The 57,336-nt window shown below is 69.0% G+C and carries 52 protein-coding genes, 1 other RNA gene and 1 pseudogene (1 of these 54 only partly in view); 30 read left to right on the top strand and 24 right to left on the bottom strand.

Translation table 11 applies throughout. The features are described from left to right. The 3 genes from J3476_RS12160 to J3476_RS12150 form a co-directional block, all read right to left on the bottom strand. A protein-coding gene (locus tag J3476_RS12160) for a primary-amine oxidase (protein WP_207066726.1) crosses the window boundary here: on the bottom strand, positions 1–1,286 show its 5' portion. 670 nt of this gene lie to the left of the window's left edge; only the first 1,286 of its 1,956 coding nucleotides appear in the window; it begins with the start codon at positions 1,284–1,286; the stop codon falls past the left edge of the window. Between the two features lie 137 nt (positions 1,287–1,423). Next, on the bottom strand, positions 1,424–3,133 hold the full coding sequence (locus tag J3476_RS12155) for an amidohydrolase (RefSeq protein ID WP_207066725.1): 1,710 nt from the start codon (positions 3,131–3,133) through the stop codon (positions 1,424–1,426). A gap of 12 nt (positions 3,134–3,145) precedes the next feature. Continuing rightward, entirely contained in the window at positions 3,146–3,541 is a 396-nt protein-coding gene (locus tag J3476_RS12150; protein ID WP_207066724.1) for a VOC family protein, read from the bottom strand. 115 nt (positions 3,542–3,656) lie between these two features. Between J3476_RS12150 and J3476_RS12145 the strand changes: the two genes are divergently transcribed. Beyond that, the gene (locus J3476_RS12145; RefSeq protein WP_207066723.1) at positions 3,657–4,625 is read left to right on the top strand and encodes a cobalamin biosynthesis protein; all 969 of its coding nucleotides are present in this window, start codon (positions 3,657–3,659) and stop codon (positions 4,623–4,625) included. On the opposite strand, the gene J3476_RS12140 is transcribed toward J3476_RS12145, so the two are convergent. From J3476_RS12140 to J3476_RS12130, 3 genes are read right to left on the bottom strand one after another with little or no spacing between them, the layout of a single operon-like run. Further along, positions 4,579–5,430, bottom strand: coding sequence for an SURF1 family protein (locus J3476_RS12140; RefSeq protein WP_207066722.1), 852 nt, complete (start codon positions 5,428–5,430; stop codon positions 4,579–4,581). The two genes, J3476_RS12145 and J3476_RS12140, sit on opposite strands and share 47 nt — an antisense overlap. Next, entirely contained in the window at positions 5,430–5,924 is a 495-nt protein-coding gene (locus J3476_RS12135) for a low molecular weight protein-tyrosine-phosphatase (RefSeq protein WP_207066721.1), read from the bottom strand. The genes J3476_RS12140 and J3476_RS12135 overlap by 1 nt, the downstream gene beginning before the upstream one ends. Next, entirely contained in the window at positions 5,917–6,603 is a 687-nt protein-coding gene (locus J3476_RS12130) for an HAD-IA family hydrolase (protein WP_286182938.1), read from the bottom strand. The genes J3476_RS12135 and J3476_RS12130 overlap by 8 nt, the downstream gene beginning before the upstream one ends. Before the next feature lie 90 nt (positions 6,604–6,693). Between J3476_RS12130 and J3476_RS12125 the strand changes: the two genes are divergently transcribed. The 3 genes from J3476_RS12125 to J3476_RS12115 are packed head-to-tail and all read left to right on the top strand — an operon-like array spanning position 6,694 to position 9,697. Beyond that, positions 6,694–7,821: a Nif3-like dinuclear metal center hexameric protein gene (locus tag J3476_RS12125; protein WP_207066719.1), complete on the top strand. Its 1,128-nt coding sequence runs from the start codon at positions 6,694–6,696 to the stop codon at positions 7,819–7,821. Then, a complete protein-coding gene (locus J3476_RS12120; protein ID WP_207066718.1) occupies positions 7,818–8,555 on the top strand; it encodes a zinc ribbon domain-containing protein in 738 nt (245 codons plus the stop codon). Before J3476_RS12125 ends, J3476_RS12120 begins: the two co-directional genes overlap by 4 nt. Further along, positions 8,552–9,697, top strand: a complete 1,146-nt coding sequence (locus tag J3476_RS12115) for a bifunctional RNase H/acid phosphatase (protein WP_207066717.1) — start codon at positions 8,552–8,554, stop codon at positions 9,695–9,697. Before J3476_RS12120 ends, J3476_RS12115 begins: the two co-directional genes overlap by 4 nt. Here the strand turns inward: J3476_RS12115 and J3476_RS12110 are convergent. Further along, on the bottom strand, positions 9,688–10,269 hold the full coding sequence (locus J3476_RS12110) for a helix-turn-helix domain-containing protein (RefSeq protein ID WP_207066716.1): 582 nt from the start codon (positions 10,267–10,269) through the stop codon (positions 9,688–9,690). The two genes, J3476_RS12115 and J3476_RS12110, sit on opposite strands and share 10 nt — an antisense overlap. A 46-nt stretch (positions 10,270–10,315) precedes the next feature. On the opposite strand from J3476_RS12110, the gene J3476_RS12105 reads away from it, so the two are divergent. From J3476_RS12105 to J3476_RS12090, 4 genes are all read left to right on the top strand, one after another. Continuing rightward, positions 10,316–11,230, top strand: a complete 915-nt coding sequence (locus J3476_RS12105; protein WP_207066775.1) for an NAD(P)/FAD-dependent oxidoreductase — start codon at positions 10,316–10,318, stop codon at positions 11,228–11,230. After that, positions 11,227–11,952 carry a bifunctional 2-polyprenyl-6-hydroxyphenol methylase/3-demethylubiquinol 3-O-methyltransferase UbiG gene (locus J3476_RS12100; RefSeq protein ID WP_207066715.1) on the top strand — a complete coding sequence of 242 codons (726 nt, stop codon included), beginning with the start codon at positions 11,227–11,229 and terminating at the stop codon, positions 11,950–11,952. Before J3476_RS12105 ends, J3476_RS12100 begins: the two co-directional genes overlap by 4 nt. Positions 11,953–12,128: 176 nt before the next feature. Beyond that, positions 12,129–12,538: RNase P RNA component class A (rnpB, locus tag J3476_RS12095), an RNA gene on the top strand. A gap of 215 nt (positions 12,539–12,753) precedes the next feature. Further along, positions 12,754–13,929, top strand: coding sequence for a Fic family protein (locus J3476_RS12090; protein WP_286182937.1), 1,176 nt, complete (start codon positions 12,754–12,756; stop codon positions 13,927–13,929). A 24-nt stretch (positions 13,930–13,953) separates the two neighbouring features. On the opposite strand, the gene J3476_RS12085 is transcribed toward J3476_RS12090, so the two are convergent. Continuing rightward, entirely contained in the window at positions 13,954–15,453 is a 1,500-nt protein-coding gene (locus J3476_RS12085; RefSeq protein WP_207066714.1) for a CYTH and CHAD domain-containing protein, read from the bottom strand. 142 nt (positions 15,454–15,595) lie between these two features. Between J3476_RS12085 and J3476_RS12080 the strand changes: the two genes are divergently transcribed. From J3476_RS12080 to J3476_RS12070, 3 genes are read left to right on the top strand one after another with little or no spacing between them, the layout of a single operon-like run. Beyond that, positions 15,596–17,380: a fatty acyl-AMP ligase gene (locus J3476_RS12080; RefSeq protein WP_207066713.1), complete on the top strand. Its 1,785-nt coding sequence runs from the start codon at positions 15,596–15,598 to the stop codon at positions 17,378–17,380. A 58-nt stretch (positions 17,381–17,438) separates the two neighbouring features. Beyond that, entirely contained in the window at positions 17,439–18,221 is a 783-nt protein-coding gene (locus J3476_RS12075) for an enoyl-CoA hydratase/isomerase family protein (protein WP_207066712.1), read from the top strand. 5 nt (positions 18,222–18,226) lie between these two features. Next, entirely contained in the window at positions 18,227–18,856 is a 630-nt protein-coding gene (locus J3476_RS12070; protein ID WP_286182936.1) for a hypothetical protein, read from the top strand. Positions 18,857–18,862: 6 nt separating this feature from the next. Here the strand turns inward: J3476_RS12070 and panB are convergent, their stop codons facing one another. Further along, positions 18,863–19,705: a 3-methyl-2-oxobutanoate hydroxymethyltransferase gene (gene panB / locus J3476_RS12065; protein ID WP_163676605.1), complete on the bottom strand. Its 843-nt coding sequence runs from the start codon at positions 19,703–19,705 to the stop codon at positions 18,863–18,865. 163 nt (positions 19,706–19,868) lie between these two features. On the opposite strand from panB, the gene J3476_RS12060 reads away from it, so the two are divergent. Genes J3476_RS12060 through J3476_RS12045 form a run of 4 tightly spaced genes read left to right on the top strand, consistent with a single transcriptional unit; the run spans position 19,869 to position 24,838 of the window. Next, on the top strand, positions 19,869–21,269 hold the full coding sequence (locus tag J3476_RS12060; protein ID WP_207066711.1) for a wax ester/triacylglycerol synthase family O-acyltransferase: 1,401 nt from the start codon (positions 19,869–19,871) through the stop codon (positions 21,267–21,269). 46 nt (positions 21,270–21,315) lie between these two features. After that, positions 21,316–22,848 (top strand): alpha/beta hydrolase, encoded by a 1,533-nt coding sequence (locus tag J3476_RS12055; RefSeq protein WP_207066710.1) that lies wholly within the window; start codon positions 21,316–21,318, stop codon positions 22,846–22,848. Then, complete coding sequence (locus J3476_RS12050) at positions 22,842–23,291, top strand: GNAT family N-acetyltransferase (RefSeq protein ID WP_207066709.1); 450 nt, start codon at positions 22,842–22,844, stop codon at positions 23,289–23,291. Before J3476_RS12055 ends, J3476_RS12050 begins: the two co-directional genes overlap by 7 nt. Before the next feature lie 56 nt (positions 23,292–23,347). Continuing rightward, complete coding sequence (locus J3476_RS12045) at positions 23,348–24,838, top strand: alpha/beta hydrolase (protein ID WP_207066708.1); 1,491 nt, start codon at positions 23,348–23,350, stop codon at positions 24,836–24,838. Between the two features lies 1 nt (position 24,839). Here J3476_RS12045 and J3476_RS12040 read toward each other — a convergent pair whose 3' ends face one another. Continuing rightward, positions 24,840–25,319, bottom strand: coding sequence for an NUDIX hydrolase (locus J3476_RS12040; protein WP_207066707.1), 480 nt, complete (start codon positions 25,317–25,319; stop codon positions 24,840–24,842). A gap of 121 nt (positions 25,320–25,440) precedes the next feature. On the opposite strand from J3476_RS12040, the gene glnA (J3476_RS12035) reads away from it, so the two are divergent. The 4 genes from glnA (J3476_RS12035) to J3476_RS12020 all read left to right on the top strand — a co-directional run bounded on the left by glnA (J3476_RS12035) (position 25,441) and on the right by J3476_RS12020 (position 31,400). Continuing rightward, on the top strand, positions 25,441–26,781 hold the full coding sequence (glnA, locus tag J3476_RS12035) for a type I glutamate--ammonia ligase (protein ID WP_152517671.1): 1,341 nt from the start codon (positions 25,441–25,443) through the stop codon (positions 26,779–26,781). A gap of 29 nt (positions 26,782–26,810) precedes the next feature. Further along, complete coding sequence (locus J3476_RS12030; protein WP_207066706.1) at positions 26,811–29,786, top strand: bifunctional [glutamine synthetase] adenylyltransferase/[glutamine synthetase]-adenylyl-L-tyrosine phosphorylase; 2,976 nt, start codon at positions 26,811–26,813, stop codon at positions 29,784–29,786. A gap of 112 nt (positions 29,787–29,898) precedes the next feature. Then, positions 29,899–30,543: a PaaI family thioesterase gene (locus J3476_RS12025; protein WP_373889051.1), complete on the top strand. Its 645-nt coding sequence runs from the start codon at positions 29,899–29,901 to the stop codon at positions 30,541–30,543. Then, a complete protein-coding gene (locus tag J3476_RS12020; RefSeq protein WP_207066772.1) occupies positions 30,540–31,400 on the top strand; it encodes a TIGR03619 family F420-dependent LLM class oxidoreductase in 861 nt (286 codons plus the stop codon). The genes J3476_RS12025 and J3476_RS12020 overlap by 4 nt, the downstream gene beginning before the upstream one ends. Before the next feature lie 7 nt (positions 31,401–31,407). On the opposite strand, the gene J3476_RS12015 is transcribed toward J3476_RS12020, so the two are convergent. Both J3476_RS12015 and glnA (J3476_RS12010) read right to left on the bottom strand, forming a co-directional pair. Beyond that, positions 31,408–31,842: a DoxX family protein gene (locus tag J3476_RS12015; protein WP_207066704.1), complete on the bottom strand. Its 435-nt coding sequence runs from the start codon at positions 31,840–31,842 to the stop codon at positions 31,408–31,410. A 199-nt stretch (positions 31,843–32,041) separates the two neighbouring features. Continuing rightward, positions 32,042–33,478: a type I glutamate--ammonia ligase gene (gene glnA / locus J3476_RS12010; protein WP_152517667.1), complete on the bottom strand. Its 1,437-nt coding sequence runs from the start codon at positions 33,476–33,478 to the stop codon at positions 32,042–32,044. Between the two features lie 148 nt (positions 33,479–33,626). Here glnA (J3476_RS12010) and J3476_RS12005 point away from each other — a divergent pair, with 148 nt between their 5' ends. Then, positions 33,627–34,091, top strand: a complete 465-nt coding sequence (locus J3476_RS12005) for an RDD family protein (protein ID WP_207066703.1) — start codon at positions 33,627–33,629, stop codon at positions 34,089–34,091. A gap of 6 nt (positions 34,092–34,097) precedes the next feature. Here the strand turns inward: J3476_RS12005 and J3476_RS12000 are convergent, their stop codons facing one another. From J3476_RS12000 to sucB, 6 genes are read right to left on the bottom strand one after another with little or no spacing between them, the layout of a single operon-like run. Beyond that, positions 34,098–35,915 (bottom strand): amidohydrolase, encoded by a 1,818-nt coding sequence (locus J3476_RS12000; RefSeq protein WP_207066702.1) that lies wholly within the window; start codon positions 35,913–35,915, stop codon positions 34,098–34,100. 15 nt (positions 35,916–35,930) lie between these two features. Further along, positions 35,931–36,683 (bottom strand): DUF4191 domain-containing protein, encoded by a 753-nt coding sequence (locus tag J3476_RS11995; protein ID WP_207066701.1) that lies wholly within the window; start codon positions 36,681–36,683, stop codon positions 35,931–35,933. A 60-nt stretch (positions 36,684–36,743) separates the two neighbouring features. Continuing rightward, positions 36,744–37,673: a lipoyl synthase gene (gene lipA / locus J3476_RS11990; protein WP_207066700.1), complete on the bottom strand. Its 930-nt coding sequence runs from the start codon at positions 37,671–37,673 to the stop codon at positions 36,744–36,746. Beyond that, positions 37,670–38,371 carry a lipoyl(octanoyl) transferase LipB gene (gene lipB / locus J3476_RS11985; protein ID WP_207066699.1) on the bottom strand — a complete coding sequence of 234 codons (702 nt, stop codon included), beginning with the start codon at positions 38,369–38,371 and terminating at the stop codon, positions 37,670–37,672. The genes lipA and lipB overlap by 4 nt, the downstream gene beginning before the upstream one ends. Positions 38,372–38,391: 20 nt before the next feature. Next, positions 38,392–39,303, bottom strand: coding sequence for a TIGR01777 family oxidoreductase (locus J3476_RS11980; protein WP_207066698.1), 912 nt, complete (start codon positions 39,301–39,303; stop codon positions 38,392–38,394). A 12-nt stretch (positions 39,304–39,315) separates the two neighbouring features. Then, positions 39,316–41,130 carry a 2-oxoglutarate dehydrogenase, E2 component, dihydrolipoamide succinyltransferase gene (sucB, locus tag J3476_RS11975; RefSeq protein ID WP_207066697.1) on the bottom strand — a complete coding sequence of 605 codons (1,815 nt, stop codon included), beginning with the start codon at positions 41,128–41,130 and terminating at the stop codon, positions 39,316–39,318. Between the two features lie 161 nt (positions 41,131–41,291). Between sucB and J3476_RS11970 the strand changes: the two genes are divergently transcribed. Together J3476_RS11970 and J3476_RS11965 are read left to right on the top strand one after the other, a co-directional pair. Continuing rightward, complete coding sequence (locus J3476_RS11970; RefSeq protein WP_207066696.1) at positions 41,292–41,645, top strand: oxidoreductase; 354 nt, start codon at positions 41,292–41,294, stop codon at positions 41,643–41,645. Positions 41,646–41,654: 9 nt separating this feature from the next. Beyond that, positions 41,655–43,268 (top strand): SDR family oxidoreductase, encoded by a 1,614-nt coding sequence (locus J3476_RS11965; protein ID WP_207066695.1) that lies wholly within the window; start codon positions 41,655–41,657, stop codon positions 43,266–43,268. Here the strand turns inward: J3476_RS11965 and J3476_RS11960 are convergent, their stop codons facing one another. Next, the gene (locus J3476_RS11960) at positions 43,269–44,798 is read right to left on the bottom strand and encodes a leucyl aminopeptidase (RefSeq protein ID WP_207066694.1); all 1,530 of its coding nucleotides are present in this window, start codon (positions 44,796–44,798) and stop codon (positions 43,269–43,271) included. A 40-nt stretch (positions 44,799–44,838) separates the two neighbouring features. Between J3476_RS11960 and gcvT the strand changes: the two genes are divergently transcribed. After that, positions 44,839–45,948 carry a glycine cleavage system aminomethyltransferase GcvT gene (gene gcvT, locus J3476_RS11955; RefSeq protein ID WP_207066693.1) on the top strand — a complete coding sequence of 370 codons (1,110 nt, stop codon included), beginning with the start codon at positions 44,839–44,841 and terminating at the stop codon, positions 45,946–45,948. A gap of 58 nt (positions 45,949–46,006) precedes the next feature. Continuing rightward, a complete protein-coding gene (locus tag J3476_RS11950; protein WP_152517656.1) occupies positions 46,007–47,110 on the top strand; it encodes a branched-chain amino acid aminotransferase in 1,104 nt (367 codons plus the stop codon). Positions 47,111–47,119: 9 nt separating this feature from the next. Here J3476_RS11950 and J3476_RS11945 read toward each other — a convergent pair whose 3' ends face one another. Genes J3476_RS11945 through J3476_RS11935 form a run of 3 tightly spaced genes read right to left on the bottom strand, consistent with a single transcriptional unit; the run spans position 47,120 to position 49,622 of the window. Beyond that, on the bottom strand, positions 47,120–47,857 hold the full coding sequence (locus J3476_RS11945; protein ID WP_207066692.1) for an adenosylcobinamide-GDP ribazoletransferase: 738 nt from the start codon (positions 47,855–47,857) through the stop codon (positions 47,120–47,122). 3 nt (positions 47,858–47,860) lie between these two features. Continuing rightward, a complete protein-coding gene (cobT, locus tag J3476_RS11940; protein WP_207066691.1) occupies positions 47,861–48,916 on the bottom strand; it encodes a nicotinate-nucleotide--dimethylbenzimidazole phosphoribosyltransferase in 1,056 nt (351 codons plus the stop codon). Between the two features lie 7 nt (positions 48,917–48,923). Beyond that, complete coding sequence (locus tag J3476_RS11935) at positions 48,924–49,622, bottom strand: DUF3043 domain-containing protein (protein WP_207066690.1); 699 nt, start codon at positions 49,620–49,622, stop codon at positions 48,924–48,926. 86 nt (positions 49,623–49,708) lie between these two features. Here J3476_RS11935 and J3476_RS11930 point away from each other — a divergent pair, with 86 nt between their 5' ends. Together J3476_RS11930 and J3476_RS11925 are read left to right on the top strand one after the other, a co-directional pair. Next, positions 49,709–50,794, top strand: a complete 1,086-nt coding sequence (locus J3476_RS11930; protein WP_286182933.1) for a glycerate kinase — start codon at positions 49,709–49,711, stop codon at positions 50,792–50,794. Between the two features lie 111 nt (positions 50,795–50,905). After that, positions 50,906–51,295, top strand: a complete 390-nt coding sequence (locus J3476_RS11925; protein WP_152517652.1) for an iron-sulfur cluster assembly accessory protein — start codon at positions 50,906–50,908, stop codon at positions 51,293–51,295. A gap of 19 nt (positions 51,296–51,314) precedes the next feature. On the opposite strand, the gene J3476_RS11920 is transcribed toward J3476_RS11925, so the two are convergent. After that, positions 51,315–51,989, bottom strand: coding sequence for a hypothetical protein (locus tag J3476_RS11920; RefSeq protein WP_207066689.1), 675 nt, complete (start codon positions 51,987–51,989; stop codon positions 51,315–51,317). A 155-nt stretch (positions 51,990–52,144) separates the two neighbouring features. On the opposite strand from J3476_RS11920, the gene J3476_RS11915 reads away from it, so the two are divergent. After that, complete coding sequence (locus J3476_RS11915; RefSeq protein WP_207066688.1) at positions 52,145–53,116, top strand: carbohydrate kinase family protein; 972 nt, start codon at positions 52,145–52,147, stop codon at positions 53,114–53,116. Here the strand turns inward: J3476_RS11915 and asnB are convergent. Continuing rightward, the gene (asnB, locus tag J3476_RS11910) at positions 53,113–55,071 is read right to left on the bottom strand and encodes an asparagine synthase (glutamine-hydrolyzing) (RefSeq protein ID WP_207066687.1); all 1,959 of its coding nucleotides are present in this window, start codon (positions 55,069–55,071) and stop codon (positions 53,113–53,115) included. The two genes, J3476_RS11915 and asnB, sit on opposite strands and share 4 nt — an antisense overlap. Positions 55,072–55,190: 119 nt before the next feature. On the opposite strand from asnB, the gene J3476_RS11905 reads away from it, so the two are divergent. The 3 genes and pseudogenes from J3476_RS11905 to J3476_RS11895 form a co-directional block, all read left to right on the top strand. Next, positions 55,191–56,312 carry a cytochrome c oxidase subunit II gene (locus tag J3476_RS11905; protein WP_373889054.1) on the top strand — a complete coding sequence of 374 codons (1,122 nt, stop codon included), beginning with the start codon at positions 55,191–55,193 and terminating at the stop codon, positions 56,310–56,312. Between the two features lie 9 nt (positions 56,313–56,321). Next, positions 56,322–56,741, top strand: coding sequence for a cytochrome c oxidase subunit 4 (locus tag J3476_RS11900; RefSeq protein WP_207066686.1), 420 nt, complete (start codon positions 56,322–56,324; stop codon positions 56,739–56,741). A 178-nt stretch (positions 56,742–56,919) separates the two neighbouring features. Further along, positions 56,920–57,336: pseudogene (locus J3476_RS11895) on the top strand (hypothetical protein); the annotation flags it as partial.

The raw sequence follows: 57,336 nt of genomic DNA, 5'->3' as shown, positions 1-57,336 counted from the left end.
TGGAACGGCGCGTAGGTGCGGTTGTCGACGACGGTGCCATACGGTGGCGCCGGCTCGCCCTCCGCGTACGGGGTCGTGACCATGATCCCGGTCGCACGCACCTCGCACTCGATGTTGCCGTCCTGGTAGAACCGCCAGTAGACGAGGTACTCGTAGTTCGCCACGGTCACGTGGCAGGAGACCACCATCCGTCGCTGACGGCGCACCTCGGCACCGGTCACCAGATCGACATGCTTCCAGAGCACCGCGTTGTCTTCTTCGTGCAGACAGATGGCGTTCTTGATCTCGTACGGTGCACCGGCGGTGTCGTGCAGCACCGCGTCGACGTAGCGGATTTCACCGAGGCAGTCGCAGCCCAGTTCCAGCGAGGTGGTCATGAAACCGAGCCCCCACTCGCCGATGTCGAAAGCGGTTCGGCGGTAATGATCGAACGTGGGGTCGCGGTAGGGGACCACCATCTCGGCCAGCGACATCCGGTAGGCGATGTCACGCCGCACCCCGTGATCGTCATAGGCGACCTGATAGATCACCGGACCCTCGCGATAGTTGAAACCCAGACGCATAGACCAGTTCTGCCAACGCAATTCGGTGCCGTCGACGGTGAACGACGTGCCTTCGGGCTGGGTGATGTGCAGCGGCTTGAGATCGGTGCGTTGTTGACCCGTCCACGGTCCCGGCACGTATTCGCCGTTCACCGCCGGCATTCCGACGTCGAACTCATCCTCGATCTCGAGGAGTTCGAGGGTGTTCATGTCGACGACGAGCTTCAAGCCGGAAACAGGGTGGGCGTAGGGGTTCCCGTCGGGCGACTCACGGACCCAGAGGTCGCACCAGCCCAGTCGGCGGTCGCGGTACCTCTCGGGCATCAGCGCTCTGCCGTAGGTCCAGACGTCGACGACGACCCGGCTCATGTCGGTGATACCGCGTTCACCCAGCTTCGCCACCACGTCCGGGTGAGCGCGCATGGCTTCGTCGACCTCGTGGAACTCGTCGACGGTGAAGTTCGGCGTGACGTCGGGAATGTGCTGGACCGATAGGACGGTGCCGCCGGTGAGATCGACGGTGGCTTCGTAGGTCTTGTTGTCTGAGCGGTTCCACACCACTGCCAGCGCATGCCGTGGAACCGGGTCTCCGGTTCGCCACGCCAGCACGTCGTTCTTCGGTGGTTCCACCAGCTCGATCGACGCGAACCGGAAGGTGTCGCTGACATGCCCGTCCCGGCGGAGTATCTCGGCGGTGCGGCTGAACTCGTCCGCACTCAGAGGTTCCAAAGGGTGAGACGCCATGGGCCGACCGTCCTCTCAGAGGTGCCAACTCCACTCCGGCCGATGAGGGCACGACCAGCTGGTGGCTACGCGACGATACCTCCACGGGGCGGTCGCGGTGGCCGAAAAGAGTCCGGTGCCGGCGGGAGGGGACCCGGCTAGCAGCAGCCGGTGGCCTTGCGCTCAGCCAGATGCGCGTGGGCCGAGTTGTCGCCCGCCGCCACGGCGCCGAGGAACTCGTCGAGGTCGATTCGCCGCCCACCGACCCACGTGCCCGACACCTGCACGGAGTCGATGAGTTCGTCGGGCTGCACCGCCCACGGATCGGCGCTGAGCTCCACGAAGTCGGCGAGCTTGCCCGGCGCGATCGACCCGACCAGATGATCCCGGCGCAGTGTGCGCGCGGCGTCGATGGTCTGGGCCCGCCAGGCCGCCTCCAATGAGATCGCCTGCTCTGCACAGTGCATCCCACCGTTGCGGGTCCGCCGCGTCACGGTGGTGGCGATGTTGGTCACCGGGGTGGGCGGGGACACCGACCCGTCGTTGTGCAGCGACACGCAGGCCCCTGAGTCGACCGCGTCGGCGAACGCCTGCCAGCGGGCGCCGTGCGACGGGTCGAACATGGCGCCGTCGAGCAGATCACCCCAGTAGTAGTACTGGAACGGCGCCAGCGAGACGTGCACGCCGAGCCGGGCGGCCCGGTCGAAATGCGCCCGGGTACCCGCCCCGCAGTGCTCGAGGCGCCAGCGGTGATCGCTGCCGAGTAGGCCGTGGCGGTTCAGGGCGTCCTCGTAGGCGTCCAGCGCGAGATCCAGCGCCAGGTCACCGTTGGCGTGGAACGCCATCTGCCAGCCTTTCGGGGCGGCGTGGTCGAGGATCTCGTCGAGTTGGGCGCGGGAGTAGTTCATCGAGTGCGCTCCGCCCGCGGTGGCGGGATCGATGCCGGCGGTGCGGGTCGTCTCGGTGTCCAGGTAGGGAAACGAGATCGCGATGTTGCCCACCCACGGTGAGCCGTCGGTCCACAGCTTCACCCCGGCCTTGGTGAGCCACGGTTCGCCGGCGGTGAATGTGGCGGGCTCGGTGTAGGTGTCGGTGATCGACATCTCCCACATGCTGACCCGCAGCGGGCAGGACGGCGCCGCGGCCAGCGCCTCGTAACCGGCGGCGAACTTGGGGTCGTAGGTCATGTCCGAGGCGGAGGTGTAGCCACCGCGAGACATCAGCGCGTAGTAATGCGCCGCCGACGCCAACGGGTCACCGAGCTGCGCCATCAGCGGCCCCACCACCGCGGTGACGACCGGAAGTTCGAAACCCTGGCCGTTGAGCGAGCCGTCGGCGTTGCGTCCGTAGTGCGCAGCGACCGGGTCGGCAGGCGGGTCGGTGTCCCAGCCGTGCAGCCTGATCATCGCCGAGTTGAAGTACACCCCGTGCCCGGAGTTGTCGGTCACCACCGTGACCCGGTCTCCGAAGATCGCGTCCAGCTCGTCGGCCTTCGGCGACGGGTGGCCGTGCAATAGCGCGTCGTAACCCGTGAACCACAACGGGGTGTCGGGGTCGGTGTCGGCCAGCGCCTCGCTGAACACCTTCTGCACATCCGCCCACCTGGGCGCATCCCACGGTGCGATCGACCGGGCGGGAGCCTGGGTGGCGACGCCGCTGATCAGCGGATGGCCGTGCGGCTCCACGAATCCCGGGGCCAGTGCCGCAGCGCCGGTGTCGACGACGTCGGCCTCGGGCAGTGCGGCGCGGCAGTGGTCGAGGCTGCCGACGGCGACGATGCGGTCACCGGAGACGGCGACGGCCTGGGCCCGCGGCGCGTCCTCCTCCATCGTGATGACGGTGCCGGCGAGCAGGACAAGATCAGCCATGTGGTCAGTCTGTCACCCGGGGGGCGCGAAGAACTCCAAAGCGATGCCATCGGGGTCACGAAAACTGACCCCGGAGCCATAGTGCGCGTCGACGATCCCGCCGTGGGATACCCCGAGCGCATCGAGTCGTCCGGCCCAGGTCTGCAGTTCCGCGCGTGAGGCGCAGCCGAAGGCGACATGGTCGAGCCCGGCCCGGAATTCAGAGAACGTTTCATCCGGGGCGGCCGTGGTGTGTTGGTGGATGCCGAACAGGGTGCCGTCGCCGAGCTGCCACACCACGTGGTGGAAGCCGGCGTCGGTGTCCTCGTCGAGCACCGGGTCGCTGTCGAACAGCGCCCGGTACCAGGGGGTGCTGACGGTCAGGTCGCGCACGGTGACCGCGACGTGTGCCAGTGCGGGGAAGCTCATCGCACCACTCTGCCCGATCAGGAGCCGACGCAAGGTTCGTTCAGGCGGAAACTGCCGCACCGGCCGGCGCCGGCTACCCAGATGGACGGGTCCGGGCTTGTGAGACGCTGCCGGGGTGCGTGCAGCAGGCGGGCGGACCCGCGCGGCGGGGATCGCCGCCGGTGTCCTGGCGGACGTGGTGTTCGGCGATCCGCGGCGAGGGCATCCGGTGGCGCTGTTCGGATCGGTGGCGGCGGCCCTGGAGCGGGACAGCTACCGTGACGCACGCGGAGCCGGGGTGGTGCACACGGCCGGGCTGCTCGCCGCGACGGGCGCGATCGGGTTCGTTGCGCAGGGCTCGCGACACGGGCTTCGTGAGACGGCAGCGGTCGCCGCGGCGACGTACGTCGCCGCGGGGGGAACGTCGTTGTGCCGCACCGGAGAACAAATGGTGGGTCTGCTGTCCGCCGGTGACGTCGACGGCGCCCGGGCGCTGCTGCCGTCGCTGTGCGGGCGCGACCCCGCGGTGCTCGACGCCGCCGGGTTGACCCGGGCGGCACTGGAGTCGATTGCCGAGAACACCTCCGATGCTCAGGTCGGACCCCTGGTGTGGGCCGCGCTGGGTGGTGCGCCGGCGGTGCTGATGTACCGGGCGGTCAACACGCTCGATGCGATGATCGGCAACCGTTCGCCGCGCTACGCCCGATTCGGCTGGGCGGCGGCTCGGGCCGACGACCTGGCCAATCTGCTCGCGGCGCGGTTCACCGGGTTGTGCGTGGTGGCCTGCGCACCGGTGGTCGGCGGGTCGCCCGCGGCGGCGCTGCGGGCGTGGCGCCGGGACGCGCGCCGACATCCCAGCCCCAATGCCGGCGTCGCCGAGGCCTCGTTCGCGGGTGCACTCGGGGTGCGCCTCGGTGGGCCCACCCAGTACGCCCACGAGCTGGAGATCCGCCCCACCCTGGGCGACGGCCGCGTCCCCGAGGTGGCCGACCTGGACCGTGCGGTGCGGCTGTCGCGGGCGGTGCAGCTGCTGGCGGCGGCCGTGGCCGTCCTGTCGGTCAGCGTCGCCGGCCGTAGCGGTCGGCGAGTTTCTGCTCGGCGGTGAGTGGGGCAGCGTTCTGCACCGCTGAGGCGTCCTGCGCGCGAGCCTGGGCTGCGGTCGCGGCTTCTCGTTCGGCGCGGCGCGCCTTCATCTCCGAATACACGAAGTAGCCGACACCGATCGGGGCGATGATGCCGAACGCGATCCACTGGATGCCGTAGGACAGGAACGGGCCCGCATCGAGGTGCGGCAGCGGGATGACGCCCAGCCCGCCCGGCTGATCGGCCACCAGCTGCAGGTAGGAGCCGGCCAGCGGCACGCCGGTCAGCGTCGAGATCTGCTCGGTGTTGATCGAATACACCTGCTGGATGCCGTCGGAGGTGAACGGGTCCTTGCCCGGCGCGACCCCCTCCGGGTCGCGCAGCCGGGCGGTGATCGTCACGGTCCCGGTGGGCGGCGCCTCGATGGTGGGCACCTGATTCCCGTTGACCGGTTCGACGTAGCCGCGGTCGACCAGCACCGTGGGGCCGCCGTCGACCGCGAACGGAACCAGCACCTCGAACGCCGGATCCCCTTCGACCTGCCGCAGCCGGGCCAGGACCTGGCTCTCCGGCAGATAGCGGCCGGTGGCGGTGACCTGCTGCCACTGCTCGTCGGGGGCGGCGGAATCCTGATCGGGGAGGACCGAGGTCAGCGACACCGGCTCGGCGTCCAGGGACCGCGAGATCTGAGCGTTCTCGCGCGAGGTCTGGGTGTTCTTGCCCAGCTGCCATGGCGCCAGCACGGTGAAACACAGATAGGCGAAGGCCAGCACCACGACGTAGAGCGCCAGCCACTGTGGCCGCAGCAAGAAGGCCCACCGGCGCATCAGCCCACCTGCTCGGCTTCGGCCAGCTGCTCGTCGACCCAGCTGTGCAACCCCGGCAACGCCGCCTCGATGACCGCGAAGACCTCCTCGAAGTCGTCCTGGGTGCCGTAATAGGGGTCCTCGACGTCGGGGACGTGCGCACCCGAGCGGGGATCGAACGAGCGCAACATGCGCAGCCGCTCGGCGGGCACCCCCATCTGCTGCAACATCCGGAAGTGGTTGCGGCCCAGCGCCACGATCAGATCGGCGGCCAGGTGTCCGTCGTCGATCTGCGCGGCGCGGTGCGCGCTCGGATAGCCGTGCTCGCGCAGCACGTGCCCCGCCCGGCGGTCGGCCGGTTCACCCTCGTGCCAGTGCCCGGTGCCCGCGCTGCTGACCCGCACGGTCCCGTCCAGGCCGCGTTCGGAGAGCTGGTGGGCGAACATCTTCTCGGCCATCGGGCTGCGGCAGATGTTGCCCGAACAGATGAACGTGACGTGCAGCACCTCAGACACCGAGTACCCCACGCAGTTCGTCGACCGTGGCGACGTGGGCGACCGCGCCGCTGTCGGCGCCCCGGAAGTCCTCGGCGCCGTACCCCCACTCGACGACGATGGCGCTGATGCCGTGCGCGGCCGCCCCCTCGACGTCGTGGCTGCGGTCGCCGATCATCAGAACCTGCTGCGGCAGCGGCGCCAACTGGGCCAGCGCGTGGGCGAGCACGTCCGCCTTGGCCGAGCGCACACCGTCGGTGCTGGCCCCGGCGATCACCTCGAACCAGCCGTCCAGGTCGAAATGCGCCAGGATGCGCTGCGCAGTCGGCTCGGCCTTCGACGTCGCGACCGCCAACCGCGCGCCGGCGGCCCGCAGATCGGCGAGCAGGTCGGCGATCCCGGGAAACGGCTTGTTCATCGCCCAGCCGCGGGCAGTGTAGTCCGCGCGATAGGCCGTGATCGCGGCGTCGACGTGCTCGCCGAGCCCCATCTCGCCCAGCGTGACGTGCATCGGGGGCCCGACGATCCGCGCGGCGAGGTCACCGTCGGGAACGGCCGCGCCGACGGTGTGCAGCGCGTGCCGGAAGCTGGCGACGATACCGTCGGCCGAATCGGTCAGTGTCCCGTCGAGGTCGAAGATCACCAGGTCGCCCGGTCCGACCCGGGTTCCTGTGCCAATGCTGCCCAGCGTGTCCGTCACGGCTCCATTGTCCCTGAACCGGCGGTCTGGTCCCCAATCGGTCAGCGGTGGGTGCCCGGAGCGGCTGGACCCGCACATTAGTGTCGTGATGTGGCAACTCGACTCGGCGACATCATCGACGTGCTCGACGCGGCCTATCCACCGCAGCTGGCCCAGAGCTGGGATTCGGTCGGCCTGGTGTGCGGGGATCCGGCGGAGAGCGTCACATCGGTGACGGTCGCCGTCGACGCGACCGCCGAGACGGTGGCCCGGGTGCCCGACGGCGGGCTGCTGCTCGCGCACCACCCGCTGCTGCTCCGCGGTGTGGACTCCGTGTCGGCCGACTCGGCCAAGGGTGCGCTGATCCACTCGATGATCCGCACCGGCCGGGCGTTGTTCACCGCCCACACCAACGCCGACAGCGCCGCGCCGGGGGTGTCGGACGCGCTGGCGTCGGCGCTCGGGCTGCGGGTGTGCGACGTGCTGGACCCGGCGCCGTCGGGCCCGGTGCTGGACAAGTGGGTGGTGTTCGTGCCCGCCGCCGACGCCGAGGCGGTGCGCTCGGCGATGTTCGCCGCCGGAGCCGGACACCTCGGTGACTATTCGCACTGCAGCTGGAGTGCGGTGGGCACCGGACAGTTCCTGCCGCACGACGGCGCCTCCCCGGCCATCGGGACGGTGGGCACCGTCGAGTACGTCGAGGAGCAGCGGGTCGAGATGGTGGCCCCGGCGTCGCGACGATCGGCGGTGCTGGCCGGGCTGCGCGCCGGTCACCCGTACGAGGAACCGGCGTTCGACATCCTGGCGCTGCAGAACCCGTCGGGCGAGGTCGGTCTGGGGCGCATCGCCGAACTTGCTGAGCCGGAACCGTTGTCGGCGTTCGTCGCTCGGGTGCGCGATGCCCTGCCGCCGACCTCGTGGGGGGTGCGGGCCAGCGGAGACCCGGCGGCGGAGGTGTCGCGGGTGGCGGTGTGCGGCGGAGCCGGAGACTCGCTGCTGTCGGCCGTCGCCTCCGCGGGGGTGCAGGCCTACGTCACCGCCGACCTGCGCCACCATCCGGCCGACGAGCACCGGCGGGTGTCCGATGTCGCCCTGGTCGACGTCGCGCACTGGGCCAGCGAGTTCCCCTGGTGCGCGCAGGCGGCCGACCTGCTGCGCAGCCACTTCGGCGCGTCGCTACCGGTGACGGTGTGCGACGTGCGCACCGACCCATGGAATGTCGAGGAAAGCGGTACATGAAAGCGGAAGTGTCACAACAGCGGTCGCTGTTGGAGTTGGCCGAGTGCGACGCGGAGATCAGCCGGGTCGAGCACCGCGCCAAGAATCTGCCCGAGCAGACGGCCCTGGACAACGCGCAGGCTGTCCTGCGTGAGGCCACCGATCGGCTGGGCGCGGTGCAACTCGCCCTGGCCGACATCGACGCCCAGGTGGGAAAGTCCGAGACCGAGATCGACGGTGTGCGCCAACGTGAGGACCGCGACCGGGCACTGCTCAGCGGCGGCACGTTGGATGCCAAGCAGTTGACCGACCTGCAGCACGAGCTCGACACGTTGCAACGCCGACAGTCCAGCCTGGAGGACACGCTGCTGGAGGTGATGGAACGGCGCGAGGAGCTCGCCGCCGACCAGGAGCGTGAGCTGGCCGCCATCGATGACCTGCAGACGTCGCTGACCGACGCGCAACGTGCCTGCGACACCGCGCGCGCCGAGGTGGACCAGCGTCGGCATCAGCTGGTGTCCCGGCGCGACGAGCTCAGCGCCGGGATCGACGAGGCGCTGCTGTCGCTCTACGAACGCCAGCGGGCCCGCACCGGAGTCGGTGCCGGGGCCCTGCAAGGCCGCCGGTGCGGGGCGTGTCGCCTGGAGATCGACAAGGGTGAACTGGCGCGTATCGCGGCCGCCGCCGACGACGAGGTGCTGCGCTGCCCGGAGTGCTCGGCGATTCTGTTGCGGGTCAAGGGGTCCGGCTCGTGAGGGTCCGTGTGGAGGCCGACGGCGGCTCGCGGGGCAACCCGGGTCCGGCCGGTTACGGCGCGGTCGTGTGGGACGCCGACCGATCCGCGGTGCTGGCCGAGGCGAAATCAGCGATCGGGACGGCCACCAACAACGTTGCCGAATACCGGGGACTGATCGCCGGGCTGGAGGCAGCGGCGGGGCTGGGAGCCGACGAGGTCGACGTGTTCATGGACTCCAAGTTGATCGTCGAGCAGATGGCCGGCCGGTGGCGCGTCAAGCATCCCGACCTGGCCCCGCTGCACCGGCAAGCCGCACAGCTCGCGCGCGGTTTCGCCCGCGTCGGGTACTCCTGGATCCCGCGTGAGCGCAACAGCGACGCCGACCGCCTGGCCAACCAGGCGATGGACGCCGCGGCCGGCACCGAGGCCGACGACGATCCGCCCGCCGACACCGTGGCCGGCGATCCACCCGCCAACGCCGACGCCGAGGATGGTCCACCCGCCACCACCGAGGTGGTCACCAACCCGGCCGGATGGACCGGCGCCCAGGGCGCCCCGACTCGGTTGCTGCTGCTGCGTCACGGGCAGACCGACCTGTCGGTGCAGCGCCGCTACTCCGGGCGGGGCAACCCGGCCCTGACCGAACTGGGCAACCGCCAGGCCGATGCGGCGGCGCGCTACCTCGGCCAGCAGGGTGGGATCGACGCAGTGGTGTCCTCCCCGTTGCAGCGCGCCTACGACACAGCTGAGGCGTCGGCCAAGGCGCTCGGGCTCGACGTCACCGTCGACGACGACCTGATCGAGACCGACTTCGGAGACTGGGAAGGTCTGACCTTCCGGGAGGCCTCCGAGCGGGATCCGCAACTGCACGGGAAATGGCTGCGCGACACCGCGGTGCCGCCCCCGCAGGGGGAGAGCTTCGATGCCGTCGCCACTCGGGTGCGCGCCGCCCAGCGGCGCCTCGTCGAGCAGTACGCGGGCCGGACGGTGCTGGTGGTTTCGCATGTCACGCCGATCAAGACGCTGCTGCGCCTGGCCCTCGATGCCGGACCGGCGATGCTGTACCGGCTGCATCTGGATCTGGCGAGCCTGTCGATCGCGGAGTTCTACCCCGACGGCGCGGCGTCGGTGCGGCTGGTGAACCAGACCTCCTACTTGTGATCGGTGTGCAGATGCACGCGTTCGCCGTGCAGGCCGAACAGGGCGATCGCCTCCACCGCACCGTCGACAGCGCCGAACCAGTGCGGGGTCCACGTCGAGAACTCCACCGCCTCACCGGGTTCGATGGTGAAGTCGCGCTCGCCCAGCAGAAGTCTCAGCCGACCGGACAACACGTACATCCAGTCGTGACCTTCGTGCACCGGTAGTTCCGCCGGAGGCGTGCGCCGGCGCGCACTGATGCGAATCTTGTAGGCGTGCAGACCGCCGGCCGGACCGTCGCCGGTCAACGGCCAGAACGTGATCTGGTTTCGAGTGTGCGCACCGCCGCGCACGCGGGGATCGTCGACCTCGGGTGCCCGCAGCAGTTCGTCGGCGCTGACCGACAGCGCGGATGCCAGGCGTGGCAGGTGATCCAGCGCCAGCCTGCGCTTCCCGGACTCCAGCCGGCTCAACGTGGAGACGTCGATCGCCGACCGGGTCGCGACGTCGTCCAGCGTCATCCCCCGCTGCAACCGCAACTGCCGCAGCCGCTGCCGGACCCGGGCGTCGACATCGTCATCGTTTGCCTGCATGGCAAAAGATGTTGGCAGGATGTTCCGTGCCGGGCAAGCTCGGGGCATGGACAACGAATGGGAGTGTGTGATCGTCGGCGGCGGTGCCGCCGGGTTGAGCGCCGCCCTGGTGCTCGGGCGTGCCCGGCGACGCACCTTGCTGATCGACGCCGGCGGGCAGAGTAACCGTGCGGCGCACGGTATCGGCGGGCTGCTGGGTTTCGACGGGGTGCCACCGGCAGACCTGTACGCGCACGGGCGTCGCGAGCTCGAGCGATATCCGTCGGTCGAGGTGCGCGACGGCGAGGTCGTCGCCGGCGTGGCCGGCGGCGACGGCATCACCCTCGACCTTGCCGATGGAGCCGGTGAGCACACCCGCCGTCTGCTGCTGGCCACCGGAATGCGCTACGACTATCCCGACATACCCGGGCTGGCGCCACTGTGGGGCCGTTCGGTGTTCCACTGCCCGTTCTGTCACGGCTGGGAGGTTCGCGACCGGCCGCTGGCCGTACTCGCGCCGGGGGAGCGCGGAGTGCACATGGCGACCCTGCTGCGCGGATGGAGCGACGACGTGGTGTTGCTGACCGGCGGCCCGGCCGACCTGAGCGACGACGACCATGCTCGACTCGACGTTGCGGGAATACCCGTCGACGAGCGCACGGTTCGAGAACTCGACTCTGCGGCAGGGGAGTTGCACGCGGTGGTCTTCGACGACGGAGCGCGCTTGCCCCGCGGCGCCCTGCTGGTCGCCGCCGAGCTGCGCCAGCGCAGCGGCCTCGCCGCGCAACTCGGGGTGAAACTCGGTGCGACGGGACCGGTATCGCCGGAAGCGGTCGATGTCGACTCGCTGTACCGCACCTCGGTGCCGGGGGTGTTCGCCGCCGGGGACCTGTGTGCGCAGATGCCGCAGATCGCGGCTGCCGTCGCGGCCGGTTCGGCAGCGGCGGTGTCGGTCATGGCAAGTATCACGGAGGAACGATGACAACAGCGGACCAAGGCACGGAGCCGAAGGGCAATTCGGGCACCGAGCCGAAGGGTAATGCGGGCACCGGGTCGGCAGGCACGTCAGGCGCCGAGTCGTCGGGCAAGTCCGACAAAGATCACTGGGAGCAGCGATACGCTCAGCGCGAGCGGATCTGGAGCGGGCGGGTCAATGCCCGCCTTGCCGAGGTCGTCGCCGATACGTCGCCGGGGCGTGCCCTCGATCTTGGTTGCGGGGAGGGCGCCGACACGATGTGGCTGGCCGAACGCGGCTGGCACGTCGTCGGGGTGGACATCTCGGAGACTGCGCTGAGCCGTGCCGCCGCCGACGCGGATGCGCGGGGGTTGTCCGATCGGGTGGACTTCGTGCAGGCGAATCTGTCGGAGACCTTCCCGCAGGGTCGGTTCGATCTGGTGTCGGCGCAATTCCTGCACTCGATGGTGCACCTGGACCGCGACCCGATCTTCGCCGCGGCCGCGCGAGCCGTGGTGCCCGGCGGAACACTGCTCATCGTCGATCACGGCGCTCCGCCGCCGTGGGCGGACCCCGCCGCACACGACCACGTTTTCCCCGGCGTCGAGGAGGTCCTGGACGCGATCGACCTCGCTGACGGCCCGTGGGAGCGGGTTCGCGTCGAAGCGGTGGACCGCGACGCGGTCGGCCCGGATGGGCAGCCGGCGGTGCTCACCGACAACGTGATCGTGCTGCGGCGCGTGCGGTAGGAGCTCCCGGCGGGAGATTCCACCTGCGAGGGTCTCGGTAGGCGCCGCGGTCGGGAGCTCCGCGCCCAGATTGCGTCCCGGGCTGTGGACAGCGGCCGTGCGCGACCCTGACAGCAACATCGAGATCGAGAGCATTACCGGAATCGGGCCCGGAACCAGTACGTTGATCAGGCGGATGAGCTGGCTGGGCGGCCGCGGCACCTCGGTGTCGAGGAAAGTCCGGACTTCACAGAGCAGGGTGATTGCTAACGGCAATCCGAGGCGACTCGCGGGAAAGTGCCACAGAGAACAGACCGCCACCACGGAGCCTTCGGGCAACGCGGTGGTAAGGGTGAAACGGTGCGGTAAGAGCGCACCAGCACCCCGGGTGACCGGGGTGGCTAGGCAAACCCCACCCGAAGCAAGGCCAAGAAGGCCGCAACCTGGTTGCGGTCGCGCAGGTGTTCGAGGGTTGCTCGCCCGAGCCTGCGGGTAGGCCGCTCGAGGCACCCGGTGACGGTGTGTCCAGATGGATGGTCGCCGCCTCGCCGCCGTGGTTCTCCGCGGCGGTGCGGAACAGAATCCGGCTTACAGGCCAGCTCATCCGCCCTGCGTTCCTGAGCGGGCAGTCGTCATGGTTGCGGATGGCCCCCACGCACCCGGCTGTGTTCGTGCGCTCGGACGGCGCCGGCAGTGTTGCCGCGTCGGTTGGTTGCAAGTGAGTCATTGCAACGCTGCGTCATGCCCTGACTTATGCGATAAGTGAAGTCTGTATACAGTTTTGACTTCACTTAGCAGCATAAGTGAAGTTAATCTGAACCTGTGACCTCACTTGGCGCCATCACCTACGACTCGGTTCCGTGGGAACCGCAGGGGATGCGGCACGCGAGTGCAAGGCTGCCTAGATTCGGCACATACCACCCGGCTGTGCCGGCCGATATCGCAGATCTCGTCTTGGACCTGTCACCGTCTGTCATCGCGGATGCCGAGCACGCCACCAACGAGATTGCACGTTTTGACGCCGAACTCGGAGGCGAAATCGCGCCGTTTGCCGCCGTCTTGCTCCGGTCGGAGTCGGCGGCAAGCTCGCAGATCGAGAACGTGACGGCCTCAGCACGCGCGATCGCTGAGGCTGAGCTGCTGCCTGGTGGCGGGGGCACACGCAACGCCGAGATGGTCGTCGCAAACACCGCTGCGATGCAGGCAGCGGTCGCCCTCTCCGACAAGGTTGACGCCAACGCCATCCTGACGATGCACCGGACCTTGATGGTCAACGAGCCCCGCCACACGCCGGGTGCATTCCGCACCGAGCCAGTGTGGATCGGAGGCGGCTCGACCCCGGTCGGCGCAACATTTGTCGGTCCGCGTCACGCGTTGATTCCCAGAGCAATCGATGACCTGATCGCATTCGCGCAGCGCAATGACTTGCCCGCACTGCCGCAGATCGCGGTGGCACATGCCCAGTTCGAAACCATTCACCCCTTCACAGACGGGAACGGGCGCACTGGCCGCGCACTGGTACAAGCCATGCTGCGCAACAAGGGCCTGACGCGAAAGGTGACGGTCCCGGTCTCCGCTGGGCTGCTGGCCGACACGGATGCATACTTCGCAGCATTGACGAGCTATCGCGCCGGGGCCGCCGCCCCGATTGTCGACCGCTTCTCGCAAGCGACCGTCCTGGCCATCGCAAATGGGCGTCAACTGGTCGCTGATATTCGTGACATCCGCGAAAACTGGAACGCCGTGATCAGAGCGCGTTCCGACTCCGCGGTGTGGAAAGTCGCCGATTTACTGACCCGCCGTCCGGTCGTGAACGCCGCGCTGCTGGCGCAGGAACTGGGTATCGAGTCCACCAACGCTCATCGCTACCTCAACCCTCTAGCCGAGGCAGGAATCCTCGTCGAGACGAGCAGTGGACCTCGCAATCGAGTGTGGTGTTCGGCTGAGGTACTCGCCGCGCTCGATGCATTCGCCGAGCGCGCTGGACGACGCGGCTGATCCCGGTTCGATCGAGCCGGCGGCTCATCCGCCCTTCGCGGCGCTCCGCATCGACTTGTCCAGCTGCCGCAGCGCATCCTCGATTTGGGCCTCACAGCGCCGGGCCAGGTCGTCCTCCTGCTGGTAGAGCAGCCCATAGGTGAAGGTGTCCTCGCCGGCGGCATGGGCCACCGCGGCCTGGCGGCTCAGATGGGATCGGCTCACCACGCTGTCCTGATGATCGCCCAGCAGCGTCTGAATGACCTTGGCCCGGTCGGCGACCCGGCTCGCGCCGGTCGCGGCGGCCGTGTAGCGAAGCTGCTTGGCTCGCTTGCGGATCCGGTGCAGGGCCTCGTCACTGTTGACGCCGGGGTCCTGCGCGGCCGCGCGGGCGGTCTTGGCCGCCTTGCGGACCCGGCGGTACGCCGAATCGATCGTCGCGTCGGCCGGTTGCTCACCGGGCGCCGCCGGGGCAGGAGGCTCGGCGGCGGTGAGGGCCTCCAGCGCGTCCAGCAGCCGGAAGTACCGCGGCGAGCGCATCGCGGTCAGCGACCGCCGCCACCCCGTCTGGTAGCGCTTCTTGGCGCCCTCCACCAGGCGTTCCCGCACCGGGCCACGCACGTTCGCCTCCGGCAGCGCGTCCAGGGCGCGTTCATAGCGTTCGGCGAGGACTTCGGCGTCGCGGGCCACGCCCAGCACGGCGGCGAGTTCGCGGAGTTCGCCGAGGATCCAGTCGTCGTCGGAGATGCCGAATGACCCCTCCGAGGACTGCAGCAAGCTACGGATCTTGCGGGTGGTCACCCGCATCTGATGCACCGAGTCGAAGACATCGGAGCGCACAGCCCGGTCCCACTCCAGCAGCTCCTCGACATGACCGGCCACCGCGCGGTGCAGAGGATCCGAGGACACCGGCCGCTGCTGCTCGTCGGCGGAGCCGCTCGAGGCCAACACCCGGGCCAGCTTGGAACCGTGCCCGGCCGGCAGCGCACCGGCATCGAACAGCCGGTTGGCCAGCCGGTCGAGCAGTGCGGGATCCGCGCCGTCGGCCAGCTCGAGCTCCCACTCGCGCCACTGCACCTCGTCACCGCCTTCGGCGCTGGCCGTGACGCGGTCGTCGCAGAACTCGGCGACCACCGAACCGTCGTGGCCGTAGAGCAACTCGATGGTCCTGGCTGTGCTGATGCGAGCCACCGGGGCCAGCGGACGGTCGCGCACGACAGCGAGCACCACGTCGCGCAACGCGTCCGGAACCGCCTCGCCCTCCAAGGGCATCCGGACTTCGGTGCGGGTGTCGGCGCCCGCCGGCAGTTTGAGGTGCCACCCGGCGTCCGATCCGCCGGTCCGCCGGCGCAATGTGATCTTGTGTCGGGCCAGGTCACGGCCCGGTGTGTCGAAGTAGACAGCATCGAGCGACTGTGACGGCGACCGCTCGACGCGCGATACCAGCGACAGCCCGTCGAACGAGGGGGACACGGTGGTCTCGACCACCTCGAATTTGCGCTCCGTCTCCGTGTACCTGGAGGTTTCGGGCGATGTGGCGGCCATGGTCACCTTTGTCCGGGGGCGTGTCGGGGACCAACAGCGTGCCATATCCGGGTGAACCGGCGGCATGAGCGTGATGTGATCTTGTCCGCCACACCGGGCGTTCTTGCCACAAGATCAATTGGATGTCTCTTAATATTGTCTTATGAACCGGGAGATGAGACTCGAGGATTACCTGGACCCCGAGGGCAACATCGCGATCCCCGCGGGAGTGACGCTGACGTCGTTCCTGGAACGCAATGTCGCCAACTTCGGTGACACCCCTGCCTACCGCTACCTCGACTTCGACCACGACCGCACCGTCGAGCTGACCTGGTCGCAGATGGGCCCCCGACTGCGCGCGGTCGGCGCACGTCTGCAACAGATCACCCGGCCCGGCGACCGCGTCGCGATCCTCGCCCCGCAGGGCGTCGACTACGTCATCGGATTCTTCGCCGCCATCCAGGCCGGTGCCATCGCCGTCCCGCTGTTCGCTCCCGAACTACCCGGCCACACCGAGCGTCTCGACGCGGTGCTGGGTGATGCGGAACCGACCGTCGTGCTCACCACCACCTCGGCCGCCGGGTCAGTCGGGGATTTCCTGCGCACGCTGCCCCGACACCGCCGGCCCCGGATGATCGCGATCGACGCCCTGCCGGACTCCGTCGGCGCCGCGTTCACTCCCACGCCGCTGGACACCGATGCGATCGCGTACCTGCAGTACACCTCGGGGTCCACCCGCACCCCTGCCGGTGTGGAGATCACCCATCGCGCGGCGTGCACCAACGTCGTGCAGATGATTCTGTCGGTCGGCCTGGACTGGAACATCCGCAGCGTGAGCTGGCTGCCGCTGTTCCACGACATGGGGCTGCTGATGATCATGTTCCCCGCCCTGTGCGGCGGTCACATCACGTTGATGTCGCCGGTGGCGTTCGTGCGGCGGCCATATCGCTGGATCCGAGAGCTGGGCGCCTCCGACGCCCCGACCTTCGCAGCCGCGCCGAACTTCGCCTTCCAGCTCGCCGCCCAGCGGGGTCTACCGCCGGCTGGGGAGACCCTGGACCTCAGCAACGTCGCCGGGCTGATCAACGGTTCCGAGCCGGTGAGCATCGCCGCCGTCGACCAGTTCACCGCGGCGTTCGCGCCCTACGGGCTGAAGGCGACCGCCATCAAGCCGTCCTACGGCATGGCCGAGGCCACCCTGTTCGTGTCGACCACCGATGCCGACGCCCAGCCGACGGCGGTGTACCTCGATCGCGCCGAACTCGGCGCCGGCCGCGCCGTCGAGGTCCCCGCAGACCAACCGGGCGCAGTCGCGCAGGTGTCCTGCGGCACCGTCGCCCGCAGCCAGTGGGCCGTCATCGTCGACGCCCAGACCGACAGCGAGTTGCCCGACGGCCATGTCGGCGAGATCTGGTTGCACGGCGACAACATCGGCCACGGATACTGGCGCCGGACCGAGGAAACCGAGCTGACATTCCAGAACAAGCTGCAGTCGCGCCTGCAGTACCACAGTCACGCCGAGGGCAGCGCCGAGAGCGGGTTGTGGTTGCGCACCGGAGATCTCGGCGTCTATCACGACGGTCAGCTCTACATCACCGGGCGGGTCAAGGACCTGATCATCGTCGACGGTCGTAACCACTACCCGCAGGACATCGAGGCCACCGTGGCCGCAGCCGCCACGGCGGTGCGTGCGGGATACGTGGCGGCGTTCCCGGTGCCGGCGGAAGACGGCCGCGAAGAGGTGGTCATCGTCGCCGAGCGCGCCGCCGGAGCGGGACGTGCCGAGGCCGCGCCGATCGTCGAGGCGATCCGTGCCGCGGTGTCGCGACGCCACGCGGTGCCCATCGCCGACGTGAAACTTGTTGCCGCGGGGGCGATCCCGCGAACCACCAGTGGGAAGCTGGCGCGCCGCGCATGCCGGGCGCGCTACCTGGAGGGCGCGCTGTAAACCGCTCTGCGCCATGGCGGCCGCCACCATCCGGCGGCGCGCCGTTACAGTTCTGGCCGTGAGTGCATACCAGACCATCGCCGTCGAGCAGTCCGGTCCCGTCGCCCGGATCACGCTGAACCGCCCGGACGCGGCCAACGGCATGAACGCTGCGCTGACCGCTGAGCTCGCCGACGCCGCAGCGGCCCTGGACCGGCCGGACGTCAAGGTCGTCGTCGTCACCGGGGCGGGCCGCTTCTTCTGCGCCGGCGGTGATCTCAAGGAGTTCGCGTCGGCGGAACACCGCGGGCGCCACCTCAAAGGCGTCGCCGACAACCTGCACCGGGCCATCTCGACGTTCGCCCGAATGGACGCCGTGGTCATCACCGCGGTCAACGGGACGGCGGCGGGGGCGGGCTTCTCGCTGGCGGTCACCGGCGACCTGGTCCTCGCCGCCGAATCGGCGTCGTTCACGATGGCCTACACCCGCGTCGGGCTCAGCCCCGACGGCAGCTCGTCGTACTACCTGCCCCGGCTCATCGGCATCGCCCGGACCAAACAGCTGATGTTGACCAACCGCACGCTCTCGGCGCAGGAGGCGCTGTCCTGGGGGCTGCTCACCGAGGTCGTGGCTGACGACGGTCTGGCCGCACGCGCCGACGACCTGGCCGATCAGATGGCCGCCACCGCTGCCGGCTCCAACGGTGGAGTGAAGGCGCTGTTGCTGGGCAGCTTCGCCAACGGCCTCGAAGAGCAGATGGAACTCGAGGGCCGGCTGATCGCGGCACGCGCCGAAACCACCGAGGGCCGCGAGGGCGTCGACGCGTTCCTGGCCAAGCGCAAGCCCGACTTCACGCGCTGACCGCCTTGCCTGGCCAACGCCCGCCCGTCGGACCCACCTGGCAGACCTACCAGGAATCCATCGGAGACAGATCCGGGTTGTTCGAAACCGTGACGGCAACCTGGGCCGTCGAACGAGCCCTCTACCTCGGCTGCTACCTCGATCTGTCGCCGTCCGTCGCTATCCCGTCGGTCACCTACGTCGACGTCGATCGACGGGCTGCCCGCTACTTCGCCGACAACACCACCGCGGCCGCCGAATTGCGCAGCCGCGGCGTGGGCGAGCGCACGATCGAGTTCCTGCACGCGGACTACGACGGTGACCTCGGGCTGGCCGACGGCGAGTTCGACCTGCTCATCTCCCTCTACGCCGGTCCGGTGTGGAACCACAGCCGCCGATACCTCAGATCACGGGGCCTGTTCCTGGCCAACACCAGTCACGGCGACGCCAGCCTGGCGGCGCTGGACCCGGCGCTCGAGTTGGTAGCTGCGGTGCACCACCGCAACGACACCTACCGCCTCGACAGCGACGATCTCGACAGTTACCTGCAACCGAAGAAGCCCGAAACCGCCGATCCGGACCTCATTCGCAACAGTGGACGCGGCATCGCCTACACGCGGTCGGCGTTCACCTATCTGTTCAGGCTGCGCGAGTGAGCATTCTCAGAAGGAGTGCTCTTCGGCGGGAAAGGCCCCGCTGGCGACCTCGTCGGCGTACTGGGTGGCCGCGCGGCGCAGCTCCTCGCCGACGGCGCCGAAACGCTTGACGAACTTGGCGGTCCGACCGGTGGTCAGGCCGGCCATGTCCTGCCACACCAGCACCTGGGCGTCACAGTTGGGGCCTGCGCCGATGCCGACGGTCGGGATCGTCAACTTGCCGGTGATCTGCGTGGCCAACTCGGCGGGAACCATCTCCATCACCACGGCGAAGGCGCCGGCCTCCTGAACCGCGATCGCGTCGTGGATGGTCTGCTCGGCGGCGTCGCCGCGTCCCTGGACCCGGAACCCGCCCAGGCCGTTGACGCTCTGCGGGGTGAATCCGATGTGGGCCATGACCGGGATGCCGGCGGCGGTGAGCGCAGCGATCTGGTCGGCCACCCGCTCGCCGCCTTCGAGCTTCACGGCGTGGGCACCGGTCTCCTTGAGGAACCGGGTCGCCGTCGCGAGCGCCTGCGCGGCGCCGGCTTCGTAGCTGCCGAAGGGCAGGTCGGCGATCACCAGCGCGTGCGGCGCACCCCGCACGACGCCGCGAACCAGCGGGATCAACTCATCGATGGAGATCGGAACCGTGGTGTCGTAGCCGTAGACCACGTTGGCGGCTGAATCGCCGACCAGCAGCACCGGAATCTCGGCCTCGTCGAACGCGGCGGCGGTGGAATAGTCGTACGCGGTGAGCATGGCCCACTTGTGACCCTCCGCCTTCCACTTGTGCAGGTGGTGGGTGCGGACTTTCACGCGCGGTTTCGTCGAATCGGCGACAGCACCGTAAACGGCCTGTTCAGACATCATTGTCCCCTCATCGGGTGGGTCGTTTCGAATCCTCGAGGCCACCAGACGGGGTCCCCGGGTTTCGCTGACTGTCTCAGTCTGCCACCGCATCACCAGAAGTTGAACGGGACGTTAAGTGGATTTCCTCACACCCGCTGTTCACGCGCCTACGATCGGCGACATGCCTGGACTCCAGCGGCTGAGCGGACTCGACGCCAGCTTCCTGTATCTCGAAACCGCCGTGCAGCCGCTGCATGTGTGTTCGATCCTGGAACTGGACACCTCGACGATGCCGGGCGGCTACACCTTCGACCGGTTGCGCGACGGGCTGGCGCTGCGGATCAAGGCGATGCCCGAGTTCCGGGAAAAGGTCGCCGACAACCGGTTCAACCTCGATCACCCGGTGTGGGTGGAGGACAAGGACTTCGACGTCGACCGCCACCTGCACCGCATCGGGCTGCCGTCTCCGGGGGGACGCACCGAGCTGTCGGAGATCGCCGGACACATCGCGTCGCTGCCGCTGGACCGCACCCGTCCGCTGTGGGAGATGTGGGTGATCGAGAACATCGCCGGGACCGACGCCCAGAACGGTGGACGCATCGCGGTGATGACGAAGGTGCACCACGCCGCGGTCGACGGCGTGACCGGCGCCAACCTGATGTCGAAGCTGTGCACCACCGAACCGGACGCCCCGCCGCCCGATCCGGTCGAGGCGAGTGGGCAGGGCAGCGACCTGGAGATCGCGGTCAGCGGCGCGGTGCGCTTCGCCACCCGTCCGTTGAAGTTGGCCAACGTCGTACCGACCACGGTGTCCTCGGTGATCGACACGGTGCGGCGTGCGCGCAACGGTTCGGCGATGGCGCCGCCGTTCGCCGCCCCGAGGTCGGCGTTCAACGCCAACGTCACCGCACACCGCAACGTCGCTTTCGCGCAACTCGACCTCGAGGACATCAAGACCGTCAAGAATCACTTCGGGGTCAAGGTCAACGACGTGGTGATGGCGCTGGTCTCGGGGGTGCTGCGCAAGTTCCTGCTCGACCGTGGCGAGCTGCCGGAAAATTCCCTGGTCGCCATGGTGCCGGTGTCGGTGCATGACAAGTCGGACCGGCCCGGGCGCAACCAGGTCTCCGGGATGTTCTCCCGGTTGGAGACCAGCATCGAGGATCCCGCCGAGCGGCTCATGGCCATCGCCGAAGCCAATTCGGTTGCCAAGCAACACAGTTCCGCGATCGCCGCAACGTTGCTGCAGGATTGGACCCAGTTCGCCGCCCCGGCGGTGTTCGGCACGGCGATGCGGGTGTATGCCAGCAGCCGCCTCTCCGGAGCTCGGCCGGTGCACAATCTGGTGGTCTCCAACGTTCCGGGCCCGCAGGTACCGCTGTTCCTGCTGGGCTGCGAGGTCAAGGCGATGTATCCGCTGGGCCCGATCTTCCACGGCTCCGGACTGAACATGACCGTGATGTCGCTGTCGGGCAATCTCGACGTCGGGATCGTGTCGTGCCCGGAGTTGCTGCCGGACCTGTGGGACATGGCCGACGACTTCGAAGTCGCGCTCAAGGAGTTGCTCGACGCGACCCGCTAACCGGCTTCGCCAGGGCAGATGCCCGGTCATGGCAGCATGTGGTGCCATGAGGCTCTTCACCCGGGTCCTTCGATCCGGTCTGACACTGACCACCGCGGCGATTGTGGTTGCCGGATGCAGCACGGTGGTCGAGGGCCGCGCGCGTATCGCCGTCCCCCGGCCGGGCTCGCCCATCGAGTGGGCGCCGTGCGAGGTCGGTCCTTCTGACCAATCCCGCATCCCGCCCGGCGCCGAGTGCGGGCTGCTGTCGGTGCCGGTCAACTGGGACAACGCCGAGGACCCCAACGGTGAGGTCATCCAGCTGGCGATGATGCGTTTCCCGGCCACCGGGGACAAGATCGGCTCGCTGGTCATCAATCCGGGCGGGCCGGGGGAGTCCGGGGTCAAGGCCGCCGTATCGATGGTCACGACGCTGCCCGAGTCGGTGCGCGAGAGGTTCGACCTCGTCGGATTCGATCCCCGCGGCGTCGCGAACTCGGCGCCGGCACTGTGGTGCAACAGCGACGCCGACAACGACCGGCTGCGCGCCGACAACGTCGTGGAGTACACCCCGGAGGGGGTGGCGCACATCGAAAAGTTGACCAAGGAGTTCGTCGACCGCTGCGTCGAGAAGATGGGCAAGAACTTCCTGGCCAACGTCGGTACCGCCAGCGTGATCAAGGATCTCGACGCGATCCGGGCGGCGCTGGGGGACGAGAAGCTGACCTACCTGGGCTACTCCTACGGCACCCGGATCGGGGCCGGCTACGCCGAGGCGTACCCCGAGCGGGTGCGCGCGATGATCCTCGACGGCGCCGTCGACCCGAACGCCGACCCGGTGGAAGCCGATGTGCGCCAGGCCGCGGCGTTCCAGCAGGCGTTCGACGACTACGCCGCCGACTGTGCACAGAGCCCGGACTGTCCGTTGGGCACCGACCCGGACAAGGCCGTCGAGGTCTATCAGGACCTGGTGGAGCCGTTGGTCGACGATCCGGCCGAGACCGACGACCCACGCGGGTTGAGCTACAACGACGCCATCGTCGGGACGATCCTTCCGCTGTACTCGCCGAGCCTGTGGCGGCACCTGACCCAGGGCCTGACCGAACTGCAGGAGGGCCGCGGCGACACCATGCTCACGCTGGCCGATCTCTACATGGGTCGCGACGCGCAGGGGCGCTACAACAATTCGACCGACGCGCGGGTGGCGGTCAACTGTGTCGACAAGCCGGCCATCACCGACCGCGAGACCATCGTCGAGCAGGACCGCCGGATCAGAGAAGCCGCGCCGTTCATGAGCTACGGCGAATTCACCGGCTATGCGCCCATGTCGACATGCGGCTTCTGGCCGGTCCCGCCGACCAGCACCCCGCACGAGATCAAGGTCAACGGGCTGCCGCCGATCCTGGTGGTGTCCACCACCAACGACCCGGCCACTCCGTACCAGGCCGGTGTCGACCTGGCCAAGCAGCTGGGCGGCACGCTGTTGACCTACGAGGGGACCCAGCACACCGTCGTGCTGCAGGGCGACTCCTGCGTCGACGAGATCTCCGCGGAGTACCTCATCGACCTGACGGTGCCGCCGCCGGGCACCCGATGCTGACCCTGCGCGTCGTCACCGAGGCCGATCTGCCCGAACTGATGCCGCTGATGCGCGGCTACTGCGACTTCTATCGGGTGGACCCGGCCGATGAGCAGCTCGCGGCGATGTCGCGGTCGCTGATCGCTCAGCCACAGGAAGGACTCCAGTTGATCGCCCGCGACGCGGATGCAACGGCGGTGGGGTTCGCGACGATCTTCTGGACATGGCAGACGCTGTACGCCGCTCGTGTCGGCGTGCTCAACGATCTCTACGTCGCTCCCGGGTTCCGCGGTGGCGGCGCGGGCCGCGAGCTCATCACCGCCTGCCTGCAGCTGTGCCGCGAGCGCGGCGTGGCGAAGCTGGTGTGGGAGACCGCGCCGGACAACGTGGTCGCACAACGGCTTTACGACGCGCTGGGCGCCGAGAAGTCGACGTGGCTGACCTACGAGCTCGACGCCGGATAACGGCCCGGTCTCTGTTGGGGCCCAGGGGAAGACCCGGGTCCGGGTCGCGTGACACGATGGCTGCCATGTGGCGGGTGGGTTGGCTGTTGATGGCGTGCGTGCTGGTGTCGGCGGCGCTGAGCCCCCAGGCGCTGGCGGCGCCGCAGCCCGTCTGGACGTCGTGTTCACCGTGGATCGGCGACGCCACCCCAGTGCCCACCGCCGAGTGCGGCACTGTCGCCGTCCCGGTCGATTACGCGAATCCTGAAGGGCCGCAAGTCCAGTTGGCGGTGATCAGGGTGCCGGCCAGCGGCCCCAAGATCGGCATGCTGATCGTCAACCCCGGCGGCCCGGGAGCCTCGGCTGTCGACACGGTGGCCGGAATGGCGGCGGCGTTGGCCGGGAGCCCGATCACCACCGGTTTCGATCTCGTCGGCATCGACCCGCGCGGAGTCGGACACTCGACCCCTGAACTGCGGTGCCGCACCGACGCCGAGTTCGACGCCGATCGCGCCGAACCGATGGTCGACTACAGCCCGGCCGGGGTGGCCCACATCGAAGAACTCAACCGGGAGTTCGCCTCGCAGTGCCTCAACCGGATGGGGGCGGATTTCCTGGCCAACATCGGCACTGCGGCCGGCGTCCGGGACATGGACGTGGTGCGCGCCGCGCTGGGCGAGGAGCAGATCAACTATCTCGGCTTCTCCTACGGCACCCAGCTCGGCGCCGCGTACGCCGAGCAGTACCCCGACCGGGTGCGAGCCATGGTGCTCGACGGCGCCATCGATCCCAGCCTGGATCCGATCACCAAGAGCATCAACCAGATGGCTGGTTTCCAGCGCGCCTTCGACAAATACGCCGCGGACTGCGCCCTGTCCGAGGGCTGCCCGCTGGGCAGCGACCCCGCCCAGTTCGTCACCCGATTCCGGCAATTGGTGGACCCGCTGGTGGCGAATCCCGCCGCGACGTCGGACCCGAGACCGCTGGGTTACCAGGACGCCATCACCGGCACCGCGAGCGCGCTGTACTCGCCCCGGTACTGGACCTACCTGACCAGCGGATTGCTGGGCCTGCAGCGCGGCACCGATCCCGTCGACCTGCTGTTGCTCGCCGACGACTACCAGCGCCGTGACAAGTCCGGGCACTATCAGAACCGCCAGGACGCCTTCACCGCCATCCGCTGCGTCGACGCCGTGTACCCGACCGACCCCGCGGTGTGGGCCGAGGCGGACCGCCGCATCCGGCAGGTCGCCCCGTTCAGCGCCTACGGGTCGTTCACCGGCTTCGCCCCGCGCGACGAATGCGCGTTGTGGCCGGTGCCCGCCACGACGGCGGCCCACCCGGCGACCTCCCCGGGGCCGGGCAAGGTGGTCGTGGTCTCCACCACCGGGGACCCGGCGACACCGTACGAATCCGGTGTCGCGCTGGCCCGCCAGATGGGGGCGTCGCTGATCAGTTTCGACGGCGCCCAGCACACCGTGGTGTTCAACGGGGACGCGTGCGTGGACACCGCGATCGTCGACTTCCTCGTCGACTCGGTGCTGCCCCCGCCCAATCTGCAGTGTTAGCTCACGGGCGCGGCTGAGAGGCGATGGGGCGGTGGAACGCGCCATCGGAGTGCGAGCGCAGGAAGTCGGCCTGCTCGCGATGCATGGCCGCCGGCATCCCGGCGAACCATCGCGTGTCGGCGGCTTCGGCGTTGGGGTGGATGACCCCGGTGTAGTCGACGACCTCGAACGCGATGCCCACCGGCGAGTCGAGGCCGTTCTCGTGATGGCTCGGGTACTCGATGTAGCCCAACGGGCGGGCGGCGACCACCTCGATGCCCAGCTCTCTGGCCGCCACGCGACGCACGGCGTCGAGCAACTTTTCTCCGTACCGAACCGTTCCGCCTGGTAGATGCCACAGTCCGCGGCACGGCTCGATGTCTCGCAGCGTGAGCAGCACCCCCGCCGGTGACCGGAGCACGACTTCGACAGTCAGTCGCGGGACTTTGCTGTAGATGTCGCGGAACTCGTCGGGAGTCAGCGGGTGGGGGTGGTCGCTCATCGGGGTCTCTCGATGCCTCGGTCTCCGGCGGGTCTTTCGCCAGTTCAGACGTAACCGGATACCCGAAGCGGAGCGTCCGGACGTAACACGGATTTAACAGGCGGAACCTACGCTCGCGGGCATGGATCGGCAGAAGGAATTCGTGCTGCGCACTCTGGAGGAGCGCGACATCCGCTTCGTCCGGTTGTGGTTCACCGACGTGCTCGGATTCCTCAAGTCCGTGGCGATCGCACCCGCCGAACTCGAGGGTGCCTTCGAGGAGGGCATCGGCTTCGACGGCTCGGCCATCGAAGGGTTTGCCCGGGTGTCCGAGGCCGACATGGTGGCCCGACCCGATCCGTCGACGTTCCAGGTGCTGCCGTGGACCTCCAGCGCCGGCGAGCATCACTCGGCGCGGATGTTCTGCGACATCACGATGCCCGACGGTTCGCCTTCGTGGGCGGACTCGCGGCACGTGCTGCGTCGTCAACTCTCGAAAGCCAGCGACCTCGGTTTCACCTGCTACGTCCATCCCGAGATCGAGTTCTTCCTCCTCAAGCCCGGTCCCGACGACGGCAGCGAGCCCGAGCCCGCGGACAACGGCGGCTACTTCGACCAGGCTGTGCACGCCACCGCGCCGAACTTCCGCCGCCACGCGATCGACGCGCTCGAGCAGATGGGCATCTCGGTCGAGTTCAGTCATCACGAGGGCGCGCCCGGGCAGCAGGAGATCGACCTGCGCTACGCCGACGCCCTGTCGATGGCCGACAACGTGATGACGTTCCGCTACGTCGTCAAGGAGGTCGCCCTCGGGGACGGGGTGCGGGCCTCGTTCATGCCGAAGCCGTTCGCCGAGCACCCGGGGTCGGCAATGCACACCCACATGAGCCTGTTCGAAGGCGAGAACAACGCCTTCCACAGCCCGGAAGACCCCCTGCAGCTCTCCGAGGTCGGAAAGTCGTTCATCGCAGGCATTCTCGAGCATGCCACCGAGATCAGCGCGGTCACCAACCAGTGGGTGAACTCCTACAAGCGGCTGGTGCACGGCGGTGAGGCCCCCACCGCGGCGTCCTGGGGTGCGGCCAACCGCTCTGCCCTCGTGCGGGTGCCGATGTACACCCCGCACAAGGCGTCGTCGCGGCGCATCGAGGTGCGCAGCCCCGACTCGGCGTGCAACCCCTACCTGACCTTCGCGGTGTTGCTGGCCGCCGGGCTGCGCGGCGTCGAGAAGGGCTACACGCTGGGACCGCAGGCCGAGGACAACCTGTGGAGCCTGACCTCGGAGGAGCGCCGCGCGCTGGGCTACAAGGAGCTGCCCGGCAGCCTGGGTGTCGCGCTGACCGAGATGGAGAACTCCGAACTGGTCGCCGAGGCGCTCGGTGAGCACGTCTTCGACTTCTTCCTGCGCAACAAGCGCACCGAGTGGGAGAACTACCGCAGTCACGTCACCCCGTTCGAGCTGAAGACGTATCTGTCGCTGTAGGGATTTCGGCCTGCACTAGATTCTCAAGGGTGGCCAAACCCGCGACGCAGCGACCCAAGCTGCCCGGCGTCGGTCGGCTCGGACTGGTGGAGTCGACCGCGCAGGCCGACCTGGACCGGCTCGGCTGGAACACCGACGCCCACGTGGAACTGTTGTGGTCGCTGTCCCGGGCCCCCGACGCCGACACCGCGCTGCGCGCGATCACCCGCCTGGCCGAGGCGCTCGACTCGGGCTGGGACGAACTCGACAGCGCACTGCTGAAGGACCGCGGGCTGCGCGGACGACTGTTCGCGGTGCTCGGCTCCTCACTGGCGCTCGGTGATCACCTGATCGCCAACCCGGAGGCCTGGCACCTGCTGGCCGGCACTGTCACGCTGCCGACACCGGCACAGCTGCACGAGATCTTCGCCGCCGAGGCCGACCAGCACGACGACGCGATCGCGGCGGTGTCACCGCTTCGGGTGCTCTACCGCAGCCGGGTGATGGTGCTCGCCGCACTGGATCTGGCTCCGACCGTGGAGAACGAGCCGGTGCTGCCGTTCACCGAGGTAGGTCGCCACTTGGCCGACCTCGCCGACGCCGCGCTGGGTGCGGCATTGAGCGTCGTGAACCGCTCGGTGTGCGGCGCGGAGGACCCGCCGGCGCTGGCCGTCGTCGCGATGGGCAAGTGCGGCGCCCGCGAGCTGAACTATGTCAGCGACGTCGACGTCATCTTCGTCGCCGACGACGGCTCGCAGCGCAGCCTCGCGCTGGCGACCCGCATCGCCGGCGAGATGATGCGGCTGGCCTCCGACGCGTTCTTCGAGGTCGACGCGGCGTTGCGGCCGGAGGGCAAGCAGGGCCAGCTGGTGCGCTCATTGGACTCCCACGTCGCCTACTACCAGCGGTGGGCCAAGACGTGGGAGTTCCAGGCGCTGATGAAGGCGCGGCCCGCCGTCGGCGACATGGATCTGGGCAGGCGCTACATCGAGGCTCTCGAGCCCATGGTGTGGACCGCCTGCGAGCGTGAGGATTTCGTGCCCGAGGTGCAGGCGATGCGCCGCCGGGTCGAGGAGCTCGTGCCGGCCGCGGTGCGCTCGCGCGAACTCAAGTTGGGCACCGGCGGCCTGCGTGACGTCGAGTTCGCCGTGCAGCTGCTGCAGCTGGTGCACGGACGCAACGACGAGTCGTTGCACGTGGCCTCGACCGTCGAAGCGCTGACCGCGCTCGCCGACGGCGGGTACGTCGGTAGGGACGACGCGGCCAACATGACGGCGTCGTACGAGTTCTTGCGCCTGCTCGAGCACCGGTTGCAGCTCCAGCGCCTCAAGCGCACCCACATGCTGCCCGAATTCGACGACGACGAGGCGCTGCGCTGGCTGGCGCGCGCGGCGCACATGCGTCCCGACGGCCGCCACGACTCGCTGGGCGTGCTGCGTGAGGAGCTGCGGCGCCAGAGCCACCGGGTGTCGCGGCTGCACGCCAAGCTGTTCTATCAGCCGCTGCTGGAATCGGTCGCCGAGGCCACGATGGGCCTGCCGGTCGGGATGAGCGCCAAAGCCGCCGAGCGCCAGCTCGCCGCCCTGGGTTACGAAGGGCCGGAGAGCGCGCTGACCCATCTGGCCGCGCTGACCGGCAGTAGCGGGCGACGTGGCCGGGTGCAGCGGGTGCTGTTGCCGACACTGCTGGACTGGCTGTCCGACACCCCCGACCCGGACGCGGGGCTGCTGAACTACCGACGTCTCAGCGACGCGATGGCCGACCACCGGTGGTATCTGGCGACGCTGCGCGACGAGGGAGCGGTCGCCAAACGGTTGATGCACGTGCTGGGCACCTCGGCCTACGTGCCGGAGCTGCTCATGCACGATCCGGAAGTCATCCAGCTCTACGCCGACGGTCCGAACGGGCCCAAGCTGTGCGAGGCGGACCCCGAGGGGGTGGCCCGTTCGTTGGTTGCTTCGGCGGCCCGGCACAGCGACCCGGCGCGGGCGATCGCGGCGGCACGATCGCTGCGCCGCCGGGAACTGGCCCGCATCGCCTCGGCTGATCTGCTCGGCATGATGAGCGTCACCGCGGTCTGCAAGCAGCTCACCGCGGTGTGGGTGGCGGTGCTGCAGGCCGCCCTGGACGCGGTGATCCGGGCGAATTCCCCGGAGTCCGGTCCACCGGCCCGCATCGCGGTCATCGGGATGGGCCGCCTCGGTGGCGGAGAACTGGGTTACGGGTCGGACGCCGACGTCATGTTCGTGTGCGAACCCAACGAGGGGGTCGAGGAATCGGCGGCGGTGCGTTGGTCGGTGACGGTGGCCGAGCAGGTGCGCTCACGACTGGGGACCCCGGGTGCCGACCCGCCTCTGGAGGTGGACACGAACCTGCGTCCCGAGGGGCGCAGCGGGTCTCTGGTCCGCACGCTGTCGTCCTATCAGACCTATTACGCGCAGTGGGCGCAGCCGTGGGAGGTGCAGGCGTTGCTGCGGGCGCACCGCGTGGCCGGGGACCTCGAACTGGGCGAGAAGTTCCTGCTGATGATCGACAAGACCCGCTATCCGCCCGGCGGTGTGTCGGCCGAGACCGTGCAGGAGATCCGGCGGATCAAGGCGCGGGTGGACGCCGAGCGGCTGCCCCGCGGCGCCGATCCGAACACCCACACCAAGCTCGGCCGCGGCGGGTTGGCCGACATCGAGTGGACGGTTCAGTTGCTGCAGTTGCGGTATGCGCACAAGATCCCTGCGCTGCACAACACCTCGACGCTGGACAGCCTGGCCGCGACCGGCGCAGCCGAATTGATCGCCGAGGGCGACATCGAACTGCTGCGTGACGCGTGGCTGACCGCGACCAAGGCGCGCAATGCGCTGGTGCTGGTGCGCGGCAAGCCGACCGACCAGCTGCCGGGGCCGGGACGTCTGCTCAACGCCGTGGCGACTGCGGCCGGCTGGCCCGACGGGGACGGCGGCGAATTCCTGGACAACTATCTGCGGGTGACACGGCGGGCGAAGGCCGTGGTCCGCAAGGTTTTCGGAGGCTGAGCCGACTCATGGATGTGGAGGCTGAGCCGACTCATGGATGTGGAGGCTGAGCCGACTGGTGGATGTGGAGGCTGAGCCGACTCATGGATACGGAGGCTGAGCCGACTGGTGGATGTGGAGGATTGGTGTGAGTTTTCCGTTCGATGTGATCAGCGGCGAGGAGTACGACCGCCAGCGGGCAAGCTATGACCCGCTCACCGACGCGTTGCGCAGGCTCATCGATGTCGGGATCCACACCGCCGTCGACGACGACACCGTGCAGGAGGCGCTGCGACACCTCGACGCCGCGACCGAGTTGCTCGAACGCCAACAGCGAACCGTGACCTCGACTCTGCGGCACGCCGACACCGGCAAGCCGGTCGCGTGGGCCAATCCCGCTGTCGGGCTTCGCAATGCCATCGCCCCGCCGATGGTCATCCAGCACGAGCCCGACGGCAGCTGCTGGAGTGAGTTCACGTTGGGTCGAGCCTACGAGGGACCGCCCGGCTGGGTGCACGGTGGCATCTGCGCACTGCTGCTCGACCACATCCTCGGAGAGGTCGCCAGCGAAGGGCTGAGCCTGCCGAAGTTCACCGGCACGATCAGCGTGAAGTACCTGCGCGGCACGCACCTGGGGCCGGTGCGGGCGGAGGCGTTCGTCGAACGGTCGGAGGGCTTCAAGACCTACGCACGGGGATACCTCAAGGACGCCGAGGGCGTGACCGTGGAAGCCGAGGGCGTGTTCATCATGCCGGCGTGGGCGCGCGACGCCGGATGAAGTTCTACGTCAGCACGGCCTTCCTCGACACCCGGGAGGCTGTCGAGATCGCCAGGGCCGCCGATGATCTCGGATATCACGGAATGGCGATCCCGGATCACGTCATCAACCTCGAAACCCTGCAGACGCCCTATCCCTACACCAAGGACGGGTCCCGGCGCTGGGAGGCGTTCACCGACTGGCCCGACCCCTGGGTGATGATCGGTGCGGCCGCGTTGGTGACCACCCGACTACGGTTCGTCACCACGGTGTACCTGCCCGCGATGCGCGATCCGTACTCGGCGGCCAAGTCGATCGGAACCGCCGCGGTGCTGGCGGACGGCCGCCTGGAGCTCGGTATCGGCGTGGGCTGGTGCCGTGAGGAGTTCGAGTTGCTCGGTCAGCAGTTCGAGAAACGCGGCCGGCGCACCGACGAGATGCTCGAGCTGATGAAGGCGTTGTGGTCGCCGGGTTGGACCGAGTTCTCCGGCGAGTTCTACACCGCTCCGCGGCTGGAGATGGAGCCCACTCCGCCGCCGATCCCCGTGTACGTGGGTGGACTGTCGGACATCGCGCTGCGCCGGGCCGCCCGGCACGACGGCTGGATCGGTGATCTCATCACCACCGACAAGGCGCTGGAACGAGTCGACGCCGTCCGGCGGCTACGTGCCGAGAAGGATCTGAGCATGGACGGGTTCGAGGTGATCACGCCGCTGACCGACGCGTTCACCCCGGAGCACTACGCGCGAGCCGAGGCCGGCGGTATCACCGGGATCATCACGATGCCGTGGATGTTCTACAGCGGTCCGGACTCGAGTACTGCCGACAAGATCGACGGGATGCGCCGTTTCCGCACCGACATGGGTTTGGGCGACTGAGAGCAGCTCAGGTGCGGGCCAGCGTCGACCCGCCCCGTTGGCCGTCGACAGACCATGCTCCAGCGCCGGTCGCCGCCAGCACGAGAAACCCGAAGCAGAACAGCAGCGCGGTTTCCCCGCCGTTCTCGGTGGGCCAGAAGCTTCCGAGTTCGCCGCCGAGGATGCCCCAGTGCTGCCAGAAATAGGCCACCGCCATCTGGCCCGCGGCGATCAGCGCCGCGATGCGGGTGAAGAAGCCGACGGTGATCAGCAGGCCGGTGATGAGTTCGATCAGGCCCGCCCACCAGAAGGGCCAGGTGCCCACCGGCACGGCTTCGCCGACGGGCCAGCCGAAGAGCTTCATCGTGCCGTGCAGCGTGAACAGCAGGCCGAAGATGATGCGGAAGATGCTCAGCGCGGGGGAGGACAGGCTCGCCAGGCGCGCATCCACTTTCTGTGACATGGCTGTGAGGGTACCGGAGCGGACTGCAGTCCGCATAGTGTTTCGGTTTCGAAGGAGTTGCGGGAAGACGAAGAGCCGGATGGCACCCCGTGCGGGGCGGCCATCCGGCTCTCCGGGTGACTCAGACGTCGCGTCGGCGGGGCCGACTCAGACGTCGCGTCGGCGGGGCCGACTCAGACGTCGCGTCGGCGGGGCCGACTCAGACGTCGTAGTAGAGCGAGAACTCGTACGGGTGCGGACGAATCTGCACCGGCATGATCTCGTTCTCGCGCTTGTAGGTGATCCACGTTTCGATCAGGTCGGGGGTGAACACGCCGCCCTCGGTGAGGTACTCGTGATCCTCCTCGAGCTTGTCGATCACGGCGGCCAGCGAGGTGGGCGCCTGCGGGATGTTGGCGGCCTCCTCCGGCGGCAACTCGTAGAGGTCCTTGTCGACCGGCGCCAGCGGCTCCATCTTCTTCTTGATGCCGTCGATGCCGGCCATCAGCATGGCCGCGAACGCCAGGTACGGGTTGCCGGAGCTGTCCGGGCAGCGGAACTCGAGGCGCTTGGCCTTCGGGTTGTTGCCGGTGATCGGGATACGGACGCACGCCGACCGGTTGCGCTGGCTGTAGACCAGGTTGATCGGGGCCTCGTAGCCCGGCACCAGACGCTTGTAGGAGTTCACCGTCGGGTTGGTGAACGCCAGCAGAGACGGGGCGTGGTGCAGGATGCCGCCGATGTAGTGGCGGGCCATGTCCGACAGACCGGCGTAACCCGACTCGTCGTGGAACAGCGGCTTGCCGTCCTTCCACAGCGACTGGTGGGCGTGCATGCCGGAGCCGTTGTCGCCGAACAGCGGCTTGGGCATGAAGGTGACGGTCTTGCCGTTGGCCCAGGCGGTGTTCTTGATGATGTATTTGAACAGCAGCACGTCGTCGGCCGCGTGCAACAGGGTGTTGAACTTGTAGTTGATCTCGGCCTGACCGGCGGTGCCCACCTCGTGGTGACCGCGCTCGAGCACGAAGCCCGCGTTCTGCAGGTTGGTGGCCATCTGGTCGCGCAGGTCGACGTAGTGGTCGTAGGGCGCCACCGGGAAGTAGCCGCCCTTGGGGCGGACCTTGTAGCCACGGTTGGGGGAGCCGTCGGCCTCGAGCGGTTCGCCGCTGTTCCACCAGCCGGACTCCGAATCCACCTCGTAGAAGGTGCCGTTCATCCGCGAGTCGAAGCTGACCGAGTCGAAGATGTAGAACTCCGCCTCCGCGCCGAAGAAGCAGGTGTCGGCGATGCCGGTGCTGGCCAGGTAGTTCTCCGCCTTGCGGGCCACGTTGCGCGGGTCGCGGGAGTACGCCTCCCGGGTGAACGGATCGTGGACGAAGAAGTTCAGGTTCAGTGTCTTGGCGTGCCGGAACGGGTCGATCTGCGCGGTTGCCGGGTCCGGCAGCAGCATCATGTCGGACTCGTGGATGGACTGGAAGCCGCGAACCGACGAACCGTCGAAGGCCAGGCCGTCCTCGAACACGCTCTCATCGAAGGCCGCAGCCGGGATCGAGAAGTGCTGGACCACACCGGGCAGATCGCAGAACCGGATGTCGACGTACTCGACATTCTGGTCCTTGATCATCTTCATGATGTCGTCGGCGGTCTTTTCTGCCACTGATTGCTCTCCTTTATTTGGTAAGCCCGCGCGTTGACGCTATGGACCCGATGTTGCACCGTCGTCAACCATATGTTGCGCCGACGTTACGCATGAGCCTTCCGGTGGCGGATCCAGCACGGTCGTGGTGCACACATATCCTGGCATCATGGCCCCTTCCACTGGCTCCGGTCTGGGGTCCTGGCTGTCCGGCCCGGACGCCTCCGACCCCGGCAAGTATCCGGGCGAGCGGCTCGGCATGCCGCAGAGCGGTCCGGGTTCGATCGCCCGGTTCGGGCGCCGGGTGGCCGCGTTGAGCCTCGATTGGCTGGTCTCCTACGGCCTGGCCGCCCTCGCGATGACGGTCGGGTTGATCAGCATGTCGATGCTGTCGACGGCAGTACTGGGGATCTGGCTGGTGCTCGGCGTGGTGTCGGTGCGGCTGTTCGGCTTCTCCCCGGGCCAGCTGGCGCTGGGGCTCAGAGTGGTCGGCGTCGACGGCCGCCCGGCAGGTGTCGGCCGGGCGCTGGGCCGCGGACTGTTGATCGCGCTGGTGATCCCCGCTCTGTTCACCGACTCCGATCTGCGGGGGCTGCACGATCTGGCCACCAAGACCGCGGTGGTGAAGCGCTAGGACGTCTCACACCTCGTGCACGACCCGCCCGTTCATCATCGTCAGCTGCACCTCGGCGCGGTGGATGTCGTGCGGGTCGATGTCGAAGATGTTGCGGTCCAGCACGATCAGGTCGGCAAGCTTTCCGGCCTGTAGCGAACCCACCCGGTCGTCCAGCCGGATCTGATAGGCCGCCCCGAGCGTGTTGGCGTGCACGGCCTGCTCGACGGTCAGGCGCTGATCGGCGGGTTCGAGAACCGGGGCGTCGGGCTCGCCGATGAGTTGCCGGGTGACGCCGATCTGGATCGAGTCGAGCGGCTTGTAGGTCGAGAAATACCCGGCCGCAGGCCAATCGGTCCCCAGCGAGATGCGGCCGCCGGCTCGGGCGACGTCCTGGATGCGGTAGAGCAGGTCCTGGCGGGGGCGCCCGTAGCGGGCCGCCAGGTTCTCCACCGTGTCGGGGTCAGCCGACATCCAGTTGGCCGAGAACTGTGCGACGACGCCGAGGTCGGCGAACCGACCGCTGTCCGGTTCGGCCACGTACACCAGGTGAGCAATGGTGTGTCGACGGTCGCGGGGCGGATTGGTGGCGACGGCGGCCTCGATGGCATCGAGCGCGGTGCGTGCGGTGCGCTCACCGCAGGCGTGCACGTGCACGTCGAACCCGGCGGCGTCGACCTCGGAGATGAGTTGGCGCCATTGCTGCTCGGTGAAGGGTGAGCCTCCGGTCGAGTCGGGCTTGTCGGCGTAGGGCTCGATCAGCCAGGCGGTGTAGCCCTCCTGGGTGCCGTCACCGATGACCTTGACCACGCCGACGGTGACCAGCTCACTGGAGATCCGGTCACGGATGTCGGTGAACGCGGCGACCGCCCCGTCGACCGGCGGTGACTTCACGCTGTAGGACGCCACCACGCGGAACGGCAGCGCTCCGCGCTGCTCGACGTCGGTGTACAGGCTGATCAGCGCGCCCTGGTCGTCACCGATGGGCGGTACCCCGGCGTCGAACAGCGCGGTGATGCCCGCTTCGGAGGCCTTCGGCAGCCACGACTCGAGCAGCGTCTGCATGTTCTCGGGCGAGATCGGCTCGATCGCGTTGACGAGGCCCAGGACCGCGTCCACTTCCAGGATGTAGCCCGTCGGGTCGCCGTTGCCGTCGCGGACGTAGTAACTGAATCCCGGAATCGGGTCAGCGGTGTCGCGGCTGACACCGGCCATCTCGAGCGCCGTGCTGTTGGCCCACAGGCTGTGTCCGTCGATGGCGAAGAAGAAACCTGGCCGGTCGGGCAACACCCGGTCCAGGTCGGCACGGGTGGGGCCCTGCGGACCGAACATGTCCACCCGCCACCCGAACCCCCGCACCGGGCCGGTGGGGTGCTGCTGGGCGTAGTCGGCGATCGCGGCCAGCGCGTCGTCCCCGGTCGGGACCTGCAGGTCGACACCGGAGGTGAGGAACGCCCCGAGGAACGGATGGATGTGGGCCTCGACGAAGCCGGGCATCAGCAGACGCCCGGCCAGGTCGACGACGCGGGTGTCCGGACCCGCCAACGCCATGGCGCCGTCGTCGTCGCCGACGTAGGTGATCGTGTTCCCGGTGACGGCGACCGCCTGCGCCCAGGGCGCCGTCTCGTTCAGCGTATAAACCCGGCCGCGGTGGAACACCACATCCGCGTCGGCGTTCTCGGTGGGTGCGGGCGTGGGGCTCTCACCCGGTGTTGCGCACGCGGCCAGACTCGTCGCGACGACCAGCAGTGCTCCGGCGCGCAGCGCCGCACGGCGGCTGGTCGACAACGGTCGGGGAGTGCCGAACGCGGCGAAGCGCGACGACCAGTCACATGCGGTGCACATGGACTGATTGTGGGGTCAGCGCCTGCGTACCGTGCGTTGAACGCCCTTCATCTTGGCGGCCGTGGGAAGTGGCCCCTTCGGCATCGCGGCCGGACCCACCTTGCTGCCGAGAGCGGCCAGCCGTGATTCCAGCGCATCCAGCTGCTTGACCGTGATGTTGGCCGGAAGCTTGGTCAGGTGACGCTCCAACTTGGACAGCGGCACCTCACCCTCACCGTTTCCGACGATCAAGTCATAGATCGGGACGTCGCCGACGAGCCGGGCGGTGCGCTTCTTCTCCTGCGCCAGCAGCGGTTTGACCCGAGCCGCCGAACCCTCGCCCACGAAGATCACCCCGGGCCTGCCGATCACCCGGTGCACGGCGTCGAAGTGGCCGGTGGCCGCCACTCCGGGCGTCACCCGCCACTTGCCGCGCAGATTCTCCAGCGCCCAGGCCGCGGCGCCGGTCTGACCCTCGGCTTTCCGGTAGACCGACTTCTGGGCTCGGCGGCCGAAGATGATGAACGCGACCAGCGCACCCAGCACGATGCCGAGCGGGATCAGCATGAACATCGTGAAGCCGCCGGCGTAGATGCCCGCGGCCACCGATGCCCCCGCGATCAGGACGAACGCCCCCGCCATGTAGGGGATGAGGCGTTTGTCCTCTTTGCGTTGGATCTGGAAGGCCTGCCACAGCTGACTGCGGCGCTGCTTGGACGCCGCCTTGCGGGCGGCCTTCGCCTCGGCCTTGGCGGCCTTGACCTCAGCGGGATTGCGCGATTTCGCCATAACGTGTCCAGCATACAAATCCCGCCGGGCCGGCGTGGCGGCGTGATCGAGTAGCGGCGTTCAGCTGGTCAGCGTGCGCTTGCTGGCCTGCTCGTAGAGCCGCCCGGCGCGATAGGAGGAGCGCACCAGCGGCCCGGCCAGCACCCCGGCGAAACCGAGGCCGGCGGCATACTTCTCGTGCTCGACGAACTCCTCGGGATGCACCCACCGCTCGACCGGGTGGTGCCGCGCCGACGGTCGCAGATACTGGGTGATGGTGACGATGTCGCAGCCCGCCTCATGCAGGTCGGCCAGCGCGTCGCGCACCTCCTCGGGCGTCTCACCCATCCCCAGGATCAGGTTGCTCTTGGTGACCAGGCCGGCCGCACGCGCCATGGTGAGCACCGACAGGCTGCGCTCGTAGCGGAAACCGGGACGGATCCGCTTGAAGATGCGCGGCACCGTCTCGACGTTGTGAGCCAACACCTCGGGGCGCGCAGCGAACACCTCGTCGAGTAGCGCGGGCTCTGCGTTGAAGTCGGGGATCAGCAGCTCCACCCCGGTGCTGGGATTCAGCGCCTTGATCGCGCGCACCGTCTCGGCGTACAGCCAGGCCCCGCCGTCGGGCAGGTCGTCGCGGGCCACGCCGGTCACCGTGGAGTAGCGCAACCCCATCGCCGCGACGCTCTCGGCCACCCGGCGCGGCTCGTCACGGTCCAACTCGGCGGGCTTGCCGGTGTCGATCTGGCAGAAGTCACAACGCCGGGTGCACTGCTCGCCACCGATCAGGAACGTGGCTTCGCGGTCTTCCCAGCATTCGTAGATGTTGGGGCAACCCGCCTCTTCGCACACCGTGTGCAGGCCCTCGCGCCGCACCAGGCTCTTGAGTTCCTTGTATTCCGGACCCATCTTGGCTCTGGTCTTGATCCACGACGGCTTGCGCTCGATCGGCGTCTGCGCGTTGCGCACCTCGAGCCGGAGCAGTTTGCGGTTACCGGGATCGACACTCACTGCGTCGATGGTACTGCGTCTGCGGGCGCGGTGTCGGTGCCGGTGAGGTTGCCGTCGAGCGCCGCGCACACTGCGTCGGCGACCCGGTCGGCGACGTCGTCGACGCCGATCCGGCGGCCGAGCTCGGCGGACAGGGACGTGACCCCGGCGTCGGCGATGCCGCACGGCACGATGGAGCCGTACGCGCCGAGGTCGCAGTCGCAGTTCAGCGCGAAGCCGTGCAGGGTGGTGGCGCGCGCCACCCGGATCCCGATGGCGGCGATCTTGCGGGCCGGGCCACGCTCGTCGGGCGGGACCCATACGCCGGACCGCCCCTCGACCCGGCCGGTCGGCAGGCCCAGGTCGGCACACACCGTGATCAACGCCTCTTCGAGTCGCCGCACGAAATTGACCACGTCCAGCGGCTCGGCCAGCCCGATGATGGGATAGCCGACCAGCTGACCGGGGCCGTGCCAGGTGATTTTGCCGCCGCGGTCGGTGTCGATGACCGGGGTGCCGTCCTGGGGGCGCTCCTCGGGCAGTGTGCGCCGCCCGGCGGTGTAGGTCGGGGGATGCTCGAGTAACAGCAGCGAATCGGGACCGCCGGCCGCCCGGGCGTCGGCGAGTTCGCGTTGCAGCTCCCACGCGGCCCGGTAGTCGATCGATCCGAGCCGACGCACACGCACCGGCGCACGGTCTGAACGGATCGAGGTCTGCATGGAGCCGACGGTACTCCCGCTCACGTGCGGGTGGGTGCCGTGGCGAATGCCAGCGCCTCACCGATCGTGTTGTGGTGGAAGCGGAAACCGGCCCGCTCGAGAGCGGTCGGGATGGCGCGCTGCCCGCCGAGCAACCCTTCGTCGGCGAACTCGCCGAGCACCGTGCGCAACGCGAAGCCGGGCACCATCAGGGCGGTGGGACGGTTGACGGTGCGTCCGAGGGCGGTGGTGAACTCCGCGTTGGTGACCGGAGCTGGCCCCGTGAAGTTCACCGGACCAGCCAGCTCGTCGTGGCCGATCGCGAACAGCAGAGCCCGGATCTGGTCTTCGAGACTGATCCAGGACAGATATTGCCGACCGTTGCCCAGACGCGCCCCCAGGCCCAGCGAGAACAGCGGTTTGAGCCGTCCCAGCATCCCGCCCGACGGCGCCATCACCAGCCCGGTGCGGGTCTGCACCACCCGCGCTCCGTGCTGTGCGGCCGGCGCGGTGGCGTCCTCCCAGTCGACCGTGAGCCGGGCCAGAAAGTTGTTGCCCGGCGGTGCGGACTCGTCGACCGGTGTCGCCCCCGTGTCCCCGTAGTAGCCGACGGCGCTGGCGTTGACGAGCACTGGGACGCCGGCGTCGGCGACAGCGCGCGCGAGCACCTCGGTGGGTCCGATGCGGCTGTCCCGCAGGCTCTGCTTGAACGCGCCCGACCAGCGTTTCTGGGCGACGTTCACGCCGCACAGGTTCACCACCGCGTCCACACCGCGCAGCGCGCCGGCGTCGAACTCACCGGTGTCGGGATTCCACGACACCTCGTCGCCGTTGGCCGGCGCCCGCCGCACGATGCGCAGCACCCGGTGGTCGGTGGCGCGCAACGCGTAGACCAGCGCCGTGCCGATCAGACCTGAAGAGCCGGCGACCGCGATGACCGAGTCAGGGGGCATCGACACCGTCGTCTACAACCCGAGATCGGCCTCGAAGGCACCCTCTTCCAGCCGGCGCTTGATCGTGGTCACGAAGCGGCCGGCGTCGGCGCCGTCGATCAGACGGTGGTCGTAGGTCAGCGGCAGATAGCACACCGAGCGCACGCCGATCGACTCGTTGCCGAAGTCGTCGACGATCACCCGCGGCCGCTTGACGATGGCCCCCGTGCCCAGCATGGCCGCCTGCGGCGGAACCAGGATCGGAGTGTCGAACAGCGCGCCCTGGCTGCCGATGTTGGTGATCGTGAACGTGCCGCCCGACAACTCGTCGGGCTTGAGGTCACCGGACCGCGCGCGTCCGGCGATGTCGGAGATCGCCCGGGCCAGCCCACCGAGCGACAGGTCGCCGGCGTTCTTGATGACCGGGGAGAGCAGACCCTGCTCGGTGTCGACGGCGAAGCCCAGGTGCTCGGCGTCGTAGTAGGTGATCTCCTTGGCCTCTTCGTTGTAGCTGGCGTTGACGTTCGGGTGGATCTTCAACGCGTCGATCACCGCCCGGGCGATGAACGGCAGGTAGGTCAGGTTCACGCCTTCGCGCTCGGCGAACTTGGCCTTCGCCTTGGCCCGCAGCGCCACGATCTTGGTCATGTCGACCTCGTGGGTCTGCGTTAGCTGTGCGGTGGCCTGCAGCGACTCGCGGGTCTTCTTGGCCGTGATCTGACGGATCCGGTTGGCCTTCTGCGTGGTTCCCCGCAGATGCGCCAACGCCGGCGAGGGCTCCGCGGGGGCCGGCGCCGCCTTCGCTGGTGCTGCCGCGGCGGGCTCGGATTCCGGTGCCGCCGACTTCTTCTCGTCGGCGGCGGCCAGGACGTCCTGTTTGCGGATCCGGCCGCCCACACCGGTGCCCTTGACCGTCGACAGGTCGACGCCGTTCTCGCTGGCGAGCTTGCGCACCAGCGGTGTCACGTACGGCGACGAGTCACCCGACGACTCCTTCGCTGCAGCCGGCTTCGATTCGGGCTTCGGCTCGGGCTTGGGCTCGGGTTTCGATTCCGGCTTGGGCTCGGATTTCGGTTCGGGTGCCTTCTCCTTGGCCGGCTCGGGCTCGGGCTCCGGTTCTGGTTCGGGCTCCGGTTCGGGTTCGGGTTCGGGTTCGGGCTCCGGTTCGCTGTCGCCGGTGTCCGCGCCTTGCTCGCCGATCTTGGCCAGCTCGCCGCCCACCTCCACGGTGTCGTCTTCCTCGGCCGTGATGGACAGCAGCGTGCCCCCGACAGGCGAGGGGATCTCGGTGTCGACCTTGTCGGTGGACACCTCGACCAGCGGCTCGTCCACCTCGACGCTGTCGCCGACCTTCTTCAGCCACCGCGTCACAGTGCCCTCGGTGACGGACTCACCCAACTCGGGCATCAGCACCGGCGTCGACGAACCCCCGGAGCCCGACGATCCGCCCGACGACTTGGCCGCAGCCTCGGGTTCGGGCTCGCTGTCCTCGTCCCCGCTGTCCTCGTCCCCGTTGTCCTCGGACTCGGCAGCATCGGCGCTGTCGTCCGAGTCGTCCGAGTCTGCTGAGTCATCCGAGTCGGCTGAGTCATCGGAGTCATCGCTGTCATCGGCGTCGCCGATCACCGCCAGCTCGCCACCGACCTCGACGGTGTCGTCCTCCTGGGCGATGATCTTCTTCAGCACACCGCCCGCCGGCGAAGGGATTTCGGTGTCGACCTTGTCGGTCGACACCTCCAGCAGTGGCTCATCCTCCTCGACCGTGTCTCCCTCCTGCTTCAGCCAGCGGGTGACTGTCCCCTCGGTGACGCTCTCACCGAGTGCGGGCATCTGAACGGAGATGGCCATATTGTCGTGGCTCCCTTGCACGGTCGGACGCGGGTAACTGCACTGCGCTTCCCATCCTGTCACGTCTGCCGCAACGTTTCGCCGTGGACCGGCTTACTGGCCGCTCTGGCACTATCGAAAGAGGAGTCGTCCAGCTCGAGCCGGAGAGGAGCACGCGCAAGGTGGGACTGTTCGACAGGTTTCGCCGTCGGCGCGGGGGACGCACGGCCACCAGCGATCGGGCCGCTGATCTGCGTTACCTGCAGCAGTGGGTGGCCGAGCACAAGGGCGTGGAGGCATTCGTGGAGCCCAAGACCACGGTCACCGAGGTGACCGTGGTGCTCGTGGCTGCCGACGGTGAATGGACGCGGCGCCGCGCCGGCGGCCAATCGGGCGCGCGCAAGCTGTCGGACCGGCTCAAGATTCCGGTCTACGACGTGCAGAAGGTCGGCTACCCGCAGCGCATGCGTGACTACGACGCGCGGCAGCGGATCCTGCGCAAGCGCGCCGCCCGGGAGGAGCTCGGCGACCGGTAGGGTCCGCTCGTGGTCGTCAACAGCGAGGGACTGCACATCGCCGTGTTCGAGGAAGGCCGCAGCGACGGGCCCACGGTCCTGCTGGTCAGCGGTCACCCCGACACCCACACGGTCTGGGATCCGGTGGTCGCGCATCTGCAGGACCGGTTCCGCATCGTCCGCTACGACCCACGGGGTGCCGGTGACTCGTCGGTGCCGTCGGGCACCGCCGCCTATCGGCTCGCTCGGCTCGCCGACGACTTCGCCGCGGTGCTCGCCGCGATCTCGGTCGACTCCGACGTTCACGTCGTCGCCCACGGCTGGGGCTCGAGCGCGGTGTGGGAGCACCTGACCGGACCTCGCGGCGGGACGTCGGTGGCATCGTTCACCTCGGTGGCCGGCACCGACCTGACGCATCTGCGCCGGTACCTGGTGGACTCGCTGCGCCACCCGCACCGGCCGAGACGATTCCTGCGCGGTGCTGCCCAGCTCGGCCGACTGGCAGCGGCGGCGCCCCGGCTGCTGTCGGACAAGCAGTGCCGGGCCAACGTCCGCGGCGACGGCGCCGGCGGTGACCTCGACGTCGACGTCCCGGTCCAGCTCATCGTCGCCACCGCCGACGAGTACCTCGGTCCGCACGTCTACGACGACATGGCGGCCCGGGTGACGCAGCTGTGGCGGCGCGATGTCAAGGCCGGCCGTGACATCGTGTCGTCGCACCCGCAGGTGCTGGCCCGTGCGGTCACCCAGTTCGTCGAACATCTCCGGGGCGCCCCCGCCGCGCGGGAGCTGCGTCGCGCCCAGGTCGGTCGAGCTCGCAACGCCTTCACCGACAACTTGGTGGCGGTGACCGGCGCCGGCAGCGGAATCGGCCGCGAAACCGCGCTGGCGTTCGCGCGTGCCGGCGCCGACGTCGTGATCAGCGACATCGACCAGCAAGGTCTGGCCGAAACCGCGCGGCGAGTGGCCGCCGAGGGCGCCGAGGCCCACAGCTACCGCCTCGACGTGGCCGATGCGGCGGCGGTGGAGGCGTTCGCGGCGCAGGTGTGCGCAACACACGGCGTGCCCGACGTGGTGGTCAACAACGCCGGGGTGGGCCACGCCGGCTTCTTCCTCGACACGCCCGCCGAGGAGTTCGACCGGGTCATGGACATCAACTTCGGTGGCGTCGTCAACGGTTGTCGCGCGTTCGCCCCCCGGCTGGTGGAGCGGGGGATTGGCGGGCACATCGTCAACGTCGCCTCGATGGCCTCCTACACGCCGGTCAACGTCATGAACGCCTACTGCACCTCCAAGGCCGCGGTGTTCATGTTCTCGGACTGCCTACGCGCCGAACTCGACGCCGCCGGGGTGGGGCTGACGACGATCTGCCCGGGCGTCATCGGCACCAACATCGTCGAGACCACGCGATTCTCGCTGCCGCAGGCCCGCCTCGGCGAGGTGGACACCGTGCGCGGCCGCGCACGGCGCGGGTTCTCGGTGCGCCGGTACGGTCCGGAGAAAGTGGCCGCCGCGATCGTCGATGCGGTGGTGCGGAAGCAGGCGGTGCGCCCGGTGACGTTCGAGGCGTACGCCGTCTACGGCGTCTCCCACGCACTGCCGCAGGTCATGCGCAGCACGGCGCGGGGCGGAAACATCCTGTAGTCAGCCATTACGGGCGATGTCCTCGAGCACCGCGAACATCGTCCGGGTCGGCACCCCGGTGCCGCCCTTCGGCGTGTAGCCCCACGGGCCCCCGGAGTTGTAGGCCGGCGCGGCGATGTCGATGTGCGCCCACTGGACACCGTCGCTGACGAACTCGCGCAGGTAGGTTCCCGCCACCAGCATGCCGGCGAAGCGGGACCCGCTGACGTTGGCCAAGTCGGCCACCGTCGATTTCAGGTCGTCCTTCAGCTCCTCGGGAAGCGGCATCGCCCAGCCGTTCTCGCCGACGGACTGCGAGATCTCGGCCACCCGGTCGCGGAACTCGTCGCTGCCCATCACCCCCGGCGTCCGAGCGCCCAGCGCCACGGTCTGTGCACCGGTCAACGTCGACGTCTCGATGAGGTAGTCCGGCTCGTCCTCGCATGCGCGCACGATCGCGTCGGCCAGGATCAACCGGCCCTCGGCGTCGGTGTTGAGCACCTCCACCGTGATACCGCCGTACTGGGTCAGCACGTCACCGGGTCGCTGCGCGGTCGACGACGGCATGTTCTCGGCCATCGGCACCGTCGCGACGACGTCGATCGGCAGCTTCTGCTGGGCGGCCAGCACCACGGTCGCGATCACCGCGGCCGCCCCGCCCATGTCGGAGGTCATGTGGTGCATGTTGGCCGCCGGCTTGATCGAGATGCCTCCGGTGTCGAACGTGACACCCTTGCCCACCAGAGCCACCGACTTACTGTTCTTGGTCTTGGCGCCGCGATGGCTCAACCGGACCAGGCGGGGCGGACGGGACGATCCTTTGCCGACCCCGATGATTCCGCCGTACCCCTCCCTGGCCAGCGTCTTGTCGTCGAGCACCTCGACGTCGAGACCCGCTGCGTCACCCAATGCCTTTGCGCGCTTGGCGAATTCGGCCGGGAAGAGATGGCTGGGCGGGGTGTTGACGAAATCGCGGGCAGTGGCGACCGCGGTGGCGATCGCGGCCGCCCGGGCGGCGATGTCCTTGGTCGCGGCCCGGGTGTCGGGGGTCAGCACGCTGATCTTGCGCACCCCGGCGTCGCGGGGCGCGGTCTTGTCGCTGCGGAAGGCGGTGAACCGGTAGGCGCCCAGGATCAACCCCTCGATCGACGCCTCCAGCTCGATGTCCGACAGCGTGGTGATGACCGTCTCCACCCCGGAGAGCGAGCGCGCGGCCGCGCCGGCGGCTCGCCGGATCGTCTCGGCGGGCCACTGGTCGCGCCCGCGGCCCAACCCGACCGCGAGCACACTGTCCACGGGCAGGGACGGCACCACGATCCGGGTCAACTGCTCGGCCCCACCCTTGGCTCCCAGCGCCTCGAGGGCCACCTCGATCTCACCGACCGCCTCGGCGTCCAGGTACGGATTCGCCACCACGGTGGCCGGTCCGTCGTCGTCACCGCTGAGGATCGGAACGATCAGAACCGACGAGGCGACCTTGCGCTTGGGCAGCGTGCTCGCGACGGCGACGGTGGGGGACGGGTAACCGGATGACGCGCTGACGGGGCTCACGGGAACTCACCCTAGCCACTGGCTACTAGTCTGGTTCGGCGTGAGCGACAACCTGTTGGCCGGACCCCTGGAGAACCGACACCGCGAGCTCGGCGCGAGCTTCGCCGAATTCGGCGGCTGGCTGATGCCGGTGTCCTACGCCGGCACCGTCGCCGAGCACACCGCCACCCGCACCGCGGTGGGCCTATTCGACGTCAGCCACCTCGGCAAGGCGCTGGTCAAGGGTCCCGGCGCGGCCGAATACGTCAACTCCGCGCTCACCAACGACCTCCGCCGGATCGGGCCGGGAAAGGCTCAGTACACGTTGTGTTGCACCGAGTCCGGCGGCGTCATCGACGACCTGATCGCCTACTACGTCTCCGACGACGAGATCTTCCTGGTGCCCAACGCGGCCAACACGGCCAGCGTCGTCGCCGCACTGCAGGACCACGCCCCCGACGGGGTGACGGTCACCGACGAGCACCGCTCCCGTGCCGTGCTGGCCGTCCAGGGCCCGAAGTCCGGTGACGTCGTCGGCGGGCTCGGGCTGCCCACCGACATGGACTACATGGGGTACGCCGACGCGACATTTCACGGCGTCGACGTGCGGGTGTGCCGCACCGGATACACCGGGGAGCACGGCTATGAGTTGCTGCCGACCTGGGACCAGGCCGCGGTGGTGTTCGATGCGCTCGTCGACGCCGTCGGTGCGGCCGGCGGTCAGCTCGCCGGGCTGGGCGCCCGCGACACGTTGCGCACCGAGATGGGCTATCCGTTGCACGGCCACGAGCTGTCGTTGGACATCACCCCGGTGCAGGCCCGCTGCGGCTGGGCGGTCGGCTGGAAGAAGGACCGCTTCTGGGGACGCGACGCGCTGCTGGCCGAGAAAGAGGCCGGCCCACGGCGCACGCTGCGGGGACTCAAGGCGGTGGGCCGCGGCGTGCTGCGGGGAGACCTCGCGGTGCTCGCGTCGGCGCAGGACGGCGCCGCCCGGATCGGGACCACCACGTCGGGAACCTTCTCGCCGTCACTGAAGGTCGGCATCGCGCTCGCGCTGATCGACACCGGCGCCGGCATCGAGGACGGCGCCCACGTCGCGGTCGACGTGCGTGGCCGCCTCATCGAATGCGAAGTGGTCAAACCGCCGTTCGTGGACACCCGCACCCGGTAGCCGGGCGGGGCGAACGGAGCCTGAAAACCGCTAGCCAGCCGGTTATACAATCGCTTTCATGACTGAAGGCCTCGGGTTCACCGTCGATCGCAACGCGACTCCGGCGACCGACGGGGTACGCGGTGAGATTCTGGCGAACCCGGGGTTCGGCAGGTTCCACACCGACCACATGGTCTCGATCGACTACACCGACGGCCGCGGCTGGCACGACGCGCGCGTGCTTCCCTACGGGCCCATCGAGCTGGACCCGTCGGCGATCGTCCTGCACTACGCGCAGGAGGTCTTCGAGGGATTGAAGGCCTACCGCTGGGCCGACGGATCGATCGTCTCGTTCCGGCCGGAGGCCAACGCCGCCCGGCTGCGCACCTCGTCGCGGCGGCTGGCCATCCCCGAGCTGCCGGAGGAGTTGTTCATCGAGTCGCTGCGGCAACTGATCGCCGTCGACGACAGCTGGGTGCCGCCCGCCGGTGGTGAGGAATCGCTGTACCTACGGCCGTTCATCTTCGCCACCGAGCCCGGACTCGGCGTGCGCCCCGCCAACGAATACCGCTACCTGGTGATCGGCTCTCCGGCCGGCGCCTACTTCCCCCGCGGTATCAAGCCGGTCAGCGTGTGGCTGTCCCACGAGTACGTGCGGGCATCCCCGGGTGGCACCGGCGCGGCCAAGTTCGGCGGTAACTACGCCGCGTCGCTGCTGGCGCAGGCCGAGGCCGCCGCGCACGGATGCGACCAGGTCGTGTGGCTGGATGCCATCGAACGCCGCTACGTCGAGGAGATGGGCGGGATGAACCTGTTCTTCGTGTTCGGCAGCGGCGGTACGGCTCGCCTGGTGACCCCGGAGCTGTCCGGCTCGCTGTTGCCGGGTATCACGCGGGATTCGTTGCTGCAGTTGGCCACCGACGCCGGCTTCACCGTCGAGGAACGCAAGATCGACGTCGACGAATGGCAGAAGAAGGCCGCGGCGGGCGAGATCACCGAGGTGTTCGCGTGCGGCACCGCGGCCGTCATCACGCCGGTCTCGCACGTCAAGCACACCGAGGGTGAATTCACCATCGCCGACGGCGAACCCGGTGAGATCACGATGGCGCTGCGTGACACGCTGACCGGAATCCAGCGCGGCACCTTCGCCGACACCCATGGCTGGATGGCGCGGCTCAACTGAGCCGACAGCTCAGTTGACGCAGATCGCCATCCCCACCGCTGCCACTGTGGTGGTCAGCTCCGTCGCGGCGCCCAGCACGTCGCCGGTGATGCCGCCGAAGCGCCGCACGCAGTGCGCCACCAGCGCGACACTGCACGCCAGCGCCACGACCACGGCGGCCGGACCCTGCCACGGCCGGTCGGCGGCGATCACCGCCACGGCGATGATCGCGGCGGTCCATCCTCCCGCCACCCACCCCGGCTGCGAACCGGCCACCAACGCGCCCAAGGTGCTGCCCGCCGCCGCGGGCACCGAGCGGCGGCACGCGGCGACGGCGGCCACCCGGCCGGCGGTCACGGCCACGAGGACCGCAAGCGGGCCGGCCTGCGCGAACGCCAGTGCCTGCACCAGCAGCGTCGCCGTCACCGCGGCGGCGCCGAACGGTCCTGCCGAGCCGTCGCGCATCACCGCCAGCGCGCGTTCGGCGGGTCCGTAGCAGCCCAACGCGTCCACAGTGTCGGACAGCCCGTCGATGTGCAGACCACGAGTGACCAACAGCAGCGTCACCACCGTCAACGCGCCGGCCAGTGCGCTGCCGGCGCCGAACGCCCACTCACCGGCCCACAGCACGCCCGCGGCGGCGCCACCCACGACCAGTCCGGTCACCGGCAGCGCGGTCATCACCCCGCGGCCGGCGTGCGCGGTGCGCGATGCCGGTGTCGGCAGCACCGTCGCGAACGCGAAAGCCCCTGCCAGCGAACGGATCACCAACTAGTCCTCAGAGCTTCGCCCGGCGACCCCGGCTTCGCTGAAGGTGGCCATCGAGGCGAGGGTCGCGACCGCCGCGCGCAGCACCGGCAGCGCCACCAACGCGCCGGAGCCCTCACCGAGGCGCATACCGAGGTCGACGATCGGGTCGAGCTCGAGATTCCGAAGCGCCAGCGAATGGACCGGTTCGGTGGAGCGATGCCCGGCCTGCCACCACTGCCGCGCACCCGGGGCCAGCCGCTCGGCGGCCAGTGCCGCCGCGGTGACCACCGCGCCGTCGAGCAGCACCGGGGTGCGCCGCACCGCGGCCTGCGCGCAGAAACCGGTCATCGCCGCCAGATCGGCGCCACCGCAGATACGCAGCAGCGCAATGGGATCGGCCGAGAGGCGCCGGGTCCTGTACAGCCCATCACGAATCGCCGCGGTCTTGCGGGCCCAGCCCGCGTCGTCGATGCCGGTACCGCGGCCGACCACTTCCACGGGTTCGGTGTCGGTCAGTGCGGCCACCAGCGTGGTCGCCGCGGTGGTGTTGCCGATACCCATGTCCCCGGCGATCAGCAGATCGGCACCGGCGTCGACTTCCTCGTCGGCGATGCGGCGTCCCGCCTCGATCGAGCCGACCACCTCATCAGGGGTCAGTGCGTCCTCGACGGCGATGTTGCCGCTCGACCGCCGGATCTTGTGTCTGCCGATCTCCTCGGACAGCGGCTCCGGAGTGTCGACGGCGATGTCGACGACGCGCACGCCGGCGCCTGCCACCTCGGCGAGCGCGTTCACCGCGGCGCCGCCGGCGACGAAGTTCGCCATCATCGCCGCCGTGACCTCGGGAGGATAGGCCGACACCCCGGCCGCGGTCACGCCATGGTCACCGGCGAAGACCACCACCCGGGCCCGCTGGAACTGCTGCGGTGGACACTGCGACTGGCATGCCGACACCCATATCGACAACTCTTCGAGACGCCCCAACGAACCTGTCGGTTTGGTCAGGGTCGCCTGGCGCGCGGACGCGGCAGAGGCGGCGTCCGGATCGGGGTCCGGAACAGCCGGAAAGTAGCCCACAGACAGGTCAGCCGACGCTGGCGCCGCGCTCGACCTGCGGGCGGGGGGCGCGCATGCGGCGCAACTGCGACGCACGGCTGGCGGCGTAGAACCCGAGCTTCCACCCGGTCTCGGTGTTGTCCGGGAACTTCTCGTCCACCATCCGGTTGACCTTGCGGCCCAGCACGAAACCGTCGATCACCATGACGAACACCAACACCAGCATCGCCGGGGAGAGCAGCTGCTGAACCTGCACCGACGGCACCGCCAACATGACGAAGATCAGCCCGAGCGCCGAGGGCATGAACAGCCCCAGCAGATTGCGCCGCGCGTCGACCACATCGCGCACGTAGCGCCGCACCGGGCCTTTGTCACGGGGCAGCAGATACGCGTCCTCACCGGCCATCATGCGCTCGCGGCGCTCGGACATCTCGGAGCGGCGGGCGGCCTTCTCGACCTTGCGCTCCTCGCGGGAAAGCTTCGGGCCCCGCAGTTCCTTGCGGCGCCGACGCGCTTCGGCCGACGTCATGGGCGCCGGGGCCACGGGACCGCGTCTGCGGGACGCCTCGTTGCGTTTGGGCGTCGGGCGGCCTTTCGGCGCGGTGCCCGGCCGCGTGTCGCGGGCGGCGGACGTCGCGTCGACGTCGAGCGAGGAGCCCTGCTTGCGCGAGTCGTCCGCGCCTCCAGCGCCCTCGGAGTCATCCTTGTTTCGGCCCAGCAGCTTCACAGGTCCCAGGTTACTTCTCGCACCACCGCCTCAGCATCCCCGTCCCGGCAGTGCGGCGGCCGCGGGGACGCCATAGTCTGCCCTGGGTGACCGCCCGCGCGCCTGACACCGAACCGCTGACCGTGCTCATCGCCCCGGACTGTTTCGGCGACAGCCTGACCGCGGTGCAGGCGGCGCAGTCCATCGCCGCGGGGTGGCGCCGCTGCCGCCCGGATGACCGTCTGATCCTGGCGCCGCAGTCCGACGGCGGACCCGGCTTCGTCGAAGTCCTGGCCAGCCGCCTCGGCGGGGTCCGCACCGACACCGTGAGCGGTCCGCTGACCGGCGACGTCGAGGCGCACTGGGTGCTCGACGAGTCCGGTCCGGTGACCGCTTACATCGAATGCGCTCAGGCCTGCGGACTCGCGCTGCTCGGCGGACCCCCGACGCCGGACACCGCGGTGGCCGCCCACACCCGTGGGGTGGGGCAGCTGATCGCCGCCGCCCGTGACGCGGGCGCCGGTCGCATCGTCGTCGGCCTGGGCGGCAGCGGCAGCACCGACGGCGGACGCGGAATGATCGATGCGCTCGGCGGCCTCACCGCCGCCCGGGACCTGCTCGACGGTGTCGAACTGATCGTCGCCAGCGACGTCGAGCACCCACTGCTGGGACCAAGGGGTGCGGCGGCGGTCTTCGGTCCGCAGAAGGGCGCCGACCCCGACACCGTCGCGGCCCTGGAAGAACGGCTGACGAGCTGGGCCGACGAGTTGAATGCGCTGGCCGGGCGCACCGTCAGCGACGACCCGGGCGCGGGCGCCGCAGGTGGGCTCGGCGCGGCGCTCATCGCGCTGGGCGGCCGTCGCGAATCCGGCGCGGCGATCATCGCCGAGCACACCGGCCTGGCCGCCGACATCGCGGAGGCGAGCGTGGTCATCACCGGGGAAGGTCGCTTCGACGACCAGTCGCTGCACGGAAAGGTCGTCAGCGCGCTGGCCGCCGGCGCCGCCGCCCGTGACATCCCGGTGCTGGTGCTGGCCGGCCAGGTCACGCTCGACGAGGCCGCGCTGCGGAAGGCGGGGATCTCGGCGGCATTCTCGCTCACCGACCACGCCGGCTCGGTGCAGCGCGCAATCGACGATGCGGCCAACCAGCTGACCAGCCTGGCCGCCGCCGTCGCCGATCGGCATCACTGACCCACCCACCGCCATCGATGGGGAATACCGGGCGGACAAGGTACCGTTGACGGAGTGGCCCCACTCGAGGCGTGACGGGGTCCACCCACGTACATCCACACAGGAGTTTTCATGACTGTCCAGAACGATTCGGCTGTTCAGACAGGTAGCCAAGAGGGCACAGCCACCGACGCCCAGCACGGCGTGATCCTGACGGATGCCGCAGCGGCCAAGGCCAAGGCGCTGCTGGACCAGGAGGGCCGCGACGACCTCGCGCTGCGCATCGCCGTGCAGCCGGGTGGGTGCGCCGGCCTGCGCTACAACCTGTTCTTCGACGACCGCACCCTCGACGGCGACCTGACCGTCGAATTCGGCGGCGTCGCGCTGACCGTCGACCGGATGAGCGCCCCGTACGTATCGGGCGCCTCCATCGACTTCGTCGACACCATCGAGAAGCAGGGCTTCACGATCGACAATCCGAACGCCACCGGGTCGTGCGCCTGCGGCGATTCGTTCAACTGAGCGGTCTGCCGCTCCGGGCTCAGTACTGCCCCGCGGTGCGCGGCAGGTAGGAACACACCAGAACCTCGCCGTCCACGGACAGCAGCTGGGCCACGGCCTGTTCCTCGCCGTCCCGTGCGGGGTTGCGCGCTGATCCGCTGGCGGGGGACACCCGCATCGTGAACAGCACCTGCGCCTGGGTCGGTGAAGACTGCACCATCTGGTCGATCGAGACCACCTCGGCACTGCTGTACTGCTTGCGGAAGGCGTCGCTGGTCAAACCGGCCAGCGCGAGGTCGGAACGGCGCTCCTTCACCGCGTCGTACAAGCCGCACAGCGTGTGCCGGGCGACGGTTTGCTCGTCGCCGTTCGACAGTGCGTCGAGATAGTCCTGGATGGCGGCTCGTGCCGACGCGTCGGTCAATGCTCCGGTCGCCGTCCGCTCGTCACCGCCGCCGGACAGAGCCACCCCGACGATCAACCCCCCCACCAGAAGCACTGCCAGAGTCACCAGGCCGCCGATGAGCCACCGACGGCCGCGTCGCGGGTAGTTCACGGGCGGCGGCAGCGTCCCCGGATACGTCGTGCCGATGCCGGCGTCCGGGTAGGGCTGTGTAACCGGCGGATACGGTGGAGGTCCGTACGGCTGATTCGGCTGATTGAGCGGTGGGCCGACCGGTCCGGTGCCGTAAGGGGGCGGGTACGGACCAGTCATAGAGGCACTCCCGGGGGGATCGGCGGAACCCTGCGGCATCTACAGTGGCCAGGCAGGCAGCTACATGCAGGTTAGCGCACCTGGCGGTGCGGCCCGCCGCCCACGGCGAGGCCGACAGTAGGGTGAAACACGATTCTCGGAGAAGGGTGAACTGCGTGACCATTGCGGTGACCGGATCAATTGCGACCGACCATCTGATGCGATTCCCGGGTCGGTTCTCGGAACAGCTTCTGGCTGACCACCTGCAGAAGGTGTCACTGAGCTTTCTGGTCGACGACCTGGTCATGCACCGTGGCGGCGTGGCCGGCAACATGGCATTCGCCATCGGCGTCCTGGGTGGGGACGTGGCTCTGGTCGGCGCGGCGGGCACCGACTTCGACGACTACCGGCAGTGGCTCACCGCGCACGGGGTGAACTGCGACCACGTCCTGATCTCCGAGTCCGCCTACACCGCGCGGTTCGTCTGCACCACCGACGAGGCCATGGCCCAGATCGCGTCGTTCTACCCGGGAGCGATGTCCGAGGCCCGCAACATCAAGCTGGGCGACATGGTCAACGGCTCGGGCGCCCCGGATCTCGTGATCGTCGGCGCCAACGATCCGGAAGCGATGTTCCTGCACACCGAGGAGTGCCGCAAGCTGGGTCTGGCCTTCGCCGCGGACCCGTCGCAGCAGCTTGCCCGGCTGTCCAAGGACGAGATCCGCCGGCTCATCGACGGCGCGACCTACCTGTTCACCAACGACTACGAGTGGGATCTGCTGCTGCAGAAGTCCGAGTGGTCCGAGGCCGAGGTGATGAGCCAGATCGAGATGCGCATCACCACCCTGGGGGAGAAGGGCGTCGACATCGTCGGTGACGGCACCTTCGTGCACGTCGACGTGGTGCCCGAAACCCACAAGGAGGATCCCACCGGAATCGGGGACGCCTTCCGGGCCGGCTTCCTGACCGGGCGCAGCGCGGGCCTGAGCCTGGAGAGGTCGGCACAGCTCGCCTCGATGGTGGCCACGTTGGTGCTCGAGGCCCCCGGACCGCAGGAATGGACGTGGGACAGCGAGGCAGCCGTGCGCCGCCTCTCCGACGCCTACGGCGCAGAGGCCGGCCAGGAGATAGCCCAGGCGCTCGCTTAGAGCTGCACCGGGTAATCCGGCCGGCTGATCTGCGGGGTGACGCTGCCCTCGACGAAGATCGCGTGCCACAGCATGAAGATCAGCACCGTCCACAGCCGTCGGCTGTGATCGCTGACGCCGGTTCGGTGTTCGTCGAGCAATGTGCGCACCGCGGACAGGCTGATCAGGTCTCCCGCCCCTGACGAGGTGACCATCGCCTGCGCCCAGTCCAGCAGCTCACCCGAGCGCAGCCAGTGCCGGATCGGTACCGGGAAGCCGAGCTTGGGGCGATTGAGCACGTGGGCGGGCACGATCGGCTCCAGCGCCCGGCGCAGCGCGTACTTCGTCGTGGCGCGGGTGATCTTCTGGTCGTAGGGCAATCGGGAAGCCACCGCGAACACCTCAGGGTCGAGGAACGGCACCCGCAGTTCCAGCGAGTTGGCCATCGTCATCTTGTCGGCCTTGACCAGGATGTCGCCGCGCAACCAGGTGAACAGGTCGATGTGCTGCATCCGCGCCACCGGGTCCCAGCCCTGCGACTGCGCGTACAGCGGTGCCGTGACGTCGGTGTGCACCCAGTCTTCGCGGAACCGCGGCAACACCGCACGCAGCTGGGCGTCGGAGAAGCTGCGTGCGTTGCCGTAATAGCGCTCCTCCAGTGTCAGCGAGCCGCGATGCAGAAGGCTCTTGCCGCGCATCCCGTCGGGCAGGGGAGTGGCCATCTTGCCGACCGATCTGCGCACGCCCTTGGGCAGGAAATCGAACGGTTTCAGCGACAACGGCTCGCGGTAGATCGTGTAGCCGCCGAACAGTTCGTCGGCGCCCTCGCCGGACAGCACCACTTTGACGTGTTTACGGGCCTCGCGGGCGATGAAGTACAGCGGTACCAACGCGGGGTCGGCAACGGGCTCGTCCAGATACCAGACGATCTCGGGCAGCGCGGCGACGAACTCGGCCTGGCTGACCACTTTGGTCACGTGCCGGGCGCCGATGGCCTCGGCCGAGGCCACCGCCACGTCGACCTCCGAGAACCCCTCCCGTTCGAAGCCCGTGGTGAACGTGATCAGCCGTGGGTTGTGCCGCATGGCAAGCGCGGCGATCGCCGTGGAATCGATGCCACCGGACAGGAACGCCCCCACGGTCACGTCCGCGCGCATGTGCTTGGCCACCGAGTCTTCCAACACGGCGGTGATCTCGTCGTACCGGTGCTGTGCGTCGTCGCGGGAGCCCGACGCAACCGGCACGGCCGAGAAGCGCGGGGTGAAGTACCGCGTCACCTCGGGTTCGCCGCCGGCGCGGATCCGCGCACAGCTGCCCGATTCGAGCCGCCGGATGCCGCGATGCAGCGTCTCGGGCTCGGGTACGTACTGCAACACGGTGTAGTGCTGCACGGCGCGCTCGTCGATGCCCAGGTCGACGCCGAGTCGCCCGATCTTCTCGCAGACCTCGACCAGACACTTCTTCTCGCTGCCCACCACGGTGCCGCCGGGGCCGCTGGCCATGAACATCGGCTTGATCCCGAACGGGTCCCGCGCGCAGAACAACTCCTGCTCGACGCTGTCCCACAGCGCAAACGCGAACATGCCGCGCAGCTTGCCCAGCGCGTCCGCGCCCCAGTGGTGGTAGGCCGCCACGATCGCCTCGCCGTCACCGTCGGTGGCGAACTCCGCGCCGTACTCGTCGCGCAGCGCTTGACGCAGCTCGAGGTAGTTGTAGATCTCGCCGTTGAACACCAGCACGTAGCGGTCGGGCGCCTCAGGGGGGCCCCAGCGCAGCGGCTGGTGGGAATGGGCGATGTCGATGATCGAGAGCCTGTTGAAGCCCAATACGACCCGCGCGTCGTCACTCCACGTGCCCGGCTCGTCAGGACCGCGGTGGCGCATCAAGGCGGTGGCGCCGGAAACCGCGTCGACGGTCGAGGGGGACGGGAGAGAGTCAGCGCCGGGATCTGTCACCAAAGCCAGCAGACCGCACACCGCGCCAGTATGCCTAACCCCGTCGATCCGCCTGGTATCGGCACTCGCCGCAGCGCCCACACCACGTCAATCCCCGGTCGCTTCGGTGTCCTGCGGCGCGGTGGTCTACGCTGCGTAGTATTCAAGTGCAGCCGTGGGACCGCCCGACGGTCCACCGACTTCTAGGAGGCGCCAACGTGTCCGCTCGCGGCCTTAAGTTGGTGGCATTGTCCCTGCTCCTGGGGGGGACAGCGGTCGTCGTCAGCGGATGCAGCTGGTCCGAGGTGCTCGGCATGGGCTGGCCCAACGGCATCACCCCCGAGGCGCACCTGAACCGGGAGCTGTGGATCGGCTCGCTGATCGCGGCTCTGGTGGTCGGTGTCATCGTCTACATCCTGTTGTTCTGGACGACGGCGTTCCACCGCAAGAAAAAGGACGACACGGAGCTGCCCCGCCAGTTCGGCTACAACATGCCGCTGGAGCTGACGCTGACCGTCATTCCGTTCCTGATCATCTCCGTGCTCTTCTACTTCACGGTGGTCGTGCAGGAGCGCATGCTCGACAAGCAGCCCGACCCCGAGGTCGTCATCGATGTCACCGCGTTCCAGTGGAACTGGAAATTCGGTTATCAGAGCGTGAACTTCGCCGACGGGACGCTCACCTACGACGGTGCCGAGCCCGACCGCCGCACCCTGATGGCGTCCGGACCCGAAGGCGTCAACGCCGAACCCGAGGGCGAGGGCGAAGGCGGCCACGGCGGCGAGGAGTACGGCACCATCGCGGGCAAGAACCCCGAAGACCGGACCTACCTGAACTTCGACGAGGTCGAAACCATCGGTACGTCCAACGAGGTTCCGATCCTGGTTCTTCCGGTCGGCAAGCGCATCGAGTTCCAGCTGGCCTCGGCCGATGTGATCCACGGCTTCTGGGTGCCGGAGTTCCTGTTCAAGCGCGACGTGCTGCCCAACCCGGCGGAGAACAACTCCGACAACATCTTCCAGATCAGCGAGATCTACGACACGGGCGCATTCGTGGGCCGCTGCACGGAGATGTGCGGCACCTATCACTCGATGATGAACTTCGAGGTCCGGGTGGTCGAACCCAACGACTTCAAGGCCTACCTCGATCAGCGCAGGGCCGGCGCCACCAATGCCGAAGCGCTGCAGGCCATCAACCAGCCTCCGCTGGCCACCACCACCGAACCGTTCGACACCCGGCGCGGTGAGCTCGCGCCGGGGGCACCGCAGGCGACAGGCAGGTAGGGGCACCGCATGCACATCGAAGCCAGGTTGTTCGAATTCCTCACCGCGTTCTTCGCGTTGGCCTCCGTGGTGTACGGGGTGCTGACCGCGATGTACGCCCAGGGTGGCATCGAATGGGCGGGTACGACCGCCCTGGTGCTCACCACGGGCCTGAGCCTCATCGTCGGCACGTTCTTCCGGTTCGTCGCCCGCCGGTTGGACACCCGGCCCGAGGACTACGAGGACGCCGAGATCGCCGACGGTGCCGGTGAGCTCGGCTTCTACCCGCCGCACAGCTGGTGGCCGTTGATGATCGCGCTGTCAGCGTCGATCACCGCGGTCGGGATGGCGATGTGGTTGCCGTGGCTGATCGTCGCGGGCGTGTGCTTCGTCCTGGCCACGGTCAGCGGCTTGGTGTTCGAGTACCACATGGGACCCGAAAAGCACTGACCCGCTCGGGCGTTGCGCCATGCGTCGGAAGACAAGGTCACAATCCGGGCATGACTTCGTCGGCCGACCGCCCCGAGTCGCTCGTCGCCGTGCCGCCGTTCGGTAGTGTTGCCGGGGCGCCGTGAGCCGTGGACGGCCACCACCGGCGCCGGAGAACAGGCGAGAAGGAAAAGCGAAGATGAGCGGGCCGAATCCTCCCGGGCGGGACTCTGGCAGCTCGGATCTCCCAGGTGAGGAGCCGGGTGGCCAGCCCTCTGGGGACGAACCAACTCGAGACGGCGCCGGTACCGACAACCCCGACACCGGCCAGACTGACATCTACTCACGGGCCTACTCGGCTCCGGAATCCGAGCAGTTCGTCAGCGCTCCGTATGTTCCCGCCGACGCCTCGCTCTACNNCGCTCTACGACTACGACGCCTACGAAGCCGGTTCCGACCTGGGGGAGCCGCCACCACCGCCGCGGTGGCCCTGGGTGGTCGGTGTGGTGGCGATCGTCGCGGCGGTGGCGCTCGTGGTGTCCGTGTCGGTGCTGGTGACCCGCACCGACACCGACACTCTGGCCACCCCCGAGACCACCACCAGCGCGCCCCCGCC

It is taken from the genome of Mycobacterium sp. PO1, from assembly GCF_017312405.1.
GTDB lineage: Bacteria > Actinomycetota > Actinomycetes > Mycobacteriales > Mycobacteriaceae > Mycobacterium.
This window is presented reverse-complemented; position numbering and strand designations above follow the sequence as displayed.

Bases quoted from the DNA above. Each gene is read 5' to 3' on its own strand.
- J3476_RS12155 (WP_207066725.1), bottom strand. From the start codon at position 3,133: ATGGCTGATCTTGTCCTGCTCGCCGGCACCGTCATCACGATGGAGGAG.
- J3476_RS12150 (WP_207066724.1), bottom strand. From the start codon at position 3,541: ATGAGCTTCCCCGCACTGGCACACGTCGCGGTCACCGTGCGCGACCTG.
- J3476_RS12140 (WP_207066722.1), bottom strand. From the start codon at position 5,430: ATGCGCCGGTGGGCCTTCTTGCTGCGGCCACAGTGGCTGGCGCTCTAC.
- J3476_RS12120 (WP_207066718.1), top strand. From the start codon at position 7,818: ATGAAAGCGGAAGTGTCACAACAGCGGTCGCTGTTGGAGTTGGCCGAG.
- J3476_RS12110 (WP_207066716.1), bottom strand. From the start codon at position 10,269: ATGCAGGCAAACGATGACGATGTCGACGCCCGGGTCCGGCAGCGGCTG.
- J3476_RS12105 (WP_207066775.1), top strand. From the start codon at position 10,316: ATGGACAACGAATGGGAGTGTGTGATCGTCGGCGGCGGTGCCGCCGGG.
- J3476_RS12100 (WP_207066715.1), top strand. From the start codon at position 11,227: ATGACAACAGCGGACCAAGGCACGGAGCCGAAGGGCAATTCGGGCACC.
- J3476_RS12085 (WP_207066714.1), bottom strand. From the start codon at position 15,453: ATGGCCGCCACATCGCCCGAAACCTCCAGGTACACGGAGACGGAGCGC.
- J3476_RS12080 (WP_207066713.1), top strand. From the start codon at position 15,596: ATGAACCGGGAGATGAGACTCGAGGATTACCTGGACCCCGAGGGCAAC.
- panB (WP_163676605.1), bottom strand. From the start codon at position 19,705: ATGTCTGAACAGGCCGTTTACGGTGCTGTCGCCGATTCGACGAAACCG.
- J3476_RS12060 (WP_207066711.1), top strand. From the start codon at position 19,869: ATGCCTGGACTCCAGCGGCTGAGCGGACTCGACGCCAGCTTCCTGTAT.
- J3476_RS12055 (WP_207066710.1), top strand. From the start codon at position 21,316: ATGAGGCTCTTCACCCGGGTCCTTCGATCCGGTCTGACACTGACCACC.
- J3476_RS12050 (WP_207066709.1), top strand. From the start codon at position 22,842: ATGCTGACCCTGCGCGTCGTCACCGAGGCCGATCTGCCCGAACTGATG.
- J3476_RS12045 (WP_207066708.1), top strand. From the start codon at position 23,348: ATGGCTGCCATGTGGCGGGTGGGTTGGCTGTTGATGGCGTGCGTGCTG.
- J3476_RS12040 (WP_207066707.1), bottom strand. From the start codon at position 25,319: ATGAGCGACCACCCCCACCCGCTGACTCCCGACGAGTTCCGCGACATC.
- glnA (WP_152517671.1), top strand. From the start codon at position 25,441: ATGGATCGGCAGAAGGAATTCGTGCTGCGCACTCTGGAGGAGCGCGAC.
- J3476_RS12025 (WP_373889051.1), top strand. From the start codon at position 29,899: ATGTGGAGGATTGGTGTGAGTTTTCCGTTCGATGTGATCAGCGGCGAG.
- J3476_RS12020 (WP_207066772.1), top strand. From the start codon at position 30,540: ATGAAGTTCTACGTCAGCACGGCCTTCCTCGACACCCGGGAGGCTGTC.
- J3476_RS12015 (WP_207066704.1), bottom strand. From the start codon at position 31,842: ATGTCACAGAAAGTGGATGCGCGCCTGGCGAGCCTGTCCTCCCCCGCG.
- J3476_RS12005 (WP_207066703.1), top strand. From the start codon at position 33,627: ATGGCCCCTTCCACTGGCTCCGGTCTGGGGTCCTGGCTGTCCGGCCCG.
- J3476_RS12000 (WP_207066702.1), bottom strand. From the start codon at position 35,915: ATGTGCACCGCATGTGACTGGTCGTCGCGCTTCGCCGCGTTCGGCACT.
- J3476_RS11995 (WP_207066701.1), bottom strand. From the start codon at position 36,683: ATGGCGAAATCGCGCAATCCCGCTGAGGTCAAGGCCGCCAAGGCCGAG.
- lipB (WP_207066699.1), bottom strand. From the start codon at position 38,371: ATGCAGACCTCGATCCGTTCAGACCGTGCGCCGGTGCGTGTGCGTCGG.
- J3476_RS11980 (WP_207066698.1), bottom strand. From the start codon at position 39,303: ATGCCCCCTGACTCGGTCATCGCGGTCGCCGGCTCTTCAGGTCTGATC.
- sucB (WP_207066697.1), bottom strand. From the start codon at position 41,130: ATGGCCATCTCCGTTCAGATGCCCGCACTCGGTGAGAGCGTCACCGAG.
- J3476_RS11950 (WP_152517656.1), top strand. From the start codon at position 46,007: ATGACTGAAGGCCTCGGGTTCACCGTCGATCGCAACGCGACTCCGGCG.
- J3476_RS11925 (WP_152517652.1), top strand. From the start codon at position 50,906: ATGACTGTCCAGAACGATTCGGCTGTTCAGACAGGTAGCCAAGAGGGC.
- J3476_RS11920 (WP_207066689.1), bottom strand. From the start codon at position 51,989: ATGACTGGTCCGTACCCGCCCCCTTACGGCACCGGACCGGTCGGCCCA.
- J3476_RS11900 (WP_207066686.1), top strand. From the start codon at position 56,322: ATGCACATCGAAGCCAGGTTGTTCGAATTCCTCACCGCGTTCTTCGCG.